The sequence below is a fragment of the Paenibacillus sp. J22FR21 genome, from assembly GCF_056269135.1.
On the sequence record NZ_JBWDNJ010000001.1, the window covers coordinates 115344 to 173014 of the forward strand.

61 protein-coding genes and 1 other RNA gene (2 of these 62 cut by a window edge) are annotated in these 57671 nt (G+C 49.4%); 54 read left to right on the forward strand and 8 right to left on the reverse strand.

Annotation, left to right across the window (positions count from 1 at the left end; genetic code table 11):
- Window positions 1-44, forward strand: the 3' portion of a protein-coding gene (locus AC0YNS_RS00490; protein WP_475779150.1) for an AAA family ATPase. Its footprint begins 3415 nt before the window's first position; 44 of the gene's 3459 nt are visible here — the last part of the coding sequence; its start codon lies off the left edge, out of view; it ends in the stop codon at window positions 42-44.
- Between the two features lie 131 nt (window positions 45-175).
- On the forward strand, window positions 176-787 hold the full coding sequence (locus tag AC0YNS_RS00495) for a hypothetical protein (protein ID WP_475779151.1): 612 nt from the start codon (window positions 176-178) through the stop codon (window positions 785-787).
- On the opposite strand, the gene AC0YNS_RS00500 is transcribed toward AC0YNS_RS00495, so the two are convergent.
- Window positions 750-1319 carry a spore germination protein gene (locus tag AC0YNS_RS00500; protein WP_475780072.1) on the reverse strand — a complete coding sequence of 190 codons (570 nt, stop codon included), beginning with the start codon at window positions 1317-1319 and terminating at the stop codon, window positions 750-752. The two genes, AC0YNS_RS00495 and AC0YNS_RS00500, sit on opposite strands and share 38 nt — an antisense overlap.
- A gap of 729 nt (window positions 1320-2048) precedes the next feature.
- Between AC0YNS_RS00500 and AC0YNS_RS00505 the strand changes: the two genes are divergently transcribed.
- Window positions 2049-2255: a hypothetical protein gene (locus AC0YNS_RS00505; protein ID WP_475779152.1), complete on the forward strand. Its 207-nt coding sequence runs from the start codon at window positions 2049-2051 to the stop codon at window positions 2253-2255.
- A 100-nt stretch (window positions 2256-2355) separates the two neighbouring features.
- Here the strand turns inward: AC0YNS_RS00505 and AC0YNS_RS00510 are convergent, their stop codons facing one another.
- On the reverse strand, window positions 2356-3663 hold the full coding sequence (locus AC0YNS_RS00510) for an FAD-dependent oxidoreductase (RefSeq protein WP_475779153.1): 1308 nt from the start codon (window positions 3661-3663) through the stop codon (window positions 2356-2358).
- A gap of 269 nt (window positions 3664-3932) precedes the next feature.
- Between AC0YNS_RS00510 and AC0YNS_RS00515 the strand changes: the two genes are divergently transcribed.
- From AC0YNS_RS00515 to rnpB, 29 genes are all read left to right on the forward strand, one after another.
- A complete protein-coding gene (locus AC0YNS_RS00515) occupies window positions 3933-4415 on the forward strand; it encodes a hypothetical protein (RefSeq protein WP_475779154.1) in 483 nt (160 codons plus the stop codon).
- Window positions 4416-4564: 149 nt separating this feature from the next.
- Window positions 4565-4903, forward strand: a complete 339-nt coding sequence (locus AC0YNS_RS00520; RefSeq protein WP_475779155.1) for a histidine triad nucleotide-binding protein — start codon at window positions 4565-4567, stop codon at window positions 4901-4903.
- 119 nt (window positions 4904-5022) lie between these two features.
- Window positions 5023-5196, forward strand: coding sequence for a 30S ribosomal protein S21 (gene rpsU, locus AC0YNS_RS00525; RefSeq protein ID WP_090573672.1), 174 nt, complete (start codon window positions 5023-5025; stop codon window positions 5194-5196).
- 15 nt (window positions 5197-5211) lie between these two features.
- Window positions 5212-5655, forward strand: coding sequence for a GatB/YqeY domain-containing protein (locus tag AC0YNS_RS00530; RefSeq protein WP_090979935.1), 444 nt, complete (start codon window positions 5212-5214; stop codon window positions 5653-5655).
- Between the two features lie 142 nt (window positions 5656-5797).
- Complete coding sequence (locus AC0YNS_RS00535; RefSeq protein WP_475779156.1) at window positions 5798-7144, forward strand: MATE family efflux transporter; 1347 nt, start codon at window positions 5798-5800, stop codon at window positions 7142-7144.
- A gap of 77 nt (window positions 7145-7221) precedes the next feature.
- Window positions 7222-8598 carry an NfeD family protein gene (locus AC0YNS_RS00540; protein WP_475779157.1) on the forward strand — a complete coding sequence of 459 codons (1377 nt, stop codon included), beginning with the start codon at window positions 7222-7224 and terminating at the stop codon, window positions 8596-8598.
- A gap of 18 nt (window positions 8599-8616) precedes the next feature.
- Window positions 8617-9612: a flotillin-like protein FloA gene (gene floA / locus AC0YNS_RS00545; protein ID WP_475779158.1), complete on the forward strand. Its 996-nt coding sequence runs from the start codon at window positions 8617-8619 to the stop codon at window positions 9610-9612.
- A gap of 50 nt (window positions 9613-9662) precedes the next feature.
- Window positions 9663-10169 carry a hypothetical protein gene (locus tag AC0YNS_RS00550; RefSeq protein WP_475779159.1) on the forward strand — a complete coding sequence of 169 codons (507 nt, stop codon included), beginning with the start codon at window positions 9663-9665 and terminating at the stop codon, window positions 10167-10169.
- Window positions 10170-10330: 161 nt separating this feature from the next.
- On the forward strand, window positions 10331-10609 hold the full coding sequence (gene yqfC / locus AC0YNS_RS00555; RefSeq protein ID WP_090979929.1) for a sporulation protein YqfC: 279 nt from the start codon (window positions 10331-10333) through the stop codon (window positions 10607-10609).
- A gap of 12 nt (window positions 10610-10621) precedes the next feature.
- Window positions 10622-11815: a sporulation protein YqfD gene (yqfD, locus tag AC0YNS_RS00560; protein WP_475779160.1), complete on the forward strand. Its 1194-nt coding sequence runs from the start codon at window positions 10622-10624 to the stop codon at window positions 11813-11815.
- 6 nt (window positions 11816-11821) lie between these two features.
- A complete protein-coding gene (locus AC0YNS_RS00565) occupies window positions 11822-12829 on the forward strand; it encodes a PhoH family protein (protein WP_475779161.1) in 1008 nt (335 codons plus the stop codon).
- A gap of 459 nt (window positions 12830-13288) precedes the next feature.
- Entirely contained in the window at window positions 13289-15553 is a 2265-nt protein-coding gene (locus tag AC0YNS_RS00570; protein ID WP_475779162.1) for an HD family phosphohydrolase, read from the forward strand.
- Complete coding sequence (gene ybeY, locus AC0YNS_RS00575; protein WP_090979921.1) at window positions 15550-16047, forward strand: rRNA maturation RNase YbeY; 498 nt, start codon at window positions 15550-15552, stop codon at window positions 16045-16047. Before AC0YNS_RS00570 ends, ybeY begins: the two co-directional genes overlap by 4 nt.
- Window positions 16047-16397 (forward strand): diacylglycerol kinase, encoded by a 351-nt coding sequence (locus AC0YNS_RS00580; protein WP_475779163.1) that lies wholly within the window; start codon window positions 16047-16049, stop codon window positions 16395-16397. The genes ybeY and AC0YNS_RS00580 overlap by 1 nt, the downstream gene beginning before the upstream one ends.
- Before the next feature lie 17 nt (window positions 16398-16414).
- Complete coding sequence (cdd, locus tag AC0YNS_RS00585) at window positions 16415-16852, forward strand: cytidine deaminase (RefSeq protein WP_475779164.1); 438 nt, start codon at window positions 16415-16417, stop codon at window positions 16850-16852.
- A gap of 39 nt (window positions 16853-16891) precedes the next feature.
- Window positions 16892-17827 (forward strand): GTPase Era, encoded by a 936-nt coding sequence (era, locus tag AC0YNS_RS00590; RefSeq protein WP_475779165.1) that lies wholly within the window; start codon window positions 16892-16894, stop codon window positions 17825-17827.
- 112 nt (window positions 17828-17939) lie between these two features.
- Window positions 17940-18089: a YqzL family protein gene (locus AC0YNS_RS00595; RefSeq protein ID WP_475779166.1), complete on the forward strand. Its 150-nt coding sequence runs from the start codon at window positions 17940-17942 to the stop codon at window positions 18087-18089.
- A 26-nt stretch (window positions 18090-18115) separates the two neighbouring features.
- Window positions 18116-18862, forward strand: coding sequence for a DNA repair protein RecO (gene recO / locus AC0YNS_RS00600; RefSeq protein WP_475779167.1), 747 nt, complete (start codon window positions 18116-18118; stop codon window positions 18860-18862).
- A gap of 33 nt (window positions 18863-18895) precedes the next feature.
- Window positions 18896-20287 (forward strand): MATE family efflux transporter, encoded by a 1392-nt coding sequence (locus tag AC0YNS_RS00605; RefSeq protein ID WP_475779168.1) that lies wholly within the window; start codon window positions 18896-18898, stop codon window positions 20285-20287.
- Between the two features lie 366 nt (window positions 20288-20653).
- Window positions 20654-21541 (forward strand): glycine--tRNA ligase subunit alpha, encoded by an 888-nt coding sequence (glyQ, locus tag AC0YNS_RS00610; protein WP_090979907.1) that lies wholly within the window; start codon window positions 20654-20656, stop codon window positions 21539-21541.
- Window positions 21534-23615 (forward strand): glycine--tRNA ligase subunit beta, encoded by a 2082-nt coding sequence (gene glyS / locus AC0YNS_RS00615; protein ID WP_475779169.1) that lies wholly within the window; start codon window positions 21534-21536, stop codon window positions 23613-23615. The genes glyQ and glyS overlap by 8 nt, the downstream gene beginning before the upstream one ends.
- Before the next feature lie 112 nt (window positions 23616-23727).
- Complete coding sequence (locus tag AC0YNS_RS00620) at window positions 23728-24546, forward strand: pyruvate, water dikinase regulatory protein (protein ID WP_475779170.1); 819 nt, start codon at window positions 23728-23730, stop codon at window positions 24544-24546.
- An 82-nt stretch (window positions 24547-24628) separates the two neighbouring features.
- On the forward strand, window positions 24629-25096 hold the full coding sequence (locus AC0YNS_RS00625; protein WP_090980160.1) for a YaiI/YqxD family protein: 468 nt from the start codon (window positions 24629-24631) through the stop codon (window positions 25094-25096).
- A gap of 41 nt (window positions 25097-25137) precedes the next feature.
- Window positions 25138-26997 carry a DNA primase gene (gene dnaG / locus AC0YNS_RS00630; RefSeq protein WP_475779171.1) on the forward strand — a complete coding sequence of 620 codons (1860 nt, stop codon included), beginning with the start codon at window positions 25138-25140 and terminating at the stop codon, window positions 26995-26997.
- 18 nt (window positions 26998-27015) lie between these two features.
- Entirely contained in the window at window positions 27016-28140 is a 1125-nt protein-coding gene (rpoD, locus tag AC0YNS_RS00635) for an RNA polymerase sigma factor RpoD (protein WP_090979899.1), read from the forward strand.
- A gap of 105 nt (window positions 28141-28245) precedes the next feature.
- Window positions 28246-29073: a hypothetical protein gene (locus AC0YNS_RS00640; RefSeq protein ID WP_475779172.1), complete on the forward strand. Its 828-nt coding sequence runs from the start codon at window positions 28246-28248 to the stop codon at window positions 29071-29073.
- A 1-nt stretch (window position 29074) separates the two neighbouring features.
- Window positions 29075-29866, forward strand: a complete 792-nt coding sequence (locus tag AC0YNS_RS00645) for a tRNA (adenine(22)-N(1))-methyltransferase (protein ID WP_475779173.1) — start codon at window positions 29075-29077, stop codon at window positions 29864-29866.
- On the forward strand, window positions 29833-30954 hold the full coding sequence (locus AC0YNS_RS00650; protein ID WP_475779174.1) for a Nif3-like dinuclear metal center hexameric protein: 1122 nt from the start codon (window positions 29833-29835) through the stop codon (window positions 30952-30954). The genes AC0YNS_RS00645 and AC0YNS_RS00650 overlap by 34 nt, the downstream gene beginning before the upstream one ends.
- A gap of 78 nt (window positions 30955-31032) precedes the next feature.
- An RNA gene (rnpB, locus tag AC0YNS_RS00655) (RNase P RNA component class A) lies at window positions 31033-31439 on the forward strand.
- A gap of 96 nt (window positions 31440-31535) precedes the next feature.
- Here the strand turns inward: rnpB and AC0YNS_RS00660 are convergent.
- Window positions 31536-33377, reverse strand: coding sequence for a S8 family peptidase (locus AC0YNS_RS00660; RefSeq protein WP_475779175.1), 1842 nt, complete (start codon window positions 33375-33377; stop codon window positions 31536-31538).
- 196 nt (window positions 33378-33573) lie between these two features.
- Between AC0YNS_RS00660 and AC0YNS_RS00665 the strand changes: the two genes are divergently transcribed.
- From AC0YNS_RS00665 to thiI, 6 genes are all read left to right on the forward strand, one after another.
- Entirely contained in the window at window positions 33574-34074 is a 501-nt protein-coding gene (locus AC0YNS_RS00665; protein ID WP_090979890.1) for a YpuI family protein, read from the forward strand.
- Window positions 34075-34127: 53 nt separating this feature from the next.
- Window positions 34128-34340: a DUF1540 domain-containing protein gene (locus AC0YNS_RS00670; protein ID WP_475779176.1), complete on the forward strand. Its 213-nt coding sequence runs from the start codon at window positions 34128-34130 to the stop codon at window positions 34338-34340.
- Window positions 34341-34346: 6 nt separating this feature from the next.
- Window positions 34347-34754, forward strand: a complete 408-nt coding sequence (locus AC0YNS_RS00675) for a hypothetical protein (protein ID WP_475779177.1) — start codon at window positions 34347-34349, stop codon at window positions 34752-34754.
- Between the two features lie 177 nt (window positions 34755-34931).
- Window positions 34932-35636, forward strand: a complete 705-nt coding sequence (locus AC0YNS_RS00680; protein ID WP_475779178.1) for a lytic transglycosylase domain-containing protein — start codon at window positions 34932-34934, stop codon at window positions 35634-35636.
- Between the two features lie 156 nt (window positions 35637-35792).
- Entirely contained in the window at window positions 35793-36959 is a 1167-nt protein-coding gene (locus tag AC0YNS_RS00685) for a cysteine desulfurase family protein (RefSeq protein ID WP_475779179.1), read from the forward strand.
- A gap of 7 nt (window positions 36960-36966) precedes the next feature.
- Window positions 36967-38187 carry a tRNA uracil 4-sulfurtransferase ThiI gene (thiI, locus tag AC0YNS_RS00690; protein ID WP_475779180.1) on the forward strand — a complete coding sequence of 407 codons (1221 nt, stop codon included), beginning with the start codon at window positions 36967-36969 and terminating at the stop codon, window positions 38185-38187.
- A 23-nt stretch (window positions 38188-38210) separates the two neighbouring features.
- On the opposite strand, the gene AC0YNS_RS00695 is transcribed toward thiI, so the two are convergent.
- Window positions 38211-38912 carry a TerC family protein gene (locus AC0YNS_RS00695; RefSeq protein WP_475779181.1) on the reverse strand — a complete coding sequence of 234 codons (702 nt, stop codon included), beginning with the start codon at window positions 38910-38912 and terminating at the stop codon, window positions 38211-38213.
- A gap of 202 nt (window positions 38913-39114) precedes the next feature.
- Between AC0YNS_RS00695 and AC0YNS_RS00700 the strand changes: the two genes are divergently transcribed.
- The 7 genes from AC0YNS_RS00700 to AC0YNS_RS00730 all read left to right on the forward strand — a co-directional run bounded on the left by AC0YNS_RS00700 (window position 39115) and on the right by AC0YNS_RS00730 (window position 44564).
- Window positions 39115-39774, forward strand: coding sequence for a TerC family protein (locus AC0YNS_RS00700; protein ID WP_475779182.1), 660 nt, complete (start codon window positions 39115-39117; stop codon window positions 39772-39774).
- Between the two features lie 108 nt (window positions 39775-39882).
- Entirely contained in the window at window positions 39883-40365 is a 483-nt protein-coding gene (locus AC0YNS_RS00705) for a hypothetical protein (protein WP_090979874.1), read from the forward strand.
- Between the two features lie 81 nt (window positions 40366-40446).
- Window positions 40447-42288, forward strand: coding sequence for a translational GTPase TypA (typA, locus tag AC0YNS_RS00710; protein WP_475779183.1), 1842 nt, complete (start codon window positions 40447-40449; stop codon window positions 42286-42288).
- Between the two features lie 146 nt (window positions 42289-42434).
- A complete protein-coding gene (locus AC0YNS_RS00715) occupies window positions 42435-42737 on the forward strand; it encodes a YlaH-like family protein (RefSeq protein ID WP_090979869.1) in 303 nt (100 codons plus the stop codon).
- 1 nt (window position 42738) lies between these two features.
- On the forward strand, window positions 42739-43011 hold the full coding sequence (locus AC0YNS_RS00720; RefSeq protein ID WP_475779184.1) for a hypothetical protein: 273 nt from the start codon (window positions 42739-42741) through the stop codon (window positions 43009-43011).
- Window positions 43012-43025: 14 nt separating this feature from the next.
- Entirely contained in the window at window positions 43026-44036 is a 1011-nt protein-coding gene (locus AC0YNS_RS00725) for an LCP family protein (RefSeq protein WP_475779185.1), read from the forward strand.
- Window positions 44037-44111: 75 nt separating this feature from the next.
- Entirely contained in the window at window positions 44112-44564 is a 453-nt protein-coding gene (locus tag AC0YNS_RS00730; RefSeq protein ID WP_475779186.1) for a pyridoxamine 5'-phosphate oxidase family protein, read from the forward strand.
- Window positions 44565-44628: 64 nt separating this feature from the next.
- Here the strand turns inward: AC0YNS_RS00730 and AC0YNS_RS00735 are convergent, their stop codons facing one another.
- Window positions 44629-45174: a YhcN/YlaJ family sporulation lipoprotein gene (locus tag AC0YNS_RS00735; RefSeq protein ID WP_475779187.1), complete on the reverse strand. Its 546-nt coding sequence runs from the start codon at window positions 45172-45174 to the stop codon at window positions 44629-44631.
- Window positions 45175-45288: 114 nt separating this feature from the next.
- On the opposite strand from AC0YNS_RS00735, the gene AC0YNS_RS00740 reads away from it, so the two are divergent.
- A complete protein-coding gene (locus AC0YNS_RS00740; RefSeq protein WP_090979859.1) occupies window positions 45289-46620 on the forward strand; it encodes a PhoH family protein in 1332 nt (443 codons plus the stop codon).
- Here AC0YNS_RS00740 and AC0YNS_RS00745 read toward each other — a convergent pair.
- Entirely contained in the window at window positions 46617-47129 is a 513-nt protein-coding gene (locus tag AC0YNS_RS00745; protein WP_475779188.1) for a hypothetical protein, read from the reverse strand. The two genes, AC0YNS_RS00740 and AC0YNS_RS00745, sit on opposite strands and share 4 nt — an antisense overlap.
- A 269-nt stretch (window positions 47130-47398) precedes the next feature.
- Between AC0YNS_RS00745 and AC0YNS_RS00750 the strand changes: the two genes are divergently transcribed.
- Window positions 47399-48757: an extracellular solute-binding protein gene (locus tag AC0YNS_RS00750; RefSeq protein WP_475779189.1), complete on the forward strand. Its 1359-nt coding sequence runs from the start codon at window positions 47399-47401 to the stop codon at window positions 48755-48757.
- Here the strand turns inward: AC0YNS_RS00750 and AC0YNS_RS00755 are convergent.
- Window positions 48728-49813: a coiled-coil domain-containing protein gene (locus tag AC0YNS_RS00755; RefSeq protein ID WP_475779190.1), complete on the reverse strand. Its 1086-nt coding sequence runs from the start codon at window positions 49811-49813 to the stop codon at window positions 48728-48730. The two genes, AC0YNS_RS00750 and AC0YNS_RS00755, sit on opposite strands and share 30 nt — an antisense overlap.
- Window positions 49814-49916: 103 nt before the next feature.
- Between AC0YNS_RS00755 and AC0YNS_RS00760 the strand changes: the two genes are divergently transcribed.
- Entirely contained in the window at window positions 49917-51143 is a 1227-nt protein-coding gene (locus AC0YNS_RS00760) for a class I SAM-dependent methyltransferase (protein ID WP_475779191.1), read from the forward strand.
- Window positions 51144-51237: 94 nt separating this feature from the next.
- Here the strand turns inward: AC0YNS_RS00760 and AC0YNS_RS00765 are convergent, their stop codons facing one another.
- Window positions 51238-51474 carry a DUF2626 domain-containing protein gene (locus AC0YNS_RS00765; RefSeq protein WP_090979850.1) on the reverse strand — a complete coding sequence of 79 codons (237 nt, stop codon included), beginning with the start codon at window positions 51472-51474 and terminating at the stop codon, window positions 51238-51240.
- 270 nt (window positions 51475-51744) lie between these two features.
- Between AC0YNS_RS00765 and AC0YNS_RS00770 the strand changes: the two genes are divergently transcribed.
- The 6 genes from AC0YNS_RS00770 to AC0YNS_RS00795 form a co-directional block, all read left to right on the forward strand.
- Entirely contained in the window at window positions 51745-52392 is a 648-nt protein-coding gene (locus tag AC0YNS_RS00770) for an RsfA family transcriptional regulator (protein ID WP_475779192.1), read from the forward strand.
- Between the two features lie 133 nt (window positions 52393-52525).
- A complete protein-coding gene (locus tag AC0YNS_RS00775) occupies window positions 52526-53455 on the forward strand; it encodes a ketopantoate reductase family protein (RefSeq protein WP_475780073.1) in 930 nt (309 codons plus the stop codon).
- 26 nt (window positions 53456-53481) lie between these two features.
- Window positions 53482-53877: a DUF3397 domain-containing protein gene (locus tag AC0YNS_RS00780; protein WP_475779193.1), complete on the forward strand. Its 396-nt coding sequence runs from the start codon at window positions 53482-53484 to the stop codon at window positions 53875-53877.
- A gap of 154 nt (window positions 53878-54031) precedes the next feature.
- Window positions 54032-55663, forward strand: a complete 1632-nt coding sequence (gene bshC / locus AC0YNS_RS00785; RefSeq protein WP_475779194.1) for a bacillithiol biosynthesis cysteine-adding enzyme BshC — start codon at window positions 54032-54034, stop codon at window positions 55661-55663.
- Window positions 55664-55710: 47 nt separating this feature from the next.
- Window positions 55711-56979, forward strand: a complete 1269-nt coding sequence (locus AC0YNS_RS00790) for an adenosylhomocysteinase (RefSeq protein ID WP_475779195.1) — start codon at window positions 55711-55713, stop codon at window positions 56977-56979.
- A gap of 159 nt (window positions 56980-57138) precedes the next feature.
- Window positions 57139-57671 carry the 5' end (the start) of a DUF4349 domain-containing protein gene (locus tag AC0YNS_RS00795; RefSeq protein WP_475779196.1) on the forward strand. The gene runs 559 nt beyond the window's last position, so only the first 533 of its 1092 coding nucleotides appear in the window; the start codon lies at window positions 57139-57141; the stop codon falls past the right edge of the window.

Below are 57671 nucleotides of genomic sequence, written 5' to 3' on the forward strand. Positions count from 1 at the left end.
AGCCTTCCGGCAGAGGCAGCAGCGTTGAACTCGAAACGATGTGACGGATCTGTTAACGTTGCTCCAATCCGGTTGCATTCCCATGCGGAAAACGCTAACTTAGTGGAGGGCCCTAACGAATAGGATAAACGTGGGCGCCAATCCTGATTTGAACAAACCTTTTGGAGGTAACACCGTGGAGGAGCACAAGCCCAAACGACCGATTTTTACGCCAGTCGTCCTTATCTTGCTTACATTTAGTTTAATTGGCAATGTGTTTCTATACAGCCGCACGATTCAACATGATAAGGATGCGCGCATCAGCCGTGGGACTTCGATTCTGCAGTCCGGCAATGACGCCAAGCTTTATTTTGATCAAGTGACGTCTGGAATTGAGGATTTGCTGAAGCATCAGGATATCCCGACCCGATTGGCGGCCAAGAGCTTGCTGATCGCCGCGTACCATAAGAGCTCTGCCATCGCGACCTTTATCAAAGAGGCGGAGACCGTGAACGGCACGCCGTTTCCTACGACCAACCGCAATGCGGCGACGTTCTTAGAACAATCGGAGAAGTCACTGCAGACGCTGGGCAATCACACGGGTCCGCTGACGGACGAGGAACGGATCTATTTGAAATCACTATTAGCCGTTAATCAAGCTTGCGCGGCCGAGATGGCAACTTTCAAGCATGATACGATCTCCGAAACGACCTCGCTGACGATTCTTGTCGATGATAAGTGGGTCAATTCGGCCAAGAAGCTGGTGGAATTTATGAACAAGCCGGCGAATGTGATGTTCGGCAAGTAGACGAAGCTTTCACGCCTGAAAGGCTGTTCCCCCAGTGCGGACAACGCACAGGAGGAGCAGCCTTTTTCCATCCATCTACAAAATTCCGGGTCATCACACAGATACCTTGGAGCTTTCCGTTTAGCAATAAGAGCATCATGGATTGGTTCGCATTCAAGTGATACCCGGTATATTTGCGGTTATTCATCAGTGCAACACCATCAATTTCAGAACGGGTTTCCTTCCACCATCTCGACACGTAATCGTCCGGTACTTGAAAAAACATGAAGAAGGTAACCGGAAGAATGACCGCCATTGCATTGCCATCTATCAACAGCACAACTCTGCCCTCCATCAAATGAGACACCGTCGTATCGGGGCGTTCAGAGTAAAGCGTTTGAGGGAAAAACGAGAATGCGCTGCTCTCTAGCATTTCTGTAATCTGTACGACAGACTTTACGAAATCAACCGAAATACCGGCAATTTTGGCCGCAATTTGCTCGACCACATTTGAGTCAGCCATCCCTTGCAGATAAAGGAGTGATACGTTCAGCGCGCTCTAGTAATATATGATAAATGACTAGGGTGAGACTCTATTAAAAGCCGTTTCAATTTCTAACGGTTGTCAGAGAGCCTATTTCATGCAAAAGTCGACTTTTGAATCGCTAACGGTTGTGACAGAGGCTATATACAATGAAAGACTAGATTTCGATTAGAAAATGGCCATTTAAGCTCTGTGGCAACCTTTAGGGCTTTTTAGGCAAAATAGCCGCTGGTACAACCGTTACATTTTATAGGTGGTTGTTGTTGAGTTCTTTGTCATGAGTTGGCTCAGCTATCGTCGCTACTGCCGATGCTAACAACGAAACGAGTTCGAAGCCAAAGCTTGCTCCTGAGCTGACTGCAGCAAACATACAAGGAGCCATTGAAGAATATATCAATTATCGATTATGGTTTTATCCAGGTACGGCAGCAGGGAATGATGCGATATTTGAACCGTATATAGGTAACTCCATTGATGCTGAAGTTCGTCAATATTCCAAAGATAACGATACCTTATACATTCAAACGAACATCGAAAATTGGCTCTTGAAAGTTAATGCGTCTCATGGCTTCGTCTATTGTGACGGGTTTGTCACGCAAGAAGCTGGAGGGAATTGGCCCAGTGGTACTTTTGAAGTAATTAACAAATTTTCAGTAGAAGTGCAGCAGCCTCGTAGACCAAACTACGGGACATCGCCACGTAAGGATAAGATGATCCAAGCAATAGCGGCCAACGTGCATGAAAACTGTGCTGACTACTGTACTGTTTATTCGAAATGATGGCTATGTATGGAACACAGGTTTCCAATTGATTGGTCAAGGAGAAGAGTTCGACACGCAAGAACTAATGGGATTTGAAATGAACACGAAAGAATTAAAAAACGATTATCGGATTAACAAACAAATGGGAGACGCGATCAAGGAAATGACGTGCAATCCATCATAAAAAAGATGACTCCGCAACTGGTTATTCAGTTGGAGTCATCTTTTTCGCTATTATAACACCTCTCTAAAGCTCCACAGCGTGTCTGCTTAGTCTTCGTTGCCTACACGTGCAATAACTCTTCTACCAGCCGCTCCGCTACCCGTCGACCGCTAGAGAAAGCCCGCTCGGCCAGCTCGCCTTTACCTTCGCAACCATCGCCGCAGAAATAGAAGGGCATACTTTCGATCCGGTTCGGCACCAGTCGGTTGCTTGCGATATTTTTTACGCTCTGTACCATTGCTTTCTTCGATACCCGTTTCACGGCAACGGCATCCCGCCAGTTCGGATAATGGCGATCGAATAAGGACTCCATCTGCTGCGTGCGCTCTTCCAAGTAAGCTTTACGGTCTTCATCGCCGCTGTTCTCATCGCTTAAGTAGGCAATGCCCTGCAGCAGCTGACCGCCCTCCGGCACGAGGGTGTAGTCTGTGGCAGATACATCGGAAATAAACAGCTTATGGTTCATATCGCTGATATAGCTGAACGGCCTCGCTACAACGTGTTCCAATCCAATGTCGTACACCATGACTTCGGTTGCCGTATTATGCTCATATGGCGCTAGGAACGGCTCCCAAGGCGTTCCGCGCAGCAGCTTGACGACCTGTTGAATCGGCATCGCGAATATGACGCGATCGAAGGTTTCTTCCCGTGCCTTAGTTTTCAGCACGTACTTGCCTTGCTCATAACGGATGCCGTCAACGCCTTCCTGAAGCGCAATTGACCAACGCTCGGACAAATTGACTTTGTCGCGCAGCTGATTCGTAATAACCGCCCAGCTGCCCAGCACGTAATTTACAGGTCTGTGCGACAGAAACAAATTATGATAATAGTCACTAATAACGGTACCCGGTACACGGCGCGCATCCTCAGGCGTAATGAAGAAATTGCTGCACACCAGATGCTCCCACAGTTCTTTCACATCTTCAGCGGCACCTGATTCGGCTAAGTAATCACCGAGCGTTGCGTAATGTTTAATTTGGTGGATATTTGCCATAATGGCAGTAATTTCACCGACGAATCTGACCTTCTGCATGGCTGTCAACAGATCTGTTTTTACTAAATTAACAAAATCAAGCGGAGCAGGTGTCAGATGCTCGCCTTTCTCATACATTACTTTGCGTTTGTCCACCTGTTTGCTGCTGAAATCCAATTTCAGCTCGCGTTCCATGACCGACAGCGTATGCCTGTCCAAGCCATAAATCGCATGTGCCCCATAATTTAGCGTGAAGCCGGCCTTCTCATACGTAAATGCACGTCCGCCAAGCTGCGGACTCCGCTCGAATAGTACACCTGTGACGCCGGACTGCTCTGATAAGTATGCGGCTGCGGTCAAACCCGCAAGTCCCCCGCCGATTATGGCAACCTTCATTTCCGATCTCCTCCTAGTGACAAGCGGCCGGGTTCTTGCATGCAAATGTGCAGCATGACGAGCAGCTCGTCCAATCCTTCCCTTGGCAACTTATGTTCTTGTACATTATACGCCGCTTGTTTGAGGCCGATCTATCTCATTTCTGACTGAAAGACTTGCCGAATCGGCATCGGTTTTCTAAGGGACTCCAGCCCATTTTTAGCATGCACAGGCGCCATTTGCCTACGGGCGAATATCATGGTAGGAGAATGAAGGAGGTCATGATCCGCATGGAAAAGAAAGTTTCAACGTCGCCGGTAGGGAAAACCCCTAACCAGCCGATGTCCAATAAGTCGATGTCAAACAAATCAATGCCTAACAAATCGATGCCAAACAAGTCGATGCCTAATCAGCCCATGCCCAAGCAGTCAACGGCTGTGATGCCGGCTCACCACGACAACAAGCCAATGGTCATGCATGACATGAAGAAAATGTGCCAAGATCATATGCATCGATACGTGTTTGTGCAAACGCACGACGGCTGGTGCTGCGATGGAATCGTTGAACATATCGACGACGAATGCGTGTGCATTGCTGTACCGTATTGCGGTCCGCATATGGACCGTGGGTTCTTCCCGGGAGGAGGAGGCGGTTTCTTTCCCGGAGGTGGATTCTTCCCCGGAGGCGGATTCTTTCCGCGCCGCCGGTTCGTTCGGCAAGTGTTTCCGCTTGGCGCACTGCTTGGCTTATCGCTGCTTCCGTATTATTGGTAAGCAGGAGAATTGTTCCGTTTCTGTTACAGCCGGCGTTCCACGGGGCGCTGGCTTTTTGCATGTTCAAACCGTTATTCTGAATTGGACTTGCCCTTTATTATTCGCTATGATGGACGAAGAATCGTAAACTCGTGAAAAGGAGCAGAGTCATGGACTGTATATTTTGCAAGATTATAGAAGGTACCATTCCTTCAAACAAAGTGTTCGAGAATGAGCGCATACTTGCTTTCCACGACATTCAGCCGCAAGCACCTGTACATACGCTGATTATTCCGAAGAAACATATCCCGACGATGAATGATGTTACGGATGAGGATGACGCAGTAATGGCGGAATTATTCGCGGTTGCACGCCAGCTTGCTAAGGAACAGGGGATTGCGGAATCCGGCTACAGAGTTGTCAATAACTGTAACGGGGACAGTGGACAAATCGTGTTTCACCTTCACCTTCACCTGCTCGGAGGAGAGAAATTAAAGCCTCTGGGTTAAGTGTATAAAAATAGCACAGTCTTTCAAGTTGACACTGCCTTTCCTTATAACATATAATTTAGTTTGATGAACCGTGTTAACTTTTACTGGACGGTCTGATTCGGAGGGAGGGAAAACTGGTGTCTGAAACAAAAGTTCGCAAAAACGAGACGATCGATGCTGCACTCCGCCGCTTCAAACGTACCATCGCAAAGGATGGCGTATTGGCCGAGGTGAAGAAACGCAAGCATTATGAGAAGCCTAGCGTAAAGCGTAAGTTGAAGTCCGAGGCTGCGCGTAAGAGAAAGTTTTAGGAGGATCCTTCCACAATGAACCTTAGCGAACGATTAAACGACGATATGAAGCAAGCGATGAAGAGTCAGGAGAAATTCAAGCTCACTACAATTCGAATGATACGAGCATCTATCAAGAATTTGGAGATTGACTTGAAACGTCCGCTTGAAGACGCTGAAGTGCTTGATATCTTAAGTCGTGAGATCAAACAACGTAAAGATTCCCTCCAAGAATTTCAAAAAGCCGGCCGCGACGATCTCACGAAAGATGTCGCAGCAGAAATTGAAATTATTAGTGTATACCTGCCTCAGCAGCTGACCGAAGAAGAGATCAAGTTGATTGTTCAGCAGACCATCCAGGAAACCGGTGCTTCTTCCAAAGCCGAGATGGGGAAAGTCATGAGCGCACTTTTGCCTAAAACAAAAGGGCGTGCTGATGGTAAACTAGTAAACACATTTGTGCAGCAATTTCTGCAATAAACATAGGCTGACAGCCAAGCACTCCCCTTACGGGGAGTGTTTTTTCGTTATATCTGGCCTTACTCCAATCAAGACCTATTGACCATTTGCCTAAACTAGCCCAAAATTGAGGCTAACCTATAGAAACGAGGCATACTGCAGCATGTTGCGTAATTGGAAAGAAATTTTGGTTTTAGCTATTCCATCGCTTGTCTCTTTTGCAAGTATGACGATGACCGGTACCATTAACTTGATTTTGGTCGGACAGCTTGGCGCACTCATCATTGCTATCGTTGGCGTGTCCAACATCATCATGTATAACGCTTTCGCGCTGTTCTCCGGTATCGGACACACCGTCAATTATTTAGTCGCACAGAATCACGGTGCAGGTGATATGAAGAAAGGCATTCAGCGTACGTACATTGCCATGTACATGTGTCTTATTTTTGCGGTGCTGATTGCTGTAGTCGGTTGGATCGGTGCAGATGATATTTTGCGCTGGACCGGCGGCTCCAAGGAACTCGTTGAAACCGGTGATTTCTATTTGGAGCTGCGGTTTTATGCCATGTCCTTCGGTATTGTCAATTTCGCGTTCCATGGTTTTCTACGCGGAATAGGCGCAACCAAATTGTCCATGGTCGTTTCGCTGCTCGTCAACGTACCGATTATTCTGCTCACGTACACGCTCACCTTCGGCCATTGGGGAATGCCCGACCTCGGATTAACGGGAGCCGGTATAGCCATATTAATCGGTGAAGGTTTGCAAACGCTTATTTGCGTCTTTATCTTCTTCATTGTGCTTCACAAGAAGTACCAAACTCGCAGCCGGATTGCTTTCGCGATCCAATGGGTGGAAATGAAGCTTCTTATGATCGAGAGTGGAAAGCTTGGCATTCAAGAATTTTCACTTAGCATCTCGATGTACATCTTTACCGCATTCGTGGCAAGGCTCGGCGATCATGCGCTGGCCGCCAATGAAGTGGCATTAAGCATCATGTCCTTTGGATTCATGCCTGCATTTGCGTTCGGCTCGACCGCGACCATTCTTGTCGGTCAGCATGTCGGCAAAGGCACGCCGCTCAAGGGACGCCGAGTCGGTACCGATACCGCGATATTAGGCTCGATCTTTCTTATATTGCTCGGCACGGTCGAATTTATTTTCGCCAAACAGATTACGCATCTCTACACGAGTGATCCCGAGGTCTATAAACTTGCAGCGTATTTGATTCAGGTGTCTGCATTCCTGCAAATCTTCGATGGACTTCTGAACTTCTATGCAGGCGGTCTTCGCGGAATTGGCGATACAACGTTCCTGCTTCGCGTATCCTTCGTCGTAAGTTGGTTTATTTTCGTTCCGCTTGCCTATGTGTTCATCTTCGTCTTTCACTGGGGCAGTATGGGGGCGTGGCTTGCACTCTACGCATTCCTCATGGTATTCGGCATAGCTGTGATGGTGAGGTTCTATCGAACAGATTGGACCGCTGTGCGCCTGAAGGAAGCCAGCCACTAATAACTGAAACGAATTGGTGTCATGTACGTAACATTAACTTAGGAATTAAGCTTGTTAATGTACAAGGAGGGACTGGCGTGCAGCAAGCCCATAGGTGGAGATTGAAATTGGTGCTGCCTGCTCTATTGGCGCTGCTTTACATGTTGGCGATGGCTATTCCGGCCTTTGCCGCAGCAGGGGACTCAGACAGCGCAACAGTAGGCTCAACCGTTTACGTCGTGAAAGTGAAGCAGACCGTTGAATCCGGATTGCAGAAGACACTTGAGCGGGCTTATCAAGAGGCTGAAGAAGCTAAGGCTAAACGCATGCTGCTCGTTCTCAATACACTTGGAGGGCGGCTGGACAGTGCTCTCGAGATCGGGGAACTAATCAGAACGAGTAAAGTGCCAACCACGGTATATGTGCAGGGGAAAGCCGTTTCGGCGGGGACATACATTGCACTAAACGCAGACCAGATTATCATGCAGCCCGGCAGTACGATTGGTGCGGCAGCGGTTGTTGATGAATCGGGTGAGTTGATCACGAATCCGAAGACGCTTTCCTTCTGGACCGAAGAGATGAAAGCGGCAGCACTGCTGAATGATCGCGATCCTAATATTGCGGCAGCTATGGTGAATCCGAATCTGGAGCTTGAATTAAGCTCTCTCGGGCGGACGAAAGCCAAGGGCGATATTCTTACGTTATCAGCCGGGGATGCGCTTAAAGTAGGCTATGCGGAGTATACAGCGGAGACAGTTGACGACGCGCTCGCGAAGTTGAACCTGCCGCAGCCGAACATTGTGAATTACGAAGTTAGTGCAATGGAGCGGGTCGGACAATTCTTAACCCTGCCAATCGTAATGACGCTGCTGCTTATTATTGGAATAGCAGGCGTTACGATTGAGCTGATGATGCCGGGGTTCGGAGCTCCGGGTATTATCGGAGTCATCGGTTTCGGATTGTATTTCTTCGGCCATTACATTGTCGGTTTTGCAGGACTTGAGGATGTGATCCTGTTTATCATCGGGATTTTGCTGCTTGTATCTGAACTGTTTGTACCGAGCTTCGGGATACTGGGCATACTTGGTTCCATATCGTTGATTGCCAGTGTGCTGATGGCAGCGCCGAATCCGAAGTCAGCCGGTTTATCGCTCATCGTGGCTGTCATCGTCGCAGGCATTATCGTGTACATCATGGCCAAACGATTTGCACATCGCGGAATATGGAATAAATTCATACTTCGCGATCAGCTGACAACGGCTGAAGGGTATGTCTCTACAGCAAGCAAAGTATCGTATCTGGGGATGAATGGCAAGACGCTTACACCACTGCGTCCTGCAGGAACCATTCGTATTGGCGACAGCCGGATTGACGTTGTCACATCAGGCGAATTCATTCCATCCGGTGCCGATGTCACGGTCATTAAAGTCGAAGGCGCGAGAGTTGTAGTCGCCCAGATTGATGAGAAGAACTAATTAATTGGAGGGGTTTACATGACACTGGATCCAACTGTAACGATTGTAATTATTGTAGTGCTTGCGGTCATCGCATTATCCGTATTTCTAACCTTCTTTCCAATTATGCTTTGGATCTCTGCACTTGCGTCTGGTGTGCGAGTCGGGATTATTACGCTCGTTGCGATGCGCTTGCGCCGCGTTGTCCCCAGCCGAATCGTCAACCCGTTAATTAAAGCGACGAAAGCCGGTCTTGGGCTTACGATTAATCAACTGGAGAGCCACTTCTTGGCGGGCGGTAATGTTGACCGTGTCGTCAACTCCTTGATTGCTGCACAACGCGCGAACATTGATCTGGAGTTTGAACGTGCTGCGGCAATTGACCTCGCAGGCCGTGATGTACTGCAAGCGGTTCAAATGAGCGTTAACCCACGTGTTATCGAGACGCCTACGGTTGCGGCAGTAGCTAAGAACGGGATTGAAGTGAAAGTTAAAGCGCGTGTTACGGTTCGTGCGAACATTGAGCGTTTGGTTGGCGGTGCCGGTGAAGAAACCATCATTGCGCGTGTCGGTGAAGGGATTGTAACAACAGTCGGTTCTTCTAACTCTCATAAGGACGTTCTGGAGAATCCGGATCTGATCTCGCGTACAGTACTTGGCAAAGGTCTTGATGCCGGAACGGCCTTCGAAATCTTGTCGATCGATATTGCGGATGTTGATGTAGGCAAGAACATCGGTGCGCATTTGCAAACGGAGCAAGCGGAAGCGGACAAACGGATTGCACAAGCGAAAGCCGAGGAGCGCAGAGCGATGGCTGTTGCGCATGAACAGGAAATGAAAGCGCGAGTTGTAGAAATGCGTGCACTCGTTGTGGAATCCGAGTCTCAAGTACCGCTAGCTATGGCTGAAGCGCTTAAGCAAGGCAAGATTGGCGTACTCGATTATATGAATTTCAAGAATATTGAAGCGGATACCAGCATGCGTAATTCAATTGGTAAAACAGACTCATCGTCGCCGGAAAAAGAAGAACGTTAATCGCTGACCCATTCTTGAGATGAAAACGATAATCTGAAGGGGGTGAGCGTTTGAATGAACTGATCAAGCTGTTGGTTTCCAACATCTACGTCGTCATTGTGCTCGTAGGTTTCCTGCTCACGCTCGTTAACAAAATGAGAAATAATAAGCCGGGCAATCCGACGACCAATCGAATGCCTACGTTTGGAGGAGAGCCTCCTCTAAGACGGCCGACTGCGCCTCCCGTGGTCACTCGGCCGGCGCAGCCGCAAAGACAGTCTGTCCAGCAGAGAGCCGTAGAGCCGCCTACTGAGCCGCGACAAGGCGTATATAAGTCGAAGTTCGATACAACCGGTGAAGAAGGCGTCAGTTCGGAATATGCGGATTCTGATTTGCTGCGGCGTACCGTGCCGCCGGTTCGCGGGAATGACAGAGCGCCGCTTCCGAAAGCCGCTCACATCGAGCAGAAGAAGCAAGCGGATACCTTCCGCGTTCCGCAAGGCGATGAGCTGCGCCGTGCATTTATATTGACAGAAGTGCTTGGTGAACCGCGTTCGAAACGGCCGCTGCGCAGATAACGGAATCGAAAGCAAATGGCTGTATGAAGCTGAATCAAGCAGAACCGACCCGATTGGGTCGGTTTTTTTGTGTTTGATCGGAGTGAACGGCGCCATATTCCTCATATTTGGGGCCGCTCTCGCATAATTTGGTACAGTACGGGAAGGGGGCTTCTGCCTGCATGCGCCGATTAAATCGCAAACTGCGTAAGATGGCTGCGGATCTGCTTGATCTGCCGCCGGATGTCGTAATGGATTTGCCACGATTAACGATGATCGGCGACCGCCAATTATACATCGAGAATCACCGCGGCGTACTGCATTTCTCCAGTGACAAGCTGAGGCTTGCGCTCAGCAAAGGAGAATTGGAAGTAACGGGCAGCGAGCTGGTTATTCGAACGATTTGGACAGAAGAAGTTTTCATAGAAGGGGTTATTAAACATATCGAAGTGCGAGAATAGGGGGCAATTGTAATGAAAGCGACATGGATGCAGTGGCTCCGCGGATTTGTGTCAATTCGCGTGCGCGGCGGGGCTATAGAAAACCTGGTGAATGCTGCGCTCGCGAAAGGGCTGCAATTGTGGTCCATTCGTCATACAAACGACCGCGAGCTCGTTTGCTATCTGCAGGTCAATGATTTCTTCCGGCTTCGCCCGATTCTGAAAGAGACAGGCTGTCGCATCCACGTCACTTCACGGCAAGGACTGCCTTTCTGGCTGCTGCGAGTACGGAGACGTGCTTTTTTTGCGGCGGGGCTCGTCCTTTTCTTCGTTGGGATGTATTTGCTCTCCTCGCTCGTCTGGTCGATTGATGTGAAGGGGAATGACCGCTTATCGGAGGAGCAGATTCTTCAGGTGGCCAAGCAGGAGGGGCTGTACCCGTTTCAGTGGTCGTTCCGGCTTGATGATGCCTCCGTATTGTCCAAGCGTCTCGCTCAGCAGCTGCCTGGGGCGGCTTGGGTTGGCGTAGAGAAGCGCGGGACCCGCATAACGATACAAGTGGTGGAAACTTCGATTCCATCGCCTAAAGTTGCTCAGAATCCACGGCATCTCGTCGCATCAACTGATGCGGTTGTCACCAAAATATTAGCGGAGACCGGGAAGCCGGTCGTGAAGCGTAATATGAGGGTGAAGCAAGGCGATATCCTGATCTCCGGCTTGTTGGGGGACGAGAATAATACCGCTTCTGTGGTCGCGAAAGGCGTCGTGAAGGGAGTCGTATGGCATGAATATGATATCGTTTCTCCGCTTGAGCGGAAGATGAAGGTATATACTGGTGAGAAGAAGATCGTCTGGTATGCTGTCGTAGCCGGAAGGGCGCTTAAGGTTAGCGGGTTTGGCAAACCGCCTTTTGCCATGTATGAGAGCATCAAGCAGGAAGAGAAGGCAGCTTGGCGGACGATGAATCTGCCGTTCGGCAGAATGAAAGAAACGATTATGGAAGTACGAATGGAGAACCAAACCGTCGGCGTGGAAGAGGCCAAAGCGGAAGGCATTCAGCAGGCGAGAGCGGATTTACTAGCGAAGGTAGGGCCTGATGCAGAGGTGCTTGCGGAAAACATTTTGCATGAAAAGACGGAGAATGGTAAAGTTTATATGAAAGTGCTTTTTGAGGTGGATCAGTCGATTGCGATAGAGAGACCGTTAGTTCAGATGCAAGGGGATTGAGTATTTTTGCAAAATGAATTCAAAGTAGCCAAAATTCCACTTGCAAACGCAGCGGAAGGACTAGCACTGCTTGGTCCGCAGGATAAATTTCTGCGATTAGTCCAGCAGCAGACATCAGCGGACATTATGTCTCGCGATGCGGAAATTTCCATTTCGGGGCCAACCTCCGAGGTGGATTCTATGGAACAGCTTTATACGGTTTTGCAGCAGCTTATAAGAGGCGGATATTCGCCGACAGAGCGCGACATCGCATACGCCTTGGATCTGTCCAAGACGATGCAGGCCGAGCAATTGCTAGACCTCTTCAAAGCGGAGATAACGACCACGTTTCGCGGTAAACCGATTCGGGTAAAAACGATTGGTCAACGCCATTACGTCAAAACGATCAAGAAGATGGATATCGTTTTCGGTATCGGTCCTGCAGGTACGGGCAAAACGTACTTGGCAGTCGTGCTTGCCGTAGCGGCATTGAAGGAAGGCTCGGTCAAGCGGATCGTGCTGACGCGTCCTGCCGTTGAAGCGGGCGAGAATCTCGGGTTCCTGCCGGGCGATTTGCAAGAGAAGGTTGATCCGTATTTGCGGCCGCTCTATGATGCGCTTCATGATGTGCTTGGTCCGGACCAAACGACCAAGGCGTTCGAACGTGGTCTCATTGAAGTGGCACCGCTCGCCTACATGCGCGGACGGACTCTTGAGGATTCATTTATAATTTTGGACGAAGCGCAGAACACGACACCGGAGCAGATGAAGATGTTTCTGACGAGGCTTGGGTTCGGCTCCAAGATGGTTATTACCGGAGATGTCACCCAAATCGACCTGCCGCGCGGCAAGCGCTCAGGACTCATCGAAGCACAGCGCATCTTAGCGAACATCCCGGAGATCGGCTTTATCTTATTCACAGAACAGGACGTAGTACGTCACAGCCTCGTCCAAAAAATCATAACAGCCTACAATATCGACGCTGAAGTGCAAACTAATGAATCAACAGGCAAACCTTATGACCGCAGGTCATAAAGCGTCACTCAGTAGGTAAGCCTGTGACCGCAGGTCACAAGCGACTCCCAGCACAACAGTAACGCTAATGCTAATCGCTCGAAAGCAGCAGCGTTCCACCCGGGGCACCAAGCCGGGTAAGAACGTCGCATGAAAAGTGTGTCCGCGCGTAAGCGGACGAAAGCGAGCCAACGTCGAAGTATGGTCGAAGACGGCCCAGGCGGCAGGCACGGTACATTCCGGGTCCAGGGACGGCGTCCCTGGGGTCCCCCTTGGATAAGGGGGAGTTAGGGGGATGTATCGGGGGATGTATCGGCATTTGAATTAAGATCCCATTGAAAGAATATCATCGTGCATATAGGGTCCAGGGACAGTGTCCATGGGGATCTCTTACTGTAAGGGTTCCAGGGACAAAGTCCCTGGATTTCTCCTTACGAAGGAGATCCAGGGGGATGTGTAGTTTCTAGGAGGATATCAACCATGGTAAATCAACAAGCCAACCCGGATGAGTCTAAGTGGACGTCATCATCGTCCTCCGGATGGAGTGGATGGAAGCACAGCTCGGCTGTTCGCTGGGTATTGCTGCTTCTGTTTGTTTTGCTATTTTATTTCTCTCTTGCCCCACACGTGCTCCCCAAGACGTACAATATCGAGTTAGGCAAAGCCAGTGACCGCGACATTGAAGCGCCGGTGGACATTAAGGATGAGAAGGCAACGCTTCAGGCGCAGGAGCTTGCTGCCGATCGAGTGGAGCCGATTTATTCGATTGTGGCCCTCCGCAGCGAAGCACTGCTGGAGCAGATTTTCGCGCGAATGGAGCAGCTGAATCAAGACGATCAAGTCACGTTGGAAAATAAGGTGTCCATCTATCGCAATGAAATTCCGCAATTATATACGGAATACGTCGATCAATTTGTTCAGAATAACAAAGGGAATGGCACCTATAACGATACATTGCTTGATGAAATGGCAGTTGTGGTGAAATCGCAGGCTTATCGGATTCCGGAGGAAACTTATTATAAACTGCCTTCGCTCTCCGCGATTCAACTGAGCGACATGCATCTGGTTGGCGTGAATATTGTCCGCAAGCTGATGAGCGATTCGCTCCGTGAAGCGGAGACGGCAAGAACGAAAGTTGCAGAGCTCGTCAATGCGAGTACGCTTACCGAACGCAAAACGAGGGAGATCGTGCAGGAGCTTGCCAGATACGCGATCATGCCGAATAAGTTTCTTGATACGCAAGCAACCAATGATGCGAAAGTGGCGGCCAAAGAAAATACGACTCCTGTTGTGGTAAAGCAAGGCGATATCATCGTTCATAAAGGTGAGATCATCTCGAAGGAACTCTATGACCGCCTTTCCTCTATCGGTGTGCTTCAAACGAAGAAGTCTTATTGGCCGCAGCTTGGCTTGCTGCTGCTATCTGTACTCTTTCTGATCGTGATCTACAGTTATCTGGAGCGAGCGGCCGGATTGAGCAGCGGATCGACGAATATGAAATACAGCAATGCTCAGCTCTCGATGCTGCTCTTGATCTTCTTGCTCAATATTCTCGCCATGCACATCGTGGAACTGACACAAACGCAGGAAATGCCGTATGTCGGCTACTTAGCGCCTACTGCGATGGGTGCCATGCTGATTGTGCTGCTGCTGGACATTCAGCTGGCTGTCGTGAGCTCGTTTCTATTTGCCATTATGGGCAGTGTTATTTTCAACATGGAATCGGGTCAGCTGTTTGACTTTAATTACGGATTCACGACTGCTGTCATTTCGTTCGCCGCTATCTTCGCGATCCATCGCGCAAGCCAGCGTTCGACGATTTTGAAGGCCGGTATTATGGTCAGCTTGTTCGGCTCGGCCTCTGTTCTGGCTATTCTATTGCTTGGTGAGCTTCCTCCCAAATCGGAAATTATCATGACGGTCGCTTTTGCGTTTGCCAGCGGGCTGTTGACGGCGATACTGGTAGTGGGATTAATGCCGTTCTTTGAAGTGACGTTCGGAATTCTGTCTGCCCTGAAGCTCGTGGAGCTGTCCAATCCGAACCATCCGCTTCTGCGTAAGCTGCTGACGGAGACGCCCGGAACGTACCATCACAGCGTGATGGTCGGCAATTTATCGGAAGCGGCGGCAGAGTCGATTGGCGCGAACGGTCTCTTATGCCGAGTAGGCTCGTTCTATCATGATATCGGAAAGACGAAGCGACCTAGTTATTTTATCGAAAATCAGACAAACTATGAAAATCCGCATGATTCCATTGAGCCTAAATTAAGTAAATCGATTATAATCGCCCATGCGCGCGACGGCGTGGAGATGCTTCGCAATCATAAGCTGCCGAAGCCGATCCGTGATATTGCCGAGCAGCACCACGGTACGACTTGTCTGAAATACTTTTATCACAAGGCTTACAAATTGTCTGAGGAAGCGGGTTTGGAGCCTGATTTTACAGAGGAAGACTTCAGGTATCCGGGGCCAAAAGCACAGTCGAAGGAAGCGGCGATCGTCGGCATCGCGGATTGCGTGGAAGCGGCAGTACGAAGCCTGCGAAGCCCAACCGTGGAGCAGGTAGAATCCATGATTCACAAGATTATTAAAAGCCGGCTGGACGATGATCAGTTCAATGAATGCGATTTGACGCTCAAGGAGCTGGAGAAGATCGCACAGACGTTGAAAGAAACAGTTATCGGGATTTTCCACTCGCGCATTGAATATCCGGAAGATGTTAAACAAAAGGAGCGTCTGGCATGAGCTTGAAGTTGGAATGGAGCAATGATCAAGAGAAAGTCGAAATTTCCGAATCCTTTATCGGGGTACTGGAGCAGCTGCTGCAGCTGGCTGCCGAAGCAGAGGGCATGACCGAAGGGGAAGTAACGCTCTCCATTGTGGATGATGAAGAAATTCATCAATTGAACCGTGAATATCGCAATATCGACCGTCCAACAGACGTGCTTTCCTTCGCCATGCAGGAGGAAACTGACGAAGAGCTTGAAATCATCTACGAGGTAGACGATGAGAGCGAGACGGTGCCGTTCGAAGGGATGCTTGGCGATATTATTATTTCGGCGGAACGGGCTAAACTACAAAGTGAAGAATATGGCCATTCCTTGGAGCGTGAGCTCGGATTTCTATTCGTGCATGGCTTCCTTCATTTGATTGGGTATGATCACCAAGATGAGGCAAGCGAAGCTGTTATGACGGAGAAGCAGGAAGCCGTCCTCCGCCAAGCAGGTCTGACTCGTTAATGAAACGACTGCTGCGCAGCTTCTATTATGCGGGTTCAGGTATCCTATCAGCAGTTCGCACCCAAGCCAATATGCAAATTCATGTGGTTTGCGCAATAGTTGTTAATGTGGCGGGACTGATGGTCGGACTGACTCGAATAGAATGGGTTGTTATTATTGCGGCCCAAGCTGTTGTAATGGCAGCCGAACTGATGAATACGGCAGTTGAGCATGTCGTTGACCTGGCTAGTCCTAGCCGGCATCCGCTTGCCAAGGCTGCCAAGGATACAGCAGCCGGCGGTGTGCTGGTTGCTGCAATTGGGGCCGTTATTATCGGCCTGTTTGTATTTATTCCGCATCTATGGCCTTAATGAGAGGAGCTTTAAGGATGACATCAACATCAATCGGGGAATTATCGCCGATTTGGCAGCAGCTCATGCAGCAAGCCATAGAAGCTCGCAGTCGGGCTTATGTGCCTTATTCTGGTTTTCAAGTCGGAGCGGCGCTGCTGGATGCCGAAGGCGGCGTGCATTTTGGCTGTAACGTAGAGAATGCGGCTTATAGTCCGACAAACTGCGCGGAACGTACGGCATTGTTTCGGGCTATTGCAGACGGGCATCAAGCTGGCTCATTCGAAGCGATTGCGGTCGTTGGAGATACGGATACACCAATTACGCCTTGCGGCGTGTGCAGACAAGTAATGGTGGAGCTTTGCCCGCCGGACATGCCTGTCATTATGAGCAATATGAAGGGAGAATGGCGTGTATCGACAGTAGCGGAGCTGCTGCCGGGTGCCTTCTCATCGGATGCATTAACGAAAGCGTAAGAATTCGCAACGTTCTGGAAGGGGATAAAGGTACAGCTTATGAATTCATCATCGTCAGGTTCAAAAGGATCTAAAGGATCCAAGGAGAAATACCATTCCGGGTTTGTCGCCATTATTGGAAGACCAAACGTCGGCAAATCGACCTTAATTAACGAGGTCATCGGCCAGAAAATCGCCATCATGTCAGACAAGCCGCAGACAACGCGGAACAAAATTCATGGCGTCTACACAAAGGACAATTCCCAAATTGTATTCCTGGATACGCCAGGGATACACAAACCGACTTCCAAGCTAGGGGACTTCATGGTGAAGTCCGCTGTAGGCACGCTTGGCGAGGTTGACGCAGCCCTATTCCTCATCGATGCTTCAGAGGGAATTGGAGGAGGAGACCGTTTCATTATTGAGGCACTTAAGAAAATTAAGACGCCGGTGTTCCTCATCATGAACAAAATTGACAAAATTGAGCCGGAAGCGCTGCTGCCGCTCATTGTGCAATATAAAGATCTGTATGATTTTGCAGAAATTATTCCGATCTCTGCGCTGAAAGGCAATAACGTGGATACTCTTCTTAGAGTGCTCAGCGGTTATTTGCCTGAAGGGCCACAATATTATCCTGCCGATCAAGTAACGGATCATCCGGAGCAATTCGTATGTGCGGAGCTTGTCCGTGAGAAAATTCTTCATCTGACGCGCGAAGAGGTACCGCATTCCATCGCCGTTGCGATTGAAACGATGAAGGTGCAAGAGAACGGCGTCGTAAATATCGGAGCTGTTATCTATGTCGAACGTGATTCTCAGAAGGGGATCGTCATCGGCAAGCAAGGCGCATTGCTCAAGCAAGTTGGCAAAGAAGCCCGCCGCGACATCGAAACGCTGCTCGGCTCACGCGTTTTTCTGGAGCTATGGGTGAAGGTGAAGAAAGATTGGCGTAACCAAGAGCGAGTGCTGAAGGATCTTGGTTTCAGAAACGATTAGCTATTTTCCTTTCTCCGGGAAAATGTCCGTAATTTGTCTGGCATAGCGTCATCATCTTCATCGCATCCTAATCCGTGAGCAACATTCTTGAGCGCGGAAAGGATGAATACGAATGCGAGACTTTTCGTGGAAGTATTTTACGCTGACCGGGGATGTGGAAGCTTTCATGCTTTACAGGGAGATGGACGAGCAGGCAGTTTCTCCGGAAGCTGTCGGCTGCGAGGAAGAGGGAGAACCAGCGCCCGAAACGGATTCCGTTTAGGACGCGCAGGTTGGGGGAGAAGCGATATGCAGTACCGAGTCGAAGGCATTGTCATCCGGAGCATGGACTATGGGGAAGGCAACAAAATTATCACGCTGCTGACGAACACGCACGGCAAGATCGGAATTGTCGTGCGTGGCGCCAAAAAACTAAAGAGCAGGCATGGATCGCTCGTGCAATTATTTACGCATGGCGAATATCTATTCTTCCGAAACAGCGGCCTGGGTACGTTAACGCATGGTGAGATTATTGAATCTCACCATGTTTTGCGTGAACAGCTGGATAAAACTGCCTATTCTTCTTATGCCGTGGAATTAGTAGATCGCGCGCTGCAGGAAGAGGACTTGGGTTCATTCATGTATGAGCAGTTAAAGGCTTGCCTGATAGCGATTGGCGAAGGGAAGGATTTACTGATTACGATCCAGCTCTTCGAGATGAAAATTCTTGCGGCAGCCGGATACGCTCCGGATCTTAGTGCATGTATCTCATGTGGTAATGAGAGCGGTCCCATGGCACTAAGTGTAAGAGGCGGAGGCATCATCTGCGGAAGATGCCGCTACAAAGACACTTCTGCAATCGAGCTTAGCGAAGGTGCTCTTAAGCTGCTGCGATTATTCTGGCAGCTCGATATGCGCAGACTTGGCAACATTCAAGTGAAGGACGAGACGAAGCAGCAATTGAAGCACATCATGCGTTCGCTAATGGACACTCATATTGGCTTGCAGCTGAAATCCCGCTCTTTTCTGGATCAAATGGATCGTTATTCGCTGTAATTAGGCAAATTAGGCAGGAGGTACAGTTTCGATATGGCTTCGCAGTCGACACCGAGAATTTGGTCGCTGACATGGCCGATTATGATTGAGATGATGCTGCAATTCATGCTCGGAACAGCAGACACCTTGATGGTTAGCCGAATATCGGATGATGCCGTCGCTGTTGTCGGGATATCGAATATGTTCTTTAATGCAGTCATTATTTTATTCACACTTGTGACGAGCGGGGCCGGCATTCTTATCGCACAGAAGCTGGGCGGGGGCAAGCCGGACGAAGCGCGCAAAATCGGCATTATGTCAGTTTCCATCACTGTATTATTGGGCATTATCATTAGTGTTTTACTTATTTATGGGACCCCGTTATTCACAACAGCCTTGCATGTGCCGGACAATTTGAAGGGTCTGTCTCATACCTACATGTCGATCGTCGGCGGCGGAATGGTCATCACTGCGCTGAATTTATCCATGAGCACTGCTGTCAGAAATACCGGAAATACCCGATCTCCCATGTATATTGCGCTTGGTATGAATGTCCTGCATGTTGTACTGAACTACGCATTTATATTCGGGGCGTTCGGTCTGCCGGAGCTTGGACTAATGGGGGTTGGAATTTCGACCGTTATTAGCCGAACGGTAGCCTTCTTCTTCCAGCAGCATTTGTTCCGGCATGCCTTTGGAGCACCGGTCTTGCTTCGTGAATTCGGCCGCTTTCATACGAAGCTGCTCAAAGAAGTCATTAAGATCGGCTGGCCAATCAGTGTGAACGGTGCTTCATGGACATTCTCGCAGGTTGTTATTTTCAGTATCATTGCCTCCATGGGTGAACAACCGCTTGCGGCTCGTACATATATGAACACCATGGAGTCATTCGCCTTCACATTCGGTTGGTCGCTCGCGCTTGCTGCCCAAATCCAAATCGCGCATTTGTATGGAGCGAAGAAACTAAGGCAAGCATACTATAGTGCATATCGAGCCTTAGGCTTCGGGGTTATCGTTGTCCTTGCGAATACAGCCCTTCTGCTGTTGTTCCGAACATCGATCATTTCCACATTTACCAAGGATCCTTGGATTATCGAAATGGCAGTGTCCCTCCTTTGGCTTAATTTAGCACTGCAGCCCGGCAAAATGCTGAATATGGCACTTGGTCAGTCACTTGGTGCTGTAGGCGACAGCCGTACGGTTATGACTTACTCGTTGCCGAGCATGTGGATCATTGCGGTTGGGGTTTCTTATATACTTGCAGTCCCGATGCAATGGGGGCTCTATGGCATTTATATAGGGATGATCAGCGACGAATATCTGCGCGGAGCGTTATGTTATTTGAGGTGGCGCAAGCATCGCAAGAAGCTGTTGTTTGCTGAAGCATTCCGTGAAGATAGGAAGCTCGGCACCGGCGGAAATAGCAGTGATGCTGTGCCGCTGTAGGTGAATAAAGTTTCTCGTTGACACAAGTGGTTAGAATTGCTAAGATAGGATATTATGAAATATGAACGATGATGGAGAAAGTAATCACGTACAGTCGTCAGACAAGCGAGCCGGGGGCAGTGGGAGCCTGGTCGGACGTTCGCGATGAAAGGCACTCCGGAGTTTATGCAAGCTTAGAAAAGAGGGTTTTCAAGCATCCGTGCGGATTAGCGCTTGAAGACCAAGTAGGGTGGAACCGCGGGAGCGTAATAGCTTTCGTCCCTATGTCTGATATCAGACGTAGAGGCGAAGGCTTTTTTATATGCCTTTACATACGTATCGTTCAGACGCCATGCACGGCAAACAATTCGATAGGAGATGAATGACATGAACTTTCAAAACATGATTCTGACGCTGCAGCAGTTCTGGGCGGAACAAAATTGCATTCTCGTTCAGCCATACGACACCGAGAAGGGTGCAGGCACGATGAACCCGATGACATTCCTTCGTTCGATCGGCCCTGAGCCATGGAACGTTGCGTATGTGGAGCCGTCCAGAAGACCGGCAGACGGCCGTTATGGCGAGAACCCGAACCGTCTATATCAACATCATCAGTTCCAAGTCATCCTTAAGCCATCCCCGGACAACATTCAAGAGCTGTATCTGGAAAGCTTGAAGCGCCTAGGCGTGGATCCGCTTCACCATGATATTCGTTTTGTTGAAGACAACTGGGAATCGCCTACACTTGGCGCTTGGGGTCTTGGCTGGGAAGTTTGGCTGAACGGCATGGAAATTACGCAGTTCACGTATTTCCAACAAGTCGGCGGCATTGATGCCAACCCGGTAGCGGTTGAAATCACGTACGGTATGGAGCGTCTGGCTTCGTACATTCAGGAGAAAGAAAATGTGTTCGATCTGGAGTGGGTAGACGGCGTAACCTATGGTGATGTCTTCCTGCAGCCGGAGTTCGAGCATTCGAAATATACATTCGAAACTTCCGACACGGCAATGCTCTTCTCGCTCTTCAACATGTACGAGGAAGAAGCGAAGAAAACGATGGAGCATAAGCTTGTTTTCCCGGCTTACGATTATGTGCTTAAATGCTCACATACATTCAACTTGCTTGATGCAAGAGGGGCAATCAGCGTAACGGAGCGGACCGGTTACATTATGCGCGTTCGTAACCTGGCACGTGCATGCGCGGCGACTTACCTGGAAGAACGCGAACGCCTCGGATTCCCGATGTTGAAGAAAGGAGTGAACGATAATGGCTAAAGACCTTTTGCTTGAAATCGGCTTAGAAGAGGTACCGGCACGTTTCGTCCGCGGTGCGATGAATCAATTGAAAGAAAAGATGGCCAAATGGCTGGAAACGTCCCGTATTGGTCATGGTGCTGTGGAAGCTTATGCGACTCCGCGCCGCCTTACCGTCCTCGTTCGCGATGTAGAAGAGAAGCAGGCGGACGTAAGTGAAGAAGTGAAAGGTCCTTCCCGCAAAATCGCACTGAACGAGCAGGGCGAATGGAGCAAAGCGGCACTGGGCTTCGCTCGCAGCCAAGGCGTGGCACCTGAGGATTTCTTCTTCAAGGAGCTTGCAGGCGTAGAGTATATCTACGCGAACAAGAGCAGCATCGGTACAGTAACAAGCGATGTGCTCCCGGAAGGTTTGGTTTCGCTTATCACCTCGATGTCATTCCCGAAGAACATGCGCTGGGGCAACTACGATCTTCGTTTCGTGCGTCCGATTCGCTGGCTGGTAGCATTATTCGGCGAGGATATCGTTCCGATCGAAATTACGGCTGTACAGAGCGGCAGAACGACTCGCGGCCATCGTTTCTTGGGCAGCGAAGCCGTCATTGCAGAGCCTTCGCAATATGTGGAGCGTCTGAGAGAGCAGCAGGTTCTCGTAGATACCGCTGAGCGTGAAGCGCTGATCGTTTCGCAAATAAATGCACTTGCAGCCGAGAAGGGTTGGCAAATTGGCATTAAAGAAGATTTACTCGAGGAAGTGGTATTCCTCGTTGAAACTCCGAATGTCTTGTTCGGTACGTTTGATCCGTCGTTCTTGAACATTCCACAGGAAGTGCTTATTACTTCGATGCGCGAGCATCAGCGTTACTTCCCGGTATTGGACGACAACGGCAAGCTGCTGCCATTCTTCGTAACGGTTCGCAACGGCGATCGCACTTCGATCGAAAATGTTGCTAAAGGAAATGAGAAGGTGCTGCGCGCACGTCTGTCGGATGCGAAGTTCTTCTATGCTGAAGATCAAAAGCTCGCCATCTCCGATGCGCTTGCGAAGCTTACATCGATCGTCTACCATGAGGAGCTAGGTACAGTTGCAGATAAAGTCGCTCGCATCGTAGCTACTACCGAGAAGCTATCGCAGGCACTGAGCACGGATGCTCAAACTGCAACGGATGCGGCTCGGACTGCAGCGATTTGCAAATTCGACTTGGTGACACAGATGGTCTACGAATTCCCTGAGCTTCAAGGCATCATGGGCGAAGATTATGCACGTAAAGCCGGTGAGAGCGAGTCGGTTGCCAGAGCGATTAATGAGCATTATCAGCCGCGTTTTGCCGGTGACAGAGCACCTGCTTCATTGGTAGGAGCGCTGGTGAGCCTCGCGGACAAAATCGATACCATTGTCGGCTGTTTCTCCATTGGAATCCTGCCAACAGGTTCGCAAGATCCCTATGCACTGCGTCGTCAAGCTGCCGGTATCGTCCAAATCGTGCTTGCTCACGGTCTGAAGCTGCCGCTTAGCACACTATTTGATCTGTCGCTTGAAGTTCATGCTGCGCGTTCGTTGAAACGTGATGCGGCTGAAATACGTAAAGACTTGTATGAATTTTTCTCGCTCCGCGTGAAGAACGTGCTGTCGGAGCAAAGCGTTCGGTACGACGTAGTCGATGCAATAATGGCGGTTGGTTACAATGATTTGCGTCAGACGGTTGACCGTGCAGCTGCTGTAATGGCTGCTGCTGCAGGAGATCGCCGCGAAGAGTTTAAAACTGTGGTTGATTCGCTTAACCGAGTTTGCAACCTTGCTGCGAAAGCAACGTCTAAGGAAATAAGTGAAAGCTTGTTCGTGGACGAGGCGGAAGGCGCTCTATATCGTGCTTGGTCAGAGGTTCGTGACGACATAGCCGTTCAGGTGGAAGAAGGTCGTACAGCAGAGGCGCTTGCAAAACTTGCCAGCCTGAAGACGCCGATCAACGTATACTTCGATAAAGTCATGGTAATGGCTGAGGACGAAGCTGTGCGGGCTAACCGTCTTGCAACACTTGCTGCCATTGCGAGCAGTGTCGTGAAAGTAGCGGATTTTTCGAAGCTTGTTTGGTAAGTGTTTTTCCGCAGGAAAAGACACTACTTTGGACTAACTTGTTTTTCCGCAGGAAAAGACACTACCTTGGACTAACTTGTTTTTCCGCAGAAAAGACTCGGGAGGGGAAGAAATGGCTACAGATTCGCAGCCTGAAGTGATTATTTACGTCGTTTCCGATTCCGCCGGTGACACCGGCGAGCTTGTCGTCCGGGCTGCGATAGCCCAATTTCATCCCATTAACGCCGATATCCGCAGAGCGCCGTTCGTCCATGACGAAGCGTCGCTCGAGCGGTTCGTGCTGCAAGCTAAGGAGCATGGTGCTATCATGCTCTATACGCTTGTGCTTCCGGGGCTGCGTGACCGAATGGTGGAGTTTGCCCGCATTCACGAGGTAACCGCCATCGATTTGCTTGGCTCGCTAATCACGAGTCTCGAAAGCAAAACAAACCGCAAATCTAGGCAAGAACCCGGACTCAATCATGTGCTCGACGAGGATTATTTCCGCAAAGTGGAAGCTGTTGAATTCGCCGTCAAGTACGATGATATGCGCGATACGACCGGTATTCTGAAGGCGGACATTGTGCTCGTCGGTGTTTCGCGCACATCCAAGACACCACTTTCTATGTATTTGGCGCATAAGCAGTTCAAGGTGGCTAATGTTCCGCTCATGCCGGAGCTTGACCCGCCTGATGAACTGTTCCAAATTCCCAAAGAGAAAGTAGTCGGTCTTACCATTGATATCAATTATTTGAATGGCATTCGCAAAGAACGATTGAAAGCATTGGGGTTGCCGGACAGCGCTGCATATGCAACGACAGCCCGGATCGAGCGAGAGCTGAAATATGCGGCGCAAATCACAGATCGCATCGGTTGTTTAGTCATTGATGTCTCCCATCGAGCTGTCGAAGAAACAGCAAGTCTGATTTTGGAATATATAGAATCCAATTGATGCAAGGGTGGGTGCAGGATTTTTTGGTTATTTGCCGTATATAATAGTACGGTAGTTACAAGAAGATGCGGTGATGCAACGAATGACAGCCATACCAACGATTGTAGTAGATGCTGATGCGTGTCCGGTTAAGCGGGAAATTGTCGAAGTGGCGCGAAAATTTGCGGTTCCTGTTCTGATGGTGGCTTCTCATGACCATCGGCTCCAAGAAGAAGAAGGTGTTGCGATTATGCAGGTCGATCGAAGTGACCAGTCTGTCGATTTGTATATCGTCAACCATATTCGGCGCGGCGATATTGTCGTCACGCAGGATTTTGGACTGGCTACCATTGTATTGTCGAGAGGCGCGATTGCACTATCTCCGCGCGGTCAACAATATGATGACAGCAACATCGATTATCTAATGGAGCGCAGGCACGAGCTGGCGAAGAGACGTCGAAGCGGCGGAAGAACGAAAGGGCCAAAGGCGATGTCTAACGATGACCGTGCTTATTTTCTGCAAAACCTGACAAAAGTTTTGCAAACTCGGCAGGAGAATGCCAAGCCGTAGCGAATAGTATTACTTGTCATTTAGGATGAAGGTGAAGGTGTATGGCTTACGGGAAAATACCGGATTCTGTCATTGAAGCGGTGCTTAAGCATCACGATATAGTAGAAACGGTAGGAAAGTACGTTCACCTCTCGAAGCACGGGAAATACATGAAGGGGCTTTGCCCGTTTCATTCAGAGAAATCCCCGTCGTTTACCGTCACCCCGGAGAAGGGTATTTTTTACTGCTACGGGTGCGGTAAAGGCGGCAACGCCATTAAGTTTATTGAGGAGATTGAGGAGTATTCGTTCCCGGAAGCTATTCGTGTAATGGCCGAGGAAGCGAATATACCCATCACCTGGTCAGGGTCGCAGGAACGTCAACAATCCGCTGATGGGGGAGATCGCGACACTCTGATTGAAGCGCATGAGCTGTCCGTTAAGTTGTATCATTATTTATTAATGAATACGACGCATGGGCAGACTGCTCTGCAATATTTACGCAATCGTGGGGTAACGGATAAGCAAATCGATCATTTTATGATTGGGTATGCGCCTCCGGAATGGGACACACTTACGCGTTTTCTCGAGAAGCGGGAATACGATCTCGCGCTGATGGAGAAAGGCGGACTGCTTATTGCCAAGCAGGACAAGAGCGGCTACATTGACCGGTTTCGTGATCGAATCATGTTTCCGATCTGGAACCGTGATGGCAAGGTTATCGCCTTGGCAGGCAGAATGCTCGGTGAAGGTCAACCGAAATATTTGAACTCACCGGAGACCATGCTGTTTAACAAGAGCCGTAACCTGTATAACTTCCATCATGCCCGAACAGCTATGCGTAAGAGCAGGCGAATTGTTCTGTTTGAAGGTTATATGGATGTCATCAAGGCGTGGAGCGCAGGCGTGCATAACGGTGTAGCCTCTATGGGTACGGCACTGACAGAAGAGCATGCCTCGATATTGCAGCGCAATGTTGAAGAGGCGGTGCTCTGTTATGATGGCGATAATGCTGGACAAGCTGCGGTGCTGAAGACAATCCCGCTTTTGGAGCGAGTGGGTTTGCGCGTTCAGGTTGCAATGCTGCCCAGAGGCATGGATCCGGATGAGTACATTGAGAAGCATGGAGCAGATGCGTTCATGCGAGAAACGATTGAACATCCGGTATCTGCAACGAAATTTAGACTACTATATGCTAAGAAAAACCATATACTCCTAGAAGAAGAGGGACAGAAGAACTACCTGCTCGAAGCGGTCGGCATCATTGCCGTGCTCGATTCTCCGACAGAGCGGGAGTTTTATTTGAAAGAGCTGTCCCGTGAGTTCGATATGTCTCTGGATTCATTGAAGCAGGACTGCTTTGATCGACGGCAGCAGCTGCAAAAAATGAAACCGCAAAGGGATAATAACGACAATTCGTGGAATAATGGTAGGAATGAAAACCGCGAGAACCGTCGTACGTCCTCTGCACCGCCTGTTTTGCCTGCTTATCAGGTCGCTGAACGCAAGCTGCTTGCGCAGATGCTGCAGGATGCTGATACAGCAAACACGGTGCATCAGAAGCTCGGAGAGGCTTTTAATGTAGAGGATCACGCAGCGCTTGCTGCTTACTTATATGCTTACTATGCGCAAGGACATGATCCGGATGTTAGTCGGTTTATCGCTTCGCTCCAAGATAGCCGACTTGAACGGACAGCTGCTTCAATATTGATGACGGACGATGATATTCCGTTCGATGAGCATTTGCTTGTTGATTATGTGAATGAAATCTTGAAGGTGCCAAAGTTTCGGGAAATCGAACAGCTGAAAGAAGCGATGGTACGCGCGGAACGTTCCGGGGACATGTTGAAAGCAGCACAAATTGCAATTGAAATGAATGCCCTAGAGAGACAGCTAAAAGGTCGGCAGGATGATCGTTTCTAGGGAGGAGGGAGTCGGATTATGGCGAATGATCAACATACTGAATTGGATACTGAACAGAAGCTGGAACTCGTCAAGGAACAGCTGATTGAACATGGGAAGAAAAGATCCTCCTTAACGTACAAAGAGATTATGGAGAAGCTCTCACCTTTCGATCAGGATCCGGAACAAATCGATGAGTTTTTCGAGCAACTCGATGATATCGGCATTGAAGTGGTGAATGAGAACGATGATCTTCCGATTAGCAATCGGGATGACCAAGAGCGTGAACATGACGACTTCAACTTCGATGATGATCTGGCGCTCCCGCCCGGCATCAAAATCAACGATCCGGTTCGCATGTATTTGAAAGAAATCGGACGTGTACCGCTGCTATCGGCAGATGATGAAGTCGAGCTCGCTAAGCGGATTGAGAATGGGGACGAAGAAGCGAAGCGCAGACTAGCTGAAGCGAACCTCAGACTCGTGGTCAGTATCGCCAAACGTTATGTTGGACGCGGCATGCTGTTTCTGGATCTCATTCAAGAAGGCAACATGGGTCTAATCAAAGCGGTTGAGAAGTTTGACCATACCAAGGGCTACAAGTTCAGTACTTATGCTACTTGGTGGATCAGACAAGCGATTACGCGTGCGATTGCAGACCAAGCACGTACGATCCGGATTCCGGTTCATATGGTCGAAACGATTAATAAACTTGTTCGGGTTTCCCGTCAGTTGCTGCAGGAACTTGGACGTGAGCCAAGCCCGGAAGAAATTGCGGCTGAAATGGATTTGAGCACCGAGAAAGTGCGTGAAATCATGAAGATCGCACAGGAGCCGGTATCGCTTGAAACGCCGATCGGGGAAGAAGATGATTCACATCTTGGCGACTTCATCGAGGATCAAGAGGCACTCGCGCCGGCAGATGCCGCGGCATACGAGCTGCTGAAGGAACAGCTGGAGGACGTGCTGGATACGCTCACGGAGCGTGAAGAGAACGTACTGAGACTTCGTTTCGGACTTGATGACGGTCGTACACGTACGCTGGAGGAAGTCGGCAAAGTATTCGGCGTTACACGTGAGCGGATTCGTCAGATTGAAGCGAAAGCACTTCGCAAGCTTCGTCATCCATCGAGAAGCAAACGTTTGAAAGATTTTCTCGAATAACAACCAGGACCTTTCTGCTTGAAGCAGCAAGGTCTTTTTTCCACCTTGTGAAATCGATAGGTGTCACTTCTAAGAATCCACCATGAGAGGAATCACTGTGACGTTATGGATCAAGAGCGCCGCAAGACTATCGTAAGAGAGATCGAGCATTGGCAGCGCAGTAAACTGCTTCCCGAGCAATATTGTGATTTTCTGCTCAACTTGTATTTGGAAGAAGGGGAGAAGCGCGCTCCGACTACCTTTGCGGGTCGAGCAGCGGTTGCGGTGAAAGGAGCGTCTGTTAAACAGTGGCTCCTGACATTTGGTATTTTTTCCTTGATCTGTTTTGTTTTTCTTTATTTTACTGTTTTTCATCCGCTATTGCAAATTGCGCTGTCGATTACCGGCGTCTACATCTTGCTCTTCATTGGACAACGATATCGTGCCAAAAACGAGTCTGTAGGAATAGGATTAATCGGGACCGGGATGCTGCTTATGTTGGGTGCAGGCTTATACATGCTGCAGTTACATGCGCTCGAAGCATGGGGATGGAAAGCTGGACTACTTGCTTTCTGTTCGTTATTTTGGATCGCATTTGGTATTGGAGGCCGAATTCCGCTGTTGCATTTATGCGGCTGGATGGCTTCCTTCCTCGTATATGCATGGCTGTTGTCAAACAATACGGAATCGCCCAAATGGTTCGAAATCCAGCTGTACTGGCTGCCGGCTTCGTTCGTATTTGGCTGGTGCAGCTGGTTCTTCCATCGCTGGTCAAGACCGGTGGCATCGATACTGTTTGTTGCCTGTGCGCTCGTCTGGTTCATGCCTGAGCTGTACGCTGCTGTGTTCGCAGATGCGGAGTTTGGATTACAGCTTCAATTAATGGTCAAAATTATGGCGGGGGGAGCACTGCTCTTCTCCCTTCGAAAACAATGGATTGCGTGGGTTGCATGAGATGATAAAGTTGTCTAAACGTTTACAGCAAATTGCAGATCTGGTCTCGGCACAAACACGAGTTGTAGATATTGGTTCCGACCATGCGCTGCTGCCGGTGTACCTGCTGCAAAGCGGTAAATGTCCATCCGCTATCGCGGGAGAGTTGAATACTGGGCCGTTTCAAGCTGCTAAGAGACAGGTAGCAGAAGCGGGTCTGACGAAGAAGATTGAGGTTCGACAAGGCGATGGACTAGCTGTTCTTGCCCCAGGAGAAGCAGACACGGTTACGATTGCCGGAATGGGCGGCAGCTTGATGGCAGACATCTTGGAGGCTGGTCGTCAGGCCGGCAAACTGGAAGGCGTTCGTGAGCTGGTGCTTCAGCCGAATGTCGGCGAAGAGATCGTTCGGAAGTGGCTCGTGCAGCACGGTTATGTCCTGCAGGATGAAATGATTCTGGAAGAGGATGGCCGTATCTATGAAGTACTGCATGCGCTGCATGAGCAACATAGCCCAACTTCGATTACTAATGAAGGCGTATATCATGCGTCGTTCCTGGAAATTCCGTCTATGACAGAGGCCGCGAAGCAGGAATGGCTCTACCGGATGGGTCCCTATTTGCTGCGACAGCCGAGCGATTGGCTTCACAACAAATGGCAGCATGAGCACGGGAAGCTCGATCGGATTTGCCGTCAATTGGGGCAGTCGGATCTCGCGGAATCGCGTGAGAAGGAAGCACAGCTGCGCGGTGAAATGAAAGGGATTGAGGAGGTGCTGTCATGTTTGCGAACGGCCAAACCGTCATCCAGCTAATCGAGCAGCTGGCTCCCAAACATATCGCAATGGAGAACGATAAGATCGGTCTTCAGCTCGGAACTCTGCAGAAGGTAGTCAGTAAGGTGCTTGTCGCACTCGATGTTACCGACGAGGTAGTGGATGAAGCCATTGCACTCGGCGCAGAACTGATCATCGCCCATCATGCGATAATTTATAGACCCCTTGCGAAGCTGGATACTTCAACTCCGGCAGGCAAGCTGTACGAGAAGCTAATCAAGAACGATATCGCCGTTTATATCGCGCATACCAATCTTGATGTAGCGGACGGCGGAATTAATGACTGGATGGCTGATCTGCTCGGATTGCCGGCCGAAGGCCGCGCTTCCCTTGAAGATGTTCATTCAGACAAGCTGTTCAAGCTGGTCGTCTTTGTTCCGAAAACGCATCACGAACAAGTGCTTCAAGCGATTTGGAATGCCGGGGCAGGAGAAATCGGCGGCTATAGCCAGTGCAGCTTTAATATCGAAGGCGTCGGCACCTTCCTGCCCGGTGATACTGCCGAACCGTTTATCGGGGAGAAGGGCAAGCTTGAGCGCGTACAGGAAATCCGCGTGGAAACGATTGTACCTGCAAGCGTGCAGCGTAAAGTTGTACAAGCCATGCTGAAGGCGCATCCCTACGAGGAAGTGGCTTATGATTTGTATCCAGTCGATATGAAAGGCCGCGTATTCGGACTCGGCCGCGTAGGCAAGCTGCCTGCGGCAGTGAAGCTTCGTGAGCTTGCTGAACGGGCAAAAGCCGTATTCGAGGTTCCGGCACTGCGCGTCGTCGGCGATCTGGATCGCGATGTACGCAAAGTGGCGGTACTTGGCGGCTCCGGTGCCAGATATGTACGCCATGCGTTGTTTGCCGGCGCTGATGTGCTTGTAACGGGTGATATGGATTACCATACAGCGCATGATGCAGCGATGGCAGGGCTGTCGATTATCGACCCCGGCCACAATATTGAGAAGCTGATGAAGCCTCGCGTTGCCGATTGGCTGCGCCGAGAGCTCCAGCAGCGGAAATATGCGACTGAGGCGATTGCCTCACAGGTGGAGACAGAACCGTTCCAATTCCTGTAATCATAAATCGTCGCCTGGATGGAAATGAATCAGACCTTGAGCTTTTCCTTCGATCAGCGTATACTGTGTTGTACACGGAAAGTTTGACAGACAATCGCTGGCGGCCTTGTTGCCGCGAGAGGAAAGTCCGGGCTCCGTAGGGCAAAGATGCTGGATAACGTCCAGTCGGCGCGAGCCGAAGGATAGTGCCACAGAAATGGACCGCCGATGGCCGGATGCAAATCCGGTACAGGTAAGGGTGGAACCGTGGTGTAAGAGACCACGAGCGCCATTGGTGACAATGGGGCTGGTAAACCCCATCTGGAGCAAGACCGAGAGAACGCAGCAGCCTAGAGCTGCACCTCTGCCCGGGGAGCGTTCGGGTTGGTCGCTTGAGCTGATTAGCAATGATCGGCCTAGATAGATGATTGTCGCTTCAAACGTGGGAGGGTAGTTCCCGTCACACCACAAGAGGCACAGAACCCGGCTTACGGCAAGCTTTCCACATGCTCAAGAAACCCGCAAGGCTTATGCCTTGCGGGCTTCTTCGTTTTCGACGAAGACCGTCTGACGCTAAACAGGTCAGACGGTTTTCATCCTATTTATTCATATTTGCTCGCGATCTGAGCCAAGCGCCGTTCAACCTGCTGCGGAAATTGCTGCAGCGATACTTTCGACTGCTGCGCGGCTTTCAGCGCATTGACGACGTCGATTTGGCCGTAGCCGAAGTACTTATCCTTGCCTTTGTCGCCGAGATCCTTGGCAGACTTTCGCATGATATCCATGACTTCAACATTGGTCAGATCCGGATTGATCGACCGAATGAGCCCGGCAAGTGCGGCTACATGCGGACTTGCCATTGAAGTGCCGGAGAGCGCAGCATATTGGCTGCCCGGATAGGTGCTGGCGATGCTGAAGCCCGGTGCGGCTACATCGATATAACTTCCGTAGTTGGAGAATGTCGAGCGTGTGCCGTCCGAATTTGTGGAAGCTACTGCGAACACCTCGGGATATGCAGCTGGATAGCCGGGGCGCTCCGTATTATCATTGCCGCTAGCCGCTATTAGCACAACACCTTTGTCATAGGCGTATTTGATCGCATCGTGCAGAAACTGAGCTTCTGCATAGTTGCCCAAACTCATATTAATGACTTTGGCCCCATGATCAGTTGCCCATATGACGCCTTCCGCGACCGTGTAGGTAGAGCCTGCGCCGCTGCTGTCCAGCACTTTGACCGGTAACACTTTGTTGTACCAGGTCATGCCCGCGACGCCTTCTCCGTTATTGACTGCGGCAGCGATGATCCCTGCGACATGTGTGCCGTGACCGACATCGTCATCCGGCGGCGCATCTGGGATGACCAGATTGGTGCCTTTTGCAAGCTTGCCTTTCAGATCGGGATGATCCATTTGCACGCCGGTATCCAGTACCGCAATAACGACATTATTGCTGCCTTTTGAAACATTCCAGCCTTTCTCCGTTTCGATGACAGGCAGATTCCATTGATATTCCGAATAAAGCGCATCGTTAGGGATAATATCCGATGCCTCATTAGTCATATATAAGTAGTGAGGCTCGGCATACACGACGTGCCAGCTCGTTTTGAAGTAACGCATCATCGATTCCGCATCCATCACTCTGGAGCGGAAAACATACGTATACCCAAGCTTTTTCATGGAGAGAGCGGTAATATCCTGTTTGATTTGAGCTAATTGATCTACCGTTGGTGGTTGACGGAACTTTACCACAACCTCGTTCATATGGTAGTGACTGGCATTGCCGTTGTCTTCACCGCTTCTAACCGTAATATCTTCCGTAGAGTTCGGTTTGACAGACTCGATCTTGTATTTGCCTTCAGCCGGATAAGGGACAAGCCGCAAATTGCGCTGTTGGTGGCCTTGTACTTTCGTTACGATGTCCTGCAGCAGAATAGCCGCAATGCCGTCTCCTCTGTGCAACGTATCAGGCTCACCGATGATCATGTATCGATGTCCGTTTAATTGAAGCGGAGAGGAGGAATAAGCCTTCCCTGCAATGACATGCTGCTTCGCTTTCATCATTTCTTCATTGAGCTGGGATAAAGCAGGTTTGCTGCCTTTCGTGATGGAATGACTTTGATGTCTCCACCAGACGTAAATCATCTGTTTATGCATCTTCATTAAGTGCGTGAGATGATGCTCATTCGTTGCTGCTGAGGCTTCATGCTTCATCAGCTTCTGGAAATTCTTCGCGCACTCCGCATGGCATAGAACTGCCGTAGCATCCATATCATGCTTTACCGTTGCCAGCTTGAGCTGACGCTCACGGTGCGCGGACATGGTGCGCATTTCGGGTTTCTTTTCTTTATTGTCGGGACTTGGCGAGCTGAACCAAGGTGTGAGCGGAATGAGCAATGCGGCAGCTGCCAGAATACAAAACCAGCCGACCCATTTGCGCCTCGTCATGGTGAATACCCCCTTGAATAACTGTACTTGCTAGGTTTGACTGGAAGCCCAATGGGCTGCTTGTCTTAGGGTGACGTCGTGCAGGTGAAAATATACGGGGGCGATTCGGCAATCCGGAGTACCATCTGTTTGCTATTTGTGGTACGATGTTGATGATTTAAGTATTGTTTGCGATGATGAAAGGGGATCTACCATAATGCCTTCGACTAACGTAAAAGCGATTAGCGAATCAACGAGAGACAAATTAAAACTTGCGGTCGGCCATTTGGAGACGTTTCTGAACCAGTATGCGCTTCCACAGCTAACAGAAGAAGATCAAGGAAGCGATTCCGAGCTTTTCTATAAAGGTTTGCTGGCAGACCTCAGACACATGCTTGTATTCTCCGAAGTTGCTTACGAAAAATTGGGTGTGGCGATAAGACGTCCTAATTTCGATATTGATTTTGCAGAACGTGGTCTATACGAAGCGTATCATCAATGTGTAAATGCATTTTTCTACCCTAAGAACGAATGTTATTCCGAGGATGGCCGTTACGCTTACACTGGACAAGATGCGATCCGTTTCCGTAAGAAGCCGGTACGTGCCGCTCGTGATATCGTACTTACTGTATCGAAAATTTATGAAGAGCTCCGCGATGATCTATCCTACTATGAGAGCGACTACATGACTCAGCGCCGTATGCAGGGTCAAAAATAAGGAAAGCATACATCACCCCCGGTACGGGCAACTTGATACCGGGGGTGATTTTTATGCCGAATGGCGTAAGCTGCAGTGTTGCCAACTGTTCGTTCTGGAAAGAAGGAAATCAGTGCAATGCCGCGAAAATTGAAATCGACATCGACAGTCATGCGAACAATCATTTCGGATCTGAATTTGCTGAAGAGGGCTTTGGAGGTAACCATCAGGATACCGCAACGAATCAGGCAGCTACCTGCTGCCATACCTTTAAAGCGAAGGAGTGAGGCTTGATGGAACGCGAATCAGAAGGGCAGTTCTCCCATAGCCCGCATGATGACTCATCGACTAATCCTTTGTATCATCCAGACATGAAGGCTTACAACGAAGAAATGTCTGCCGAAATTGCTGTACCGCGTCAGGCGATCCATTCCTATCCAACCCGCGAAAGCAATCATCTCACGAATGATGCAGTTCGTGAAACGAAGTCTGCCGGCCGTGCTACAGGCTGGGCAGCGCTTATATTAGCGGCATTGTCATGGGTGGTATGGCCTGTAGTGCTCGGTGCTACGGCAATCATTGTCGGTTTCATTGCTTACAGGCAGGGTGCTCGAGGTCTTGGCGTTTGGTCCATTACGCTCGGATTTATAGCCGCTGCTGCTTACTTGGTCCTTGTTCCCCTTTATTACGCGATAACCTAATGGATCTGAAGCCGGTCAGAGATTAATCTCTGCCGGCTTCTTTCATGAAAACACATCATAACTTAATAAACTGCTTTATATTAGCCGGGACTAATTGCTTACTGGCGGATCCTGCAAAAAAGTTGTAAAATAGTGTTATCTAATGTCGAATTGCCAAAGTGAATGTGGAGGTACACCATGAGCATTGATCCGCGAATAATGAAATCATTGCTGCAATTGCAGATGATGCCTAGTCTGGATCTGAACGGTAATGAGAATGTCCTATCTTCTGCGAGCGGCCAAGACGGTTCCTCCATGTTCGATTCATTGCTTCAGCAATACATGGCGGGCGGGACAGGCACTTCGGCGCTTGCTGACATGACTGCACAGCCAGGAATGATCTCACTCGAGGCGCTGAGCGGTTTAGTCCCTATGATTCAATCTGCAGCAGCTCAAAGCTCTACTGACGGCGACAGCAGACCATCAGAATTTGATGCCTATATTCATGCTGCCGCATCCAAATATGGTATTGATCCAACACTTATTAAAGCGGTCATACATACGGAATCCTCCTATAATCCAAACGCGGAATCCTCTGCCGGGGCGAAGGGGCTTATGCAGCTAATGGATGGCACCGCTCGTGGTCTTGGCGTTACGAATTCCTTTGATCCGCAGCAAAATATTGAAGGCGGAACTAAATTCCTTGCTTATCTCATGCGTAAGTATGAAGGTAATGAACAAACGGTCTTAGCTGCTTATAATGCCGGTCCGGGCAGAGTAGACCGTGCGGGAATTAAGAGCAATGAAGACTTTGCGGCGATGATGTCATTGCTGCCTCATGAGACACAGCGCTATGTAGCCAAAGTACAGCGCGCCAAAGATCAATACGACAGTTCCATTTAAGCATGCCGACGAAGCCGCAGAAGAACTTTAACGGCTGGAGAGAATAAGAGATCACGGAGATCGTTGTGATTAGGGACAAGAAGCCATGTACCCTTCACAGCATTTTCGCTGATCTTTTTCGTTTGTTGTCAGAAGGATGAGAGGAAGCTGGATAAGATGTATTATTTTGATCACTGTGCTTCTACGCCTCCGCATGAAGAAGTCATCAGAACGATGGCAGAAGTCATGGCGAAGCATTATGCGAATCCGTCGTCGCTTCACAGAAGCGGCCAGGAAGCGGGTAATTTGCTGGAACGTGCAAGAGGGGCGATTGCTTCGATATTTCCGGGTACGGAAACAAAGGAATGGATATTTACCTCAAGTGGTACGGAGAGCAATAATATGGCTATTATGGGAGCGGCGAGAAGCGGTAAGAAACGCGGCAATCATTTGATTACAACGGTTGTGGAGCATCCCTCTGTATATGAAGCATTCAAAGCGCTGGAGCGTGAAGGCTTTGAAGTGACGTATTTACCGGTGGATTCGTTTGGCGTTGTATCTGTATCCGACCTTGAAGCTGCATTGACGAAAGAGACCATACTGGTAAGCGTCATGCATGTAAATAATGAAGTAGGAGCGATTCAGCCGATCAGGGAAATCGGTGAGCTGCTGAAAGGACATAAAGGTGTTTGGTTCCACGTGGATGGGGTTCAAAGTGTCGGTAAACTTACGGTTGATCTTGTCGGCTCTGGCATTGATATGTTCTCGGCTTCGGCACATAAAGTGAATGGCCCACGAGGTGTTGGTTTATTATACGTCCGGCAAGTCGTGGCGTTAGAGCCTTTATTAAGAGGGGGCAGCCAGGAGCGCGACCTTCGTCCGGGTACGGAGAACGTTCCGGCAATTGTTGCTTCCGCAAAGGCGTTCCGCCTTGCCGTAGAGAGCAGCTCCGCAAGAGCAGGGCACATGTACAAGCTGAGGGAACGGCTTATTGCATCCATCAAGGAGATGCCAGAGCTGCTCATAAACGGCAGTACCGATTGTAAGCTTGGCAGCGGTGCAGCGCCGCATATCGTGCATTTCTCATACCCCGGCATGAAGCCGGAGGTTATCATTCATATGCTCGAGAAGCAGGAAATTATGGCATCGACCAAATCTGCGTGTTCATCCAAGAGCGATGAGCCAAGCCGCGTACTTCAGGCCATGCATACTTCATATGAACGAGCAGTGAGCGGAATTCGCATTAGTTTCGGGGATGAGCATGGCGAGAAAGAGCTGGATTGGCTCTGCCAGAAGCTGCGTTTGGTCGTTCAGCAGCTAAAGCCGCTCGAGAGGAAGGGGTAAACGCATCATGAATCCGGATATGATCCTAATTCGTTTCGGCGAATTTACGATGAAAGGGAAGAACCGCGACCGTTTCGATAAACGAATGGTTGAACAAGTAAGGCGAGCATTGGCAAGTTTTGTTCGTGCTGAAATTACGCGTACTTACGGAAGAATCTATATCACATTAAATGGCGAGCCTTATGAGGAAATGGCAGTAAAACTTAAAGATATTTTCGGAATTGCGACTTTCAGTCCTATTCGAAAGGTTGCGAATGAACTGGAGGCCATTCGTTCTGCCGCACTGGAAGTTATGGGGGCGCTTCCGTCGCAGCCCGCGACATTCAAAGTGTCGACAAAGCGGGTGGAGAAACAGTTTCCGCATGATACGCAAGAGATGAATCATTTGGTCGGCGGTCATGTGCTGCGTGAAACACCTGGGCTAAAGGTGAATGTTAAGGAACCTGAAGTTGAACTTCGCGTTGAAATTCAACCGGAAGGCACTTACGTCTTCAGCAGCGTCGTACAAGCCGCTGGAGGCTTCCCTTACGGCACGAACGGTAAAGCGATGCTGCTGCTCTCCGGCGGGATTGACAGCCCTGTAGCGGGCTATCTGGCGATGAGACAGGGTCTGGAGATCGAGGCGGTGCATTTTCACAGCTATCCGTTCACGAGCGATAAAGCGAAGGAGAAAGTAATTGACTTGGTCAGACGACTGTCACACTACAGCGGAGTGCCCATCAAGCTTCATTTGGTTTCGTTTACCGAGATTCAAACGGCACTGGCGCAGTCCGGACAAGATCCACTGATCATTACGCTGATGCGCCGCTCGATGCTCCGAATCGCGGAGTTGATCGCGGAACAGGTTGGTGGATTCGGTCTCGTGTCGGGAGACAGCTTAGGCCAAGTAGCTAGCCAGACGCTCGGCAGCATGAATGTTATCGGCCGTTCCACGCAGCTCCCGCTGCTTAGACCGCTCATTACGATGGATAAGAATGAAATCATTCGAATTGCCCGTAAGATTGATACGTTCGAGACATCGATTCTGCCTTATGAGGATTGTTGTACGTTGTTTGTTCCGAAATCACCAAGCACCAATCCGAATTTGGCCATAGTCGAGAAAACCGAGCAGGCGATTGCCGGGCTTGATGCGATGATTGCGGAGGCAGTTTCAAGCGTAGAAGTGATGCGTATTACGCCGGAGGTTCGGAATGCAGTTGAAACGGCAGGCGAGGATCGTTGGTTCTAAATAAAAAAGCGAGGAACCCCAGATTAATGGGATTCCCTGCTTTTTTCCATTCCGGTTTCCTGTTTGCGTGAAGCGTTCTTCCAAAGACCTGCTACGATAATAACGATGACGATCAATATCAGGAACGACCACTCAAAAGCGGGGTTATTCTTGAAGAATTCTTCGAGCTTAATTTCGTGCGTAATCATTTTGGCTGCCGTATAAGCCAACACTCCGGATCCTACGTAAACTATCCATGGGATCTTGTTGATCAGCTTAATAAACAGCGTACTGCCCCAAACTACGATTGGAATGCTGATGATAAGTCCAAGCAGAACCAGTAGTACACTGCCATGAGCCGCACCTGCGACCGCGATGACATTGTCTAAACCCATAGCAGCGTCGGCTATAATGATTGTACGTACAGATTGCCATAAGGTGTTGCCTGCCGTGATATTGTCATGTGCTTCATTATCAACCAGCAGCTTGTAAGCAATCCAGAGCAGCAAAATGCCGCCTGCCAGCATGAGCCACGGAACATTGAGCAAGTATACAACTAATGTGGTAGCGATGGCTCGAATACCGACGGCACCGACTGTCCCCCATATGACGGCTTTTTTTTGCTGTTCCTTAGGCAGTTTTCGAGCTGCAAGCCCGATTACGATGGCGTTATCGCCGGCAAGAATGAGGTCGATAAAGACGATGGTAACCAGTGCAGAAAGAAATTCAAGTGAGAAAAAGTCCATTGCCTTTCTGTCCTCCTTTTCTTTAGAGCGCTATGATGTTTATCGTTCTTACGTTTAAAAACAGAGAAGGATTCAAAAATTCATAAACATAAGCTGTCCACTTGGGACATACACGTCATAGACGAGTACTTTCCTAACGTAGGAAGAAGCTCCATCGCCAAAAGGACGGCCAAAGCCGTTTCTTCTTGAGGAGGCGTGATTTGTGGACAGCTTAATTATTTTCGTTCAAATTATGTTTATCAATTTGCTCTTGAGCGGTGATAATGCCGTAGTAATCGCTTTGGCGAGCCAGCAGCTTCCGAAAGCTCAGCGGCGCAAGGCCGTAACATGGGGTGCTGCTGCCGCCGTATTACTGCGCTGTTTGCTGACGCTAATTGCGCTGACGCTGCTGCAGGTACCGTACCTTCAGGCTGTCGGCAGCATCTTGTTGTTCATGATTGCCATCAAGCTGGTAACGGACGCATCGTCACATGCCGAGGAATTTCACAACATGCGCAAGGTAACCTCACTTTCCAGTGCAATCCGAACCATTGTGATCGCTGATTTTATTATGAGTTTGGACAATGTATTGGCCATTGCCGCTGTGGCAGAAGGGGAGCCCGTACTTATTGTACTCGGGATTGCCCTTAGCATACCTATGATTATTTGGGGGAGTCAGCTACTTAGTACCATGATTCGCAAATTTCCTTCTTTTGTTTACATCGGAGGGGGACTACTCGGTTATGCGGCAGGTGAAATGCTGGTGCACGATCCAGCGATTCACCCGTTATTCACGAATGAATTATCGGTTCTGTTAACGGCAATTCCGGTTCTTTGCATCCCTTTGGTCATTATTGTGGCATTGCTGCGAATAAAAAGATAAGGTAAACTATATTTTTAGAGTAAATGTAGCAGTAACACTGGTTTTTTGCCTGCTGTTCCAGTACACTAGTAGATGTTAAAAAAGTGCCAGAGAGAAAGGAACATAGGCATGTCGAAAAACCAATACACCATCGGTCTTTTGTTTTTGATCGCGGGTGCTGTTATTTTACTCGGAAAGCTTGGACTGTTTGGGTTTATCGGCACAAACTTCTGGCCGCTTTTCGTTCTGATTCCCGGCATATTGCTGCACGTGCTGTTTTTTGGACGACTGCTTCCTCCGATTGTTCTAATCCCGGGAGCGATTCTGACAATTAACGCCTTTATTTTTTTCTTTTGCATTGCGTTCGGATGGAGCAACATGCACTACTTATGGCCTTTATTCATTTTTGCGGTTTCCATCGGTTTATACGAATATCATTTGTTTGATACGTACCATCCGAAGTTTCCACGAACACTTGCCATTATCCTTGCTCTTGTTTCAGCGTCGTTTTTTGGCATCATGCTAGTGTGGGGCTGGGGCTTATACCTTATCGCCATCGCATTTCTCGCGCTTGGTGCTTGGCTCGTTGCGGGACGTAAAGCTCGCTGGTAAAGGTTCAATTGTTTAACACGTTTGTCGCAAGCCCGCACACAGCAGACTAATAAATAAAAAAAGTTGGAGTGGATTCTTAACATGCAAGCCAGAGAGAACATCAGGAATATCGCAATTATTGCGCACGTTGACCATGGTAAAACTACGCTAGTCGACAAATTGCTTCAACAATCCGGCACGTACCGTGACAATGAAACGGTTCAAGAACGCGCCATGGATTCCAATGATTTGGAACGGGAACGCGGCATTACCATCTTGGCTAAGAACACGGCAGTAAACTACAAGGAGTTTCTAATCAACATCGTGGATACTCCTGGACATGCCGATTTCGGCGGTGAAGTAGAGCGGATTATGAAGATGGTTGACGGCGTTCTTCTGGTCGTTGATGCATTCGAAGGCTGTATGCCGCAAACGAAATTCGTACTTCGTAAAGCACTGGAAAGCAATTTGACTCCGATTGTTGTTTTGAACAAAATCGACCGTCCGAATGCAAGCCCGGAGCAAGTCGTTGACGAAGTATTGGATCTGTTCATCGAGCTTGGTGCCAGTGATGAGCAGCTTGAATTCCCGGTTGTATACGCATCTGCATTGATGGGTACGGCTAGCTTGAAAGTTGACAAACAAGACGAGAACATGCAGGCGCTTTATGAGACAATCATCGAGCAAATTCCGGCTCCGACAGAAAGCGTAGACGAGCCGCTTCAATTCCTCGTTACGTTGCTTGATTACAACGAGTACCTGGGCCGTATCGCAGTTGGTCGTGTAAACCGCGGTATCATCCGTCAAGGCCAATCCGTAGCTGTTATCAACCGCGAAGGTGTGACGAAACAAGCGCGTATTGAGAAGCTGTTTGGTTTCCAAGGTCTGAAACGTGTTGAGGTTGAAGAAGCAGGCGCAGGCGATATCGTAGCCATTGCCGGTATTCGTGAAATCAACATCGGTGAAACCATTGCAGATCCTGCTAACCCAGAGGCGCTGCCGGTTCTGAAGATCGATGAGCCGACATTGCAAATGACATTCCTTGTTAACAATAGTCCATTCGCAGGTCGCGAAGGCAAATGGGTAACATCCCGTAAGTTGCGCGAGCGTCTGTTCAAAGAGCTTGAAACAGATGTGGCTCTTCGTGTAGAAGAAACAGACAGCCCGGATGCATTCGTTGTTTCCGGCCGTGGTGAGCTTCACTTGGGTATCTTGATCGAGAACATGCGTCGTGAAGGCTTCGAGCTTCAAGTTTCCAAACCTGAAGTTATTATCAAGGAAATTGACGGTCAGAAGAATGAGCCTTACGAGCGTTTGCTTATCGACGTACCGGAAGAAAGCACTGGCGCAGTTATGGAGAGCCTTGGTTCCCGTAAAGCCGAGATGGTTAACATGATCAATAACGGTACAGGTCAAGTACGTATTGAATTCATCATTCCTGCACGCGGTTTGATCGGATACCGTACGAACTTCTTGACACTGACTCGCGGTTACGGCATCATGAACCACGCATTCGATAGCTACGGTCCGCTTGCTGGCTCATCCGTCGGTGGACGTCATCAAGGTGTTCTTATTTCCAGTGAGAATGGCGTAACTACTTTCTATGGCATGATGGGCGTAGAAGATCGCGGCGTTCTGTTCATGGAGCCGGGTACTGATGTATATGAAGGTATGATTGTCGGCGAGCACAACCGCGATAACGACATCATCGTTAACATCTGTAAAGAAAAAGCACTGACAAACGTTCGTTCCGCTGGTAAAGACGACACCGTTCGTTTGAAAACACCAATCTTGTTCTCCCTTGAGCAAGCGCTGGAATATCTGAACGACGATGAATATTGCGAAGTAACGCCGAAGTCGATTCGTCTTCGTAAGAAGCTTCTCAATAAGAGCGAGCGCGAGCGCGCCGAGAAACAACGTAAGACAGCACAAGCTGGCGTTTAAGAGGTATACAATCGCCATTGATGGCACTAGATGACAGGCAGGGTTAGCAGCGCTCTCTTCATGCAGAAGAGTTCGTTGTTGCCCTGCCGTTTCTCGTCCGTGACCATATGGAAGTCATTTCAAGTCATTCGGGAGGTAGAAGCATCATGCAGAACTGGTTTCACGCTCATCCTATTTTGACCTATCTTATCATTCTGGCTTTGACCATTTATATTTTTAACGCTGTATTTCGTGTACAACGTTTGCCGATCCTCAAAGAAATACTCGTGCATCTCGTGATGGCGGGCGGATCGTTTGTGCTGTTCGTACTGCAATTCGATAAATTGCCAATTATCCAGTGCATGTCCGTTGCCGTGTTTATGATGGCTCTGCTTCGGGGTAGACAATTCTATGACAAGCTTAAAGGAAAACGCGGTGGAAGCAGCAGTTCGGATACGGGAGGGGCTTAACTTGCGGTTTGAGGATGCCTTGTTCAATTGGCTTCAAATTCAGCTGGTAGCAGAAGCAAGACCGGAAGACCGTGCTGCAATCGACACCCGAGATTTCTTCCTCGAGATTCTGACAGAGGATCACGGTATATCGAATCTGCACATACATACGGTAGATGATACGATGATCCATTTGAGGTTTGACAAGGATAATAAGAGCAAGCTGCAAATGTTTCCCCGAGAAGCCGGAGAACAGCTGCTTCAAGATATCAACGAGAATCCGAAATATAACTGACGAAGGTGGAAGTCATGACTAGGGGATCCGATTTGTCTCCACGTAAGGATAAGCGCAAGAAGAGATATTGGCTGCGCCGAGTGATGGTACTGTTTCTGGCCTTACTGATTGGCGTTGCAGGGTACCTGGGTTATTTGTATAAGGTTTCGAAGGATGTACTGGGTGAAATTACGACGGATGCCGATCCGGCCGTAACGGTTTCTGCGAACCAGTCGGTTAAGGTGAAGCCGGTATCGATTATGCTGCTAGGCGTAGATACGCGGAAGGAAACAGGCAGCCTGAATACGGATGTCATGATGATTGCGACGTTTAACCCGAATACGAAGTCCGCAGTCGTTGTGTCCATTCCTCGTGATTCCAAGATTGAACTCTCTGGCTACAATAGCCGTAAAGCAAATGCATATTATTCAAGATTCCTCGCAGGCGCAAGAAATGACGGCTTGAAGGGGAAAGACGCGGAGAGGCAAGCGAAGCAGGATTTGCGCAAAATGTTCAGCAAATATTTTGATATCCCGATTGACTATACGGCAACGATCAACTTTCAAGGCTTCGTCGATGTCGTAGACGCGCTTGGCGGCGTCGATGTTGATGTGGACATGGACATGCGTTACGTCGACAATGCGGATGGCACGAGCATTGATTTGAAGAAGGGCCCTCAGAAGCTTAAAGGTGATGATGCGCTTGATTTCGTCCGTTACCGCAAGTCCAATGACGGTACGAATATGTCGAGCGACTTTGACCGCAATCGCCGTGAAAGTCAAGTGCTTGGTGAAATCGCGGATAAGCTCAAATCCTTCTCCAGCGTACCCAAAATGGCTAATGTCATTAAGGCGGTAGGCAACAATATGCGTATGGATATTCCTAGTGACGAAGTAGAAAATATGATGAAAACGTACTTCGGCATAAGCAAAAGCGATATCACGTTTATCCCGCTCGAAGGGGAATGGCGCTCACCATATGTACATCTGAATGAAGCTAAACTTCAGGAAGCAAAATCGGCGCTGGCATCCAAATTGGCGGAATGAATGTGGTAGTACGACGTATGCTATGGTATAATAAAACCATCGAAGCACTTACACAATAGGCAAGGAGGACTGCGGATGACTGAACTTGTCACCGTACTTACTGACGAGTTGCTAAGTGGCCTGGAGAAAGAACCGTTTGTTCTGTTACACACAATTGATGCAGACAGCGGAGTTCCGACTTCCAGCGTAATATCGTGGATTTATGCGGTCAACCGTTCCACGCTGCGTTTTGCCATTGATGGTCGCTCGCGCCTAACGGTGAATATGACTTCGAAAGTGGATGTAAGCGTTACTGTGTTTGCGCCGGGTACTGTTCAAACGATCTACGGCACGGCACGGCTTGTAACGGAAGGTCTTGAGGACGTGCCATTCAAATTGGTATGTTTCGACATCGATATTGCTTCGGTACGCGATGCGATGTTTTACGGCGCACGCTTGTCCGCAAGACCCGAGTATGAGAAAACTTACGACAGAAGAGCTGCAGACAAACTGGATGGACAGGTGTTTGCTGCCATGAAGAAAGCCTAGTGAGGAATCACTAGGCTTTTTGTGTTCTTATACCGACTCTCACGGTGCCGGTGTCTTCGTAGGTCTAGAGCTTTTGTTTCATTTTTTGCTTATCCGTCTTAGCTGGATCCGGTTGCTCCGGTTGGATATCTCGCGGAACTTGAGGGACGATCCGCCCTATGATGTCGGCCATCTCTTCGGCAAATCCGGCAATGGGCCTGCCGCGCTTCATGTCGGCCTGTACTTCTTTAAGGCGGGTCCCAATGTCGATATCGGCGGTCACGATGGCATCAATGCCATAGGGGTCTTTGCGGAAAGCTTCTGCAACCGCATATTTGATCGTTCCAACACGGGATCGTTCCAAGTTTCCTGCTACATCAATGCCAACGATCGCTGTATTTTTAAACACGACACAGTGAGCGGCTTTCACGCCGGGTACATGCCGCGCCAGATCCTCTAAATGAGCTGCGACTTGTTTAGGGCTGCTGATTTGCTTCTTCTGCGGAGCGCTCTGCTGTGCACGAACGCGTTTATCATTCTGTGGAGAGGGTGATGTCTCATTGCGGGCGACAGTATTACAGCCTGTTGCCAGCAAGCAAAGGATCATAGCGGGCACCAGCCACTTTCTCATTTTCGCCACCTGACCTTTCTAGAGTCTGCAAAGTTTGTTCAAGCATAGTTTGCCTAGATGCAGGCCGCGCTATGTACGCCTTTGAATGAAATTCCAACGCCAGGAGGGCTCACGATGAAAAAGATATTCGTGCTCGACACCAATGTACTCTTACATGATCCGCAAGCGATCTTCGCTTTCGATGACAACGAGATCATTATACCCGCGGTGGTGTTGGAAGAAATTGATTCAAAGAAAAGATTGGCTGATGAGCTTGGCCGAAATGCACGGCATGTGTCCCGGCTGCTGGACCAAATGCGGATGACGGGACGATTGCACGAAGGAATTGAACTTGATAACGGGGGCGTTCTCAAGGTAGAACTGAATCATCGCAGCTTTATGCGTGTACAGGAAATGTTCGGTGAAATGTCTAACGACAATCGAATCCTTGCGGTGGCGCTCAATTATCATCTTGAAGAGCAGGACAAAGGAGACCCGCGTCCTGTTATCATTGTCAGTAAAGATGTACTCGTCCGCATTAAAGCGGATGTATTGGGGCTTGAAGCTCAAGATTATTTATCCGATCAGGTGGTTGCACCATCGGATGTGTATGCAGGTTATTTAACGCTTAAAGTGCATCCTTCGGTAATTGATGAATTTTATACGTACCGGTTTCTTACGATCAAGAATCTTCTGCTCAATTCACGACTGCATCCGAATGAATTTGTCATCCTGCGAGATGAGATGGGGACGTCTAAATCCGCGCTGCTCAAAGTCAGCCAAGACGGTGCAAGACTGGAGCCGCTCTATCTAAGCAATGATCCGGTGTGGGGGATTACCGCCCGTAATGCGCAGCAGCGCATGGCACTGGAGCTATTGCTCAGTGACGACATTCCACTCGTGACGCTGACCGGTAAAGCCGGTACAGGCAAGACGCTCCTGGCGCTTGCTGCAGGTCTGATGAAGGTGGAGGATGAGCACAAATACAAGAAGCTGCTGATCGCAAGACCGGTCGTTCCAATGGGGAAGGATATCGGATATTTACCGGGTGAGAAGGAAGAGAAGCTGCGTCCGTGGATGCAGCCGATTTATGATAATTTGGAGTATTTGTTTGATACGAAGAAGTCGGGCGATATTGATAAAATATTAATGGGGCTCGGCAGCATTCAGGTAGAGGCGCTCACTTATATTCGGGGGCGTTCGATACCGGGGCAATTCATCATCATCGATGAAGCGCAAAACTTGACTAAGCATGAGGTCAAAACGATCGTTTCGCGTGTCGGGGAAGGAAGTAAAATCGTCCTGATGGGTGATCCGGAGCAGATCGACCATCCTTATCTGGATTCGATCAGCAATGGCCTCACGCATATTGTGGAACGCTTCAAGCAAGAGAGCGTCAGCGGTCATATGACGCTCGAGAAAGGGGAACGTTCGAGACTCGCCCAACTGGCGGCGGATCTGCTCTAGTCGGTCGCTTCCAGCACCGTTTCGGAGCTGCAGCGATAGGCTCGTGCAATCCCCTCCATAAGTGAAACCTGATGACGGTCAATGGCGAGCAGCCTGCGGCCGTCATTTTGTATGTGGGTGGCAATGGCATGCTCGTCCGCTTGTTCAGCGGCTGAAGCAAGCTCAGCGTCAGGAGAAGTGCCGGGGATTAAGCAAACGATAGATGCCAGCAGTAAATCGAGATATCGATTGCCAGATGGCGTAATGAGTCCATAGTCCGTGAAATTGCGGCTGTTAAGCGACCATGACTCTTCAAGCCGGACCCATTGTCCTTGCTCGCAATCAGCCTTATAGGAGTATGCGAATGCTTCAACAGCGTCCGCGTCTGCTTGGCTGTTAACGAAGAGCAAGGTGTCATCACGATCCAGCAAGGTGATCGTCGTGTCGGAAATGGCTAGCACCATTTGCTCGAAGTCGGTTGGCAGCATGTCCTTCGGTAATTGCAGGTCTACACTGTAAATCGGTTGCACGGATGCATCCTCCTCGCGAAGGTTAGTTTTCTCCAAGTATGACGGATTCTGTGGCGCGAAGCAATTTGCAAATGAGTCCATAGACGCAATTGACAGGCGACAAAAAAGCGCTTTCTTGCTAAAATAAAGATTAGCTAAAATTTATGTTAGCAGTGAGAGTTTGACTGCGTCAAACGTCAGAGGTGAGAGTTTGTCTACGACAAACTCCCTATTAGCATTAGAGGTGAGAGTTTGTCTCCAGACAAACTCCCTATCAGAGGAGGGACACGGTGTCACGCAGAAAATATGTCATGCTGCTGCTGAGCGTATTTACGATTTGCGCTGCGCTGCTTGTTCCCATGTTCGGTAAGCCGGGATCGCCGGTCACTCACTCCGATGACGGTCAATTATCGACCGACAAACCTCAGGTCGTTGACGGGGACGAGCAGGATCGAACGACACTTTCAATCGCAGTCTCGATGGACGAGACTGAATATCAATATTGGCTAGGTGAGAATGAGCGTTTTAAGCTGTCCCATCCTCGAATCAGTATTCAGATGACGAACATACATAACGAAGATGCTGATGAAGCAAGGAAGAAGGCATCGGAGAATGGCGAACCGTTCGATCTGATGCTGTTGGACAACGATCGCGTGCGGGAATTTGCCGTGCAAGGGTTTCTGCTCCCCGTTGATGACATTGTTTCGGGAGATACAGCTGCCGACCAAATGGAAGCGCTAACAAGTATTGTGAAATGGAATGGGTCGTTATGGGGAGTCCCGCTCGATTGTAATCCACTGCTTGTGGTTTGGCAGAAAAATGTCCTCAAGGATGCCGGTTTAAGTGCGCCGCCTAAGGATCTGGAAGCACTGAAGGCTGCCGTTGCGACAGTAGCGGCAACGAACCCTCAAATCAGTCCGTTTAATCTCAATACGGCTGATCCCAAGGAAATGGCGGCATGGATGGGCATGTTCAAGGAAAACAGCGAAGCGGCTGCTAATCTATCCCCGTTCACGATTACGCAGAAGGAACAGCTTTATTATGCCGCTGAATCTGCTGCCCAGATTTACAGGCTTGCGCCAGCTCAACAGAAGAATCAACTGCTAGGCGCATTTGGTGCCGGTACGCTCCTGTCCGCCATTATGCCGTGGACACTCTATAGATCCTTGACGAATGATGAGAGAGGACTGCTGACAATAGGTTCTACAGCCGGTCCTGTTGTTCGCGCCAATGGGAGAAGCTTCGTCATGCTGGCCGGGACGGAGAGACTGAGCGAAGCCAATGCGTACATTACAGAGATGACCTCTACAGAGGCGCAATTGGATCATTATCGGTCACTGGGGCGATTGCCTTCTCGAATATCGGCGATGACGAATGAATTCGAATATAACGATATCGAACAGCGACCACCGCATTTCCTTGTTGGCATGTTGAGCAGGGCTTCCGTAACGCCTGATCCTTCTTGGCGGGAAAGATGGGAACGCTGGTCGAAGCTGCTTGTTACGCTCGGAGGGAATCAGACTGCACTGGTGCCGGAGCTGGCGAGCACCTTTATATCACAGTGGAATGGCGTGCCGGAACAACCAATAGGCGATGCCGAAGCACCGCCTGAGGAGCCGTTAAAGACTGATGCTAAGCTTAATCAATAGCTTGCCGTCTTCAACGGTGACCGATTTGGTTTTGAGGAAGGATACGATTTTGGAAGGATAGAAGCCGAGGTCGAATTCTTTCTCAAGTGCCGTTCTTGTCGTGTCCGGAAGCTCCAGGCCGTTAAAAATTAACGAATCGACATGAAACAAGATGGAGCCGTCCTTCTCTAGCGAATAATGCCCCGTTAATTGCACTTCCATGTTGTCGCGTTTGCCGGTTACGATGACTTCGCCTGGTTTGAAGACGAAGGAGAAATTGTTGAACAGCTCGTTCTGCTCTCGGAGGAATGCGTTAAGTTTATCATCCGGGATGGAGAGGGAATAATTGAAGCCGTCAATATCGAGCATGTCTTTATTGTTTTGCACCCAAGCCGGCATTTTCTTCATCGCTTTGGACAAGGCGCTGAAATATCGTTTTACCTCTAACAAACCGACATTTTGCCAGAAGTCCGTAAATTCGGTGATAAGCAGCTTGAGATTGTCAGCATCAGACCGCCCGCTTAGCGAGGAGTCGACATCCTGCTGAAGCGCAATAACGCGGTTTCGCTGCGTAGTAAGGCGTTCTTCGACTTCGGCAAGCTGTTCAGACTGCGTATCGAGCTTGCTGATGTTTTTCTTCAGCTCTCGATATTGCTTCATGTAGGTGTTCAGCGTAAGCTTGTCATTAGATAAGATAAGATCAAAAAAATCAAGCAGCTGCAGCAGCTCCGATAAATTGTCCGAGGACACAAGAGCCGTCAGAAAAATATCTCGTTCACCGGTGTAGTAGGCGCGAAGTACTTTCCCCGCCTCTGCACGCTTCTTCTCGATCGTTTGTTCTTGGCTTGCCAGCTTCACTTTGGAATCATCCAGCTGCGCAAGGATGGTCTGCTGCTGCTCTTTCACGCGTGCAATTTCTTTGTCAATTTCAACGACGGAGAGGCTTTTCTCCAGTATCGCTCGGACCTCTTCATCTTTAGGAGTTGCCGGGTCGGCGAATACGGGGTAAATGGTCAGCCAAACTGCGAGCGCGCAAACGGCGAACGCCGCAATCCGGCGGCGTATCGTTCCTTTCACGAAGGGCTCCCCTTTCTTCACACTTTGCATGCACTACTATATGCATGTACCAATTCTATTATATCTGCAGGCATTAATTTTGTCCTTGATTTGGAGGGATTGCATGAACAGAAAGAGCCGACGAATATCCTTAAATATTGAGGAACAAATTGCACAAAGTCAGATGAAGGGCAGGGCTTCCTTACACAACGGGGAGAATGCTGAAGTCAGCTGCATTTCGTTTCACGATTATATGGCCATTTGTTTATATGACGAGAAGGAAGGCTATTATCGTTCCGGAGAGATACGAGTCGGCAAGAAAGGCGATTTCTATACGAGCTCTGCGATCGGCTCCATTATGGGAGAGAAGCTGGCAAGCTGTGCAGCCGAATTGGTGAACAGCCGGAAGGATTCATTGGTAATGATTGCGGAATGGGGAGCGGGTACGGGATTGCTCTCGCAGCAAATGATTGCGGCTTGGTCCGACGCTCGCCACTCGTGGTTGACACAAGCGCAGCATTACATCGTGGACAGCAACCCCGTGCATCTAGATGCGGCTCAGTCGAGGCTGGAGCTGGCGTTGGCTGATCTCGACAATGCAGCTGCACCGCGGCCTCAGCTGCAATTCTTGACGCCTGAAGAGGCGAAGAGCGTTATGAATGAGGCAAACCGCAGTAACGGAGCGACATCGGCGGCATGGCCGTATACAATCATTATTGCGAATGAGCTGCTGGATGCTTTTCCGGTGCATCGGGTCGTTATGAAAGAAGGTCAGCTGTGGGAGCTTTGCGTAGCAGGGAATGACGACGATGATGAAGAAGCTTTTCGCTACGTCTATACAGCCCTAACCGACGAACGGATTGCAAGGGTACTGAATCGGGATGGAATCGAGTTGCTGGAAGGGCAGATCACCGAGGTGAACCTTGCTGCCGAGCAGTGGATTACAGAGCTGGGACAGCTGGTTGAACATGGAGCATTATTGCTCGTGGATTATGGTCACGAGGTGCCGGAAATTACGGCATCGCATCGTATGCAAGGGACACTGCTATGTTATAAGGATCATATGGCGCATGACCGTCCATTCAGCCTTCCGGGAGAGCAGGACATGACCTCGCATATCAACTACACGGCTTGCAGACATGCAGCCGAACAGGCGGGCTGGCATGTGCAGTATTATGACACGCAGAAGCAATTCCTTCTTGATCAAGGCTTGCTGCAGGACCTAGTTGCCCATGACGGGACTAATCCATTCAGCGAAGCGGCAAGACGCAATCGATCCATTCGTCAGCTTCTGCTGAGCGATAATATGAGCGAGTCGTTTAAAGTGATGGTACTGGTCAAAGGTGAATAAAGCAGGGAAACGAAAAAAGGCTGTTCCGGAGATGGTCGTCCATCTTCTCGGAGCAGCCTTTTGGCTATTTGTGAATGTCGGAAGGTCCGTTTAATTAGAATGGGTTACCCATTACAAATACGGTCCAATACGTGAAGCTGACGAACGAGATAAACATGTATCCCCAGAACATCAACATATAGGTTCTTTCGGAAAAGTTCAAATAGCCTAACAGGACAAACACGACGGTTTGAATAAAGAACAAGAGTGCCATCTCGGTCATATGTCCTGCAAACGCCATTAGCGCGATTACAAGCGTCCAGAAACCGAGCACTCGGAACATGCGTGCCATGATTTCATCCCCCTTCTCGTCAATCTCGACCCAATTACTATTGCCCATTATAACGTTTCAGGTAACATGTGTAAACTGTTTCAATCGTGACGAATTGGCAAACTTTTTGCCTTCTTTTCACGCTCTGATACAAGTTTGCTTCAAATTGCAATAAAACATGTATGAGCCGTCAAAAAAATGGATATACAAATTAGTATCCGATAGATTCTATGAACTCTACCAAGGGCATAGAGATAAAGTAAGCGCCTAATGTTAGGAGGTTTTGGTTGCATGACAGCAGTCAGACAAGATGCCTGGAGCCCGGATGACGATCTCATCCTAGCCGAAGTTACGCTGCGGCATATCCGCGAGGGAAGCACGCAGTTGGCCGCTTTTGAGGAAGTAGGAGAGCGGATCGGCCGGACTTCGGCCGCATGCGGATTCCGCTGGAACAGTTGTGTCCGCAAACGCTATGAAGATGCCATACAAATTGCGAAGCAGCAGCGCCAGAAGCGGAACTATATGAAAAAACAAACGTACGTTGCAACACCTCATGTATCCGCAATCAGCATGATCGACACAGAAGAGCGTACATTCAAGAATGATCCGTTGACGGAAGAATCGCTATCAATTGATACCGTTATCCGATTTCTGCGGCAATGGAAAGGTACTTATCAAGAGCTTAATCGCCAGATCAAGACGCTTGAACGCGATCTGCGCGAGAAGGATGAAGAATTATTCACCTTACGTGAGTTGAATGAAAGGTTGTCGCTTGAAGTCAACAATGCCCAAACGGATTATCGCGCGGTCAATGACGACTACAAGACACTCATTCAAATTATGGACCGTGCACGCCGCTTGACCGTGCTGACAGAAGAAGATGAGGCTAAACCTCGCTTCAAGATGGATGCAAACGGTAACTTGGAACGAATCGAATAGCCGGCTTGCTTCATTGAAAGGCGGCTCTCCAAAATCTCTCCGAACCTGCTATAGGTGCGGCGGGATTTTTTAGTTTGCTTCTGTTACGATAAGTTTAATCAGGCAGAGGCAGAAATGAGGCAAACCAGTGAAGATGATCATCGTAGGAGCGGGGGCGCTCGGACTTTTATATGGGGCAAGGCTGGCGGAAGCCGGAATGGAAGTTGTCTTATTGACACGATCGGAAGAGCAAGCGAAGCTGCTGCGCGAGGAAGGGATCCGGTTGACCAAACGGGATGGCGTGCATAGCCAAGTGCGTGTACAGGCTTCTACGATTGATAGCTATGTTCCGGATGTACTGCGACAAGAGGATTGGATATGGCTCACCGTTAAGCAAGTGCATCTGAGTGATCAACTGCTTCATCAGCTAGGATATATGACAGCTCGGGGCTGTTCCGTGCTTGCGCTTCAGAATGGGATTGGGCACCTGGATTTGCTCAGCAAGGTATGTCCTAAGGAGCAGCTTCACGCCGCCATAACAACAGAAGGTGCGATGCGAATCGACGATTATTCTGTTCACCATACAGGAAGCGGGACGATTACGTTCGGTAGTTGGCCGAAAAACGAAGAAAAAGCGAGCAAACCTCAAAAAATGTTGTTAAAAGCGCTCTTTGGTGCAGGAATTGAAGGCAAACTGTCGAATGAGATGGATAATGTTGTTTACAAGAAATTACTGATCAATGCTGTCATCAATCCGCTGACAGGCATATTCGCGGTGAAGAACGGAGAGCTCCCTTCTGATCCAAACCGGTTGCGCTGGATGAAGGCGCTGCATGAAGAGAGCGAACGTATTCTCATTCTTGCCGGGATGAAGAAGGACTCGGCCAGCTGGGATCAGCTGCTCCGGATTTGCGAAGCGACCGCGGGGAATCAATCTTCCATGCTGCGAGATGTACAGGCAGGACGGATAACTGAGATCGATTGGATTAACGGCGGCATCGTGTCCTTGGCCGGGACAATGCAAGTATCTGCTCCGATGAATGAAGCGGTCCTGACACTAATTAAAACACTCCAGACGAACTAATAACCGTAGAGAGGGGCGAACCGAGGATGCAGTGGATTTGGGAAAGCATCAAGAATGTCTACGCTTTTCTTGCCGTTCTTCCGATAATACCGTTTCTTCTCGTTTATTTTGGTTATGGAGCTTTCACAGGAGATAAGAAGCGAGCATTTAGCACCGCTATGGATGTAACTACGGCACTTCTGATCGGCTGTGTGGCCGTATTGTTTAATAAAATATTTCACAGTTCATTTGGTATTTACGGGATCTTGCTCGTTCTTCTTCTGGGCGGCGGGCTGCTCGGTAACGTGCAGTACCGATTAAAGGGCAATATCAATATGCGCCGCATCATGCGCGCTATCTGGCGTCTCGGTTTCTTTCTCATGAGTCTTTGTTACGTCATACTGATGTGTATCGGCATCGGGAAGAGTTTTTTTAACGTGTAATCGTTGTCAGCTGATCAATAAGAGATTAGAGGACCGCTCTCCGTTTCAGGAGGGTGGTTTTTTTTGACGGTGCGCTTTACGTTGTGTACAATGAATGAGAAAAACCGGACTTATTAAGGTTGATATTTACGAGGGAGAAAGGTAGAGACTATCCATGATAATCGATACGGTTCAGCTGCCTTTCGGACAGCCTGTCACCGAAGCTTATATACATCGAAGCCACCCCGGCGTAGAGGCGTTGTTCGGCAGCCACGCGGCAGAAAATATGCACTGGAAACGCAGGATGAGTTGGCTCTCGGAGAATGGAGATAAGCGCACGAATGCCCGTCTTCTTGGGGATACGCTCCAAACGTACAATACACGCTACAACAACGAAGCTGCGGTCATGGCGAATATCGACGCGATCCGCTCGGGGGCGCCGGTCATTGTAACCGGTCAGCAAGCAGGCTTATGGACAGGTCCGCTGCTAGTCATTCATAAAGCGGTTACGGCGATCTCGGCTGCGAAGGAAGCTTCGGCACGGCTGGGTTCTGTTGTTGTGCCGGTGTTCTGGATTGCCGGTGAAGACCATGACTTCGATGAAGTCAATCATGCTTATGTGCGGGGAGAAGCTGCTGCACTGACCCGGTTGGCCGTCACACGACCGAAGGGTGCTCGCACTGCTGTCAGCAGGACGAAGATTACGCAGGATACGTTCACGGAAGCGGTCCAGCTCTTAAGTGCTTCATTGCCTGACGCGTCGTTTAAACCAGAGCTCCTTGAGAAGCTGGGCCAATTCGCGAAACAATCCGAGACGTTGTCCGATTTGTTCGCTTATTTGCTCGGGTGGCTGTTTGGCAGCCAGGGGCTTATTCTGCTCGATGCGGATGATGCTGCCATTCGGAAGCTGGAAGCGCCGATGTTCGGTCAAATGCTGGCACGTAACGATGAGCTCGAATCGGCTTACTTCCACAGCGCCAGCCAGCTTAGAGAGCATGGATTCTCGCCTGCAGCGGATGTTACGCAGGGCAGCGCGAATTTGTTTCTCTTCGACGAGGAAGAACGGATTCTGCTACATAAGCAGGAAGGTCAGTTTCGGAATCGTAAAGGCACCAAATCATGGCCAGTAGAGCAATTGCGTGAATGGGCAGAGCATGAACCTCAGCGCTTCAGCAACAATGTTCTGACAAGGCCGATCATGCAGGATTATGTGCTGCCTGTTCTGGCCGCGGTTCTTGGTCCTGGCGAGGTTGCTTATTGGTCGCTGACCGGTGAAGCCTTCAAGGTGTTAGGCATGGAGATGCCGATTATTGTGCCGCGGATGTCTTTTACGTTAGTAGAAGACAAAACGTCGAAGTATATGTCCAAATACGGATTGTCTTTCGAGGAAGTGGCTTTCCGATTTAAGACCTGTAGAGAAGCATGGCTTAAGGAGCGGGATGAAACCGGAATTGAAGCTGGTTTCGCTGCAGCCCTTTCAGGAATTGAAGCACTCTACGAGCCCATTAAGGCATTAACCGTTTCTGTTGAGAATGGCCTAGGGGAATTGACCGATCAGAATCTGCATCGCATCAAGGATCAAATCTCGTACCTTGAGAAGCGAACCATGGATGCGCATGCCAAGAAGTTCGGAGCCGCGCTTCGACAATTGGACTGGATCGCCTTGTCATTATGGCCGGAGGGCAAGCCTCAGGAACGCGTATTGAATATGATGGAATTCTATAATTTATATGGAAGATCATGGATCGACAAGCTGCTGGACATTCCTTATGATCAACAGAGCGGCCATCATTTGATTTCGATTTAATGCAAGGATCAACAACGAGAACGTAGATGAAAGGGTGCTGAAGAACAATGACCGTTAATGCGAAGCAAAACAGTATCGTACGTGATATGGCGCTTGCGCCGGAAGGACATTTGAAGATTGATTGGGTTGCAGCCCATATGCCTGTACTTAACCGAATCCGGGAGCAGTTCGAGAAGGAGCAGCCGTTTAAAGGACTGAAGGTTGCGATCTCCCTGCACTTGGAGGCCAAAACAGCCTATTTGGCTAAAGTCGTTCAAGCCGGCGGCGCAGAAGTCACGATTACAGGCAGCAACCCGTTGTCCACGCAAGACGATGTATGTGCGGCGCTCGTTGAAGACGGCATCACCGTGTTTGCCAAATACAATCCGGAGCCGGCAGAATACAAGTCTCTGCTAGTTAAGGCGCTTGAAACGAAACCAGATCTTATTATCGACGACGGCGGCGATTTCGTCTCGATCCTCCACGCCGAACGCCCTGACCTCATGGAGAATATTCGCGGCGGTGCGGAAGAAACAACGACAGGTATTCTGCGTCTTAAAGCGATGGAGAAGGATGGTTCGCTGAACTTCCCGATGGTTGCCGTTAATGATGCTTTCTGTAAATACTTGTTCGATAACCGTTATGGCACAGGCCAATCCGTATTCGACGGGATCAACCGGACGACAAACCTTGTCGTAGCCGGCAAAACAGTCGTTGTTGCAGGTTATGGCTGGTGCGGTAAAGGGGTAGCGATGCGGGCGAAAGGTCTTGGCGCGCAAGTTATCGTAACGGAGATCGATGCAATTCGTGCAGTAGAGGCTTACATGGATGGTTTCACTGTCCTTCCGATGATTGTAGCAGCTAAGCTAGGTGACTTCTTCGTTACGGTAACGGGTAACAAAGATGTCATTCGCGGCGAGCATTTCGAAGTGATGAAGAATGGCGCGCTTCTGTCCAACGCCGGTCACTTTGACGTTGAAGTGAACAAACCTGAGCTAGATGCACTTTCCAATGGCAAGCGTACAGTACGCCGTAACATTGAAGAGTACCAATTGAAAGACGGCCGCAGCATTTATTTGTTGGCGGAAGGTCGCTTGGTCAACCTGGCAGCAGGCGATGGTCACCCAGCCGAAATCATGGACATGACGTTTGCACTGCAAGCGATGTCGCTTAAATATGTGAATGACAACTATAACAGCATCGGCAAGAAAGTCGTAAACGTTCCTTACGCGCTGGATGAGCAAGTAGCCCGCTACAAACTTGAAGCGATCGGTACTGGCATCGACAAGCTATCCGATGAGCAGAAGGCATATCTGGACAGCTGGCAAGAGCATTAATTTAGCGCAGTAATAAAGTCATACAAAGGCGCATGAACATGAGTTCCAATCGGAACCGGTTCATGCGTCTTTTTTCTCCCACAATATGCAACTTCTGCCTTTCACCCAACGTTTGATAGGTAAGTCGATTATATGACAAAGAAAAGTGGGGGTTGTATCATGAACATGCTTTATGGCGGAGGCGCAACAAAAAAGAGAAGCGTCAGATGGTTGATGCTGGTTGGCATTGCAGTCATGGTATGGATGCTGGCGGGTTGCTCTGCGAGCAACAGCGATCAGAATTCAGCGAAGAGTGATGGGTATGCAGGCAGCAGTGCAACGACGAACAACGCTGCGGCGAGTACGGAGGCAGCGGCGCCAATGACAGACGGCGACACAGAAATGACCACGTCGTCTTCAAACTCCAGTGCAAATACAGCTGCAAGCGCCGAAGAGCAGCCTGCAGCCGGAATGAGCGACACGAGCAGCAACATACCGGATGGCGAGTCCAGCTTCACTCGGAAGATCATTTATAAAGCGAACGTGAACATGGAGGTTGAAGACTACGGCAAAGCTCAAACCTCGCTGCGCAATTTGATTCATTTGTCAGGCGGTTATCTGCTCTCTTTCTCGGATAAGAAAACAACCTCCGAGCTGGGCGGGACCTATACCATTAAGGTACCGGCTGCCGGCTTCGATACATTCATCAGCGA

Bases quoted from the DNA above. Each gene is read 5' to 3' on its own strand.
- floA (WP_475779158.1), top strand. From the start codon at position 8,617: ATGACACTGGATCCAACTGTAACGATTGTAATTATTGTAGTGCTTGCG.
- AC0YNS_RS00765 (WP_090979850.1), bottom strand. From the start codon at position 51,474: ATGGCACGCATGTTCCGAGTGCTCGGTTTCTGGACGCTTGTAATCGCG.
- AC0YNS_RS00780 (WP_475779193.1), top strand. From the start codon at position 53,482: ATGCAGTGGATTTGGGAAAGCATCAAGAATGTCTACGCTTTTCTTGCC.
- cdd (WP_475779164.1), top strand. From the start codon at position 16,415: ATGACATCAACATCAATCGGGGAATTATCGCCGATTTGGCAGCAGCTC.
- AC0YNS_RS00625 (WP_090980160.1), top strand. From the start codon at position 24,629: ATGACAGCCATACCAACGATTGTAGTAGATGCTGATGCGTGTCCGGTT.
- AC0YNS_RS00580 (WP_475779163.1), top strand. From the start codon at position 16,047: ATGAAACGACTGCTGCGCAGCTTCTATTATGCGGGTTCAGGTATCCTA.
- AC0YNS_RS00620 (WP_475779170.1), top strand. From the start codon at position 23,728: ATGGCTACAGATTCGCAGCCTGAAGTGATTATTTACGTCGTTTCCGAT.
- thiI (WP_475779180.1), top strand. From the start codon at position 36,967: ATGAATCCGGATATGATCCTAATTCGTTTCGGCGAATTTACGATGAAA.
- AC0YNS_RS00665 (WP_090979890.1), top strand. From the start codon at position 33,574: ATGCCTTCGACTAACGTAAAAGCGATTAGCGAATCAACGAGAGACAAA.
- AC0YNS_RS00705 (WP_090979874.1), top strand. From the start codon at position 39,883: ATGTCGAAAAACCAATACACCATCGGTCTTTTGTTTTTGATCGCGGGT.
- AC0YNS_RS00660 (WP_475779175.1), bottom strand. From the start codon at position 33,377: ATGACGAGGCGCAAATGGGTCGGCTGGTTTTGTATTCTGGCAGCTGCC.
- rpoD (WP_090979899.1), top strand. From the start codon at position 27,016: ATGGCGAATGATCAACATACTGAATTGGATACTGAACAGAAGCTGGAA.
- AC0YNS_RS00650 (WP_475779174.1), top strand. From the start codon at position 29,833: ATGTTTGCGAACGGCCAAACCGTCATCCAGCTAATCGAGCAGCTGGCT.
- AC0YNS_RS00740 (WP_090979859.1), top strand. From the start codon at position 45,289: ATGAAAAAGATATTCGTGCTCGACACCAATGTACTCTTACATGATCCG.
- AC0YNS_RS00775 (WP_475780073.1), top strand. From the start codon at position 52,526: ATGATCATCGTAGGAGCGGGGGCGCTCGGACTTTTATATGGGGCAAGG.
- yqfD (WP_475779160.1), top strand. From the start codon at position 10,622: ATGAAAGCGACATGGATGCAGTGGCTCCGCGGATTTGTGTCAATTCGC.
- AC0YNS_RS00725 (WP_475779185.1), top strand. From the start codon at position 43,026: ATGACTAGGGGATCCGATTTGTCTCCACGTAAGGATAAGCGCAAGAAG.
- typA (WP_475779183.1), top strand. From the start codon at position 40,447: ATGCAAGCCAGAGAGAACATCAGGAATATCGCAATTATTGCGCACGTT.
- AC0YNS_RS00730 (WP_475779186.1), top strand. From the start codon at position 44,112: ATGACTGAACTTGTCACCGTACTTACTGACGAGTTGCTAAGTGGCCTG.
- AC0YNS_RS00595 (WP_475779166.1), top strand. From the start codon at position 17,940: ATGCGAGACTTTTCGTGGAAGTATTTTACGCTGACCGGGGATGTGGAA.
- glyS (WP_475779169.1), top strand. From the start codon at position 21,534: ATGGCTAAAGACCTTTTGCTTGAAATCGGCTTAGAAGAGGTACCGGCA.
- AC0YNS_RS00715 (WP_090979869.1), top strand. From the start codon at position 42,435: ATGCAGAACTGGTTTCACGCTCATCCTATTTTGACCTATCTTATCATT.
- yqfC (WP_090979929.1), top strand. From the start codon at position 10,331: ATGCGCCGATTAAATCGCAAACTGCGTAAGATGGCTGCGGATCTGCTT.
- AC0YNS_RS00535 (WP_475779156.1), top strand. From the start codon at position 5,798: ATGTTGCGTAATTGGAAAGAAATTTTGGTTTTAGCTATTCCATCGCTT.
- AC0YNS_RS00605 (WP_475779168.1), top strand. From the start codon at position 18,896: ATGGCTTCGCAGTCGACACCGAGAATTTGGTCGCTGACATGGCCGATT.
- bshC (WP_475779194.1), top strand. From the start codon at position 54,032: ATGATAATCGATACGGTTCAGCTGCCTTTCGGACAGCCTGTCACCGAA.
- AC0YNS_RS00640 (WP_475779172.1), top strand. From the start codon at position 28,246: ATGGATCAAGAGCGCCGCAAGACTATCGTAAGAGAGATCGAGCATTGG.
- AC0YNS_RS00570 (WP_475779162.1), top strand. From the start codon at position 13,289: ATGGTAAATCAACAAGCCAACCCGGATGAGTCTAAGTGGACGTCATCA.
- dnaG (WP_475779171.1), top strand. From the start codon at position 25,138: ATGGCTTACGGGAAAATACCGGATTCTGTCATTGAAGCGGTGCTTAAG.
- AC0YNS_RS00520 (WP_475779155.1), top strand. From the start codon at position 4,565: ATGGACTGTATATTTTGCAAGATTATAGAAGGTACCATTCCTTCAAAC.
- glyQ (WP_090979907.1), top strand. From the start codon at position 20,654: ATGAACTTTCAAAACATGATTCTGACGCTGCAGCAGTTCTGGGCGGAA.
- AC0YNS_RS00695 (WP_475779181.1), bottom strand. From the start codon at position 38,912: ATGGACTTTTTCTCACTTGAATTTCTTTCTGCACTGGTTACCATCGTC.
- AC0YNS_RS00510 (WP_475779153.1), bottom strand. From the start codon at position 3,663: ATGAAGGTTGCCATAATCGGCGGGGGACTTGCGGGTTTGACCGCAGCC.
- AC0YNS_RS00760 (WP_475779191.1), top strand. From the start codon at position 49,917: ATGAACAGAAAGAGCCGACGAATATCCTTAAATATTGAGGAACAAATT.
- AC0YNS_RS00505 (WP_475779152.1), top strand. From the start codon at position 2,049: ATGAAAACTGTGCTGACTACTGTACTGTTTATTCGAAATGATGGCTAT.
- AC0YNS_RS00645 (WP_475779173.1), top strand. From the start codon at position 29,075: ATGATAAAGTTGTCTAAACGTTTACAGCAAATTGCAGATCTGGTCTCG.
- AC0YNS_RS00685 (WP_475779179.1), top strand. From the start codon at position 35,793: ATGTATTATTTTGATCACTGTGCTTCTACGCCTCCGCATGAAGAAGTC.
- AC0YNS_RS00675 (WP_475779177.1), top strand. From the start codon at position 34,347: ATGGAACGCGAATCAGAAGGGCAGTTCTCCCATAGCCCGCATGATGAC.
- AC0YNS_RS00680 (WP_475779178.1), top strand. From the start codon at position 34,932: ATGAGCATTGATCCGCGAATAATGAAATCATTGCTGCAATTGCAGATG.
- AC0YNS_RS00735 (WP_475779187.1), bottom strand. From the start codon at position 45,174: ATGAGAAAGTGGCTGGTGCCCGCTATGATCCTTTGCTTGCTGGCAACA.
- ybeY (WP_090979921.1), top strand. From the start codon at position 15,550: ATGAGCTTGAAGTTGGAATGGAGCAATGATCAAGAGAAAGTCGAAATT.
- AC0YNS_RS00530 (WP_090979935.1), top strand. From the start codon at position 5,212: ATGAACCTTAGCGAACGATTAAACGACGATATGAAGCAAGCGATGAAG.
- recO (WP_475779167.1), top strand. From the start codon at position 18,116: ATGCAGTACCGAGTCGAAGGCATTGTCATCCGGAGCATGGACTATGGG.
- AC0YNS_RS00515 (WP_475779154.1), top strand. From the start codon at position 3,933: ATGGAAAAGAAAGTTTCAACGTCGCCGGTAGGGAAAACCCCTAACCAG.
- era (WP_475779165.1), top strand. From the start codon at position 16,892: ATGAATTCATCATCGTCAGGTTCAAAAGGATCTAAAGGATCCAAGGAG.
- AC0YNS_RS00670 (WP_475779176.1), top strand. From the start codon at position 34,128: ATGCCGAATGGCGTAAGCTGCAGTGTTGCCAACTGTTCGTTCTGGAAA.
- AC0YNS_RS00770 (WP_475779192.1), top strand. From the start codon at position 51,745: ATGACAGCAGTCAGACAAGATGCCTGGAGCCCGGATGACGATCTCATC.
- AC0YNS_RS00790 (WP_475779195.1), top strand. From the start codon at position 55,711: ATGACCGTTAATGCGAAGCAAAACAGTATCGTACGTGATATGGCGCTT.